We start from the raw sequence: 51,988 nt of genomic DNA on the forward strand, positions 1-51,988 counted from the left end.
CGGGTGCACAACTTCTCGGTCTCGCTGGACGGGTTCGGGGTCGGTGAGGGTCAGCGGCTGGAGGCACCGTTCGGGCACGCCGGAACCCGCCTGCTCGACTGGGCGTTGCCGACCCGGACCTTCATGGAGATGGGTTTCCACGGTGAGGGAGAAGGCACCGTCGGCGTGGACGAGGCCTTCGCGAGCCAGTGGAACACCGGCATCGGCGTGGAGATCATGGGGCGCAACAAGTTCGCCCCCAAGGCTGGGCCCTGGCCCGACGACCAGTGGCGAGGCTGGTGGGGCGACAACCCGCCCTTCCACACGCCGGTGATCGTCCTCACCCACCATCCCCGTCCCCCGCTGGAAATGGACGGCGGCACCACCTTCTACTTCATCAACGCGACGCCGGTGGACGCCCTGCGGCAGGCCCGGGAGTTGGCCGGTGGCCTCGACGTCCGTATCGGTGGTGGCGTGACCACGGTCCGCCAGTTCCTCCAGGCGGACCTGATCGATGAGCTGCACCTTGCCGTGGCGCCCGTCCTGCTGGGACGGGGCGAGCGGCTCTGGGACGGGCTGGAAGGCCTGGAGCAGCGCTTCCACATCGAACCGGTGGCCTCGCCCAGCGGCGTCGTCCACCTGACCTTCTCGCGGCGGCACGGCGAAGACTCCGCCCCACCGGTGAGCGGCTCCTGAATCGTCTGCCGGAGAGTTGTCGGGCACAGGTCCGGGTGGGGGTGTCGCGATTCTGCGCCTCGATGGCCCCAGATGGCTGGCAAGGGCCGTTCGGCACGATCGACTGGCAGGATTGCGACACTCTTGAGCGCCGAGGAACATGAGCCGCAAGGCGTGGCGGAGAAGGTCGGCCTCAGGCGTTGCCGACCAGCCTGGGATGGTTGCGCCAGGCGGGCATGGTGGCCAGGTAGGCGCGGGTCTCGGCTTCGACCTGCTCGCGGGGTGCGTCCGGCGAGCGCCGGGCCTGCCAGGCGACCATGGTGGCGAACCGGGTGTCGAAGTCCTGCAGGTTGCCGTCTGCGTCCACGCAGTAATCGCAGTAGTGGCCCGACTCGATCGGCATGCCGCAACTCTCACAGCTGACATCGTTCATGGCGTTTCCTTTCTCGAAGCTGACACGAGGGCGTTGAGCCCGTCGATGAGGCCACGTCGGGTGGTCTCGTCCAGGTGGTGCATGGCCCTGGCCACGAGGGTCCGGTCGAGCACGTCGGCGTCGGTCCGCAGCCGTTCGAGCCCCGCCGGGGTGAGCCACACCAGGGTGCGGCGGCGGTTGTCCGGGTCGGGCTCGCGTTCCAGCAGGCCGTGGCCCTCGAGCTGGCTGACGATCTCGCTGACCACCGACTGCGCCCGGTCGAGGTGCCGTGCGGCCTCTCCGATCGAGATCGGCCCGGTCCGCGACAGGTGCTGCAGCACGGCCCGGGAGGCATTGCTGAGCCCGCCCCGGCGTCCGTCCCGGCGGTGGAAGGCCAGGTAGGCGGCCGGGAAGCACTCGCAGAACTCGTCGGCGGCATCCATGCCTCCATCGTCCGGGGGCGTGGATTCATCGTCAATCCCGATGAATGCGTCCGATGACTCGAGGTGAGTCAGGGGCGGACGGACGCCGGCGCCGGGATGGCGGCTGGCAGACTGGGGCGCATGCGTCCCATCGCCCAATCCAAGAAGCTGCAGCACGTCCGCTATGACGTCCGGGGTCCGATTCTGGTCGAGGCCGAGCGGCTGGAGGCAGAGGGGCACAAAATCCTCAAGCTCAACATCGGCAACACCGCACCCTTCGGCTTCGAGGCTCCCGAGGGGATCCTCGCCGACATGACCCACCACCTGCCGGAGTCGCAGGGCTACTCCGACTCGCGCGGCATCTACTCGGCCCGCACAGCCGTGGCGCAGTACTACCAGTCCCGGGGCCTCACCCGGACGACCATCGATGACGTCTACATCGGCAACGGCGTCTCGGAGCTGATCATGATGGTGCTGCAGGCCTTCATCGACAACGGCGACGAGATCCTCGTCCCGGCTCCCGACTACCCGCTGTGGACCGGCGCGGTGACGCTGTGTGGCGGCGTGCCGGTGCACTACCGCTGCGACGAGGACAACGGCTGGAACCCCGACCTGGAGCAGCTGGAGGCCGCGATCACCGAGCGGACCCGGGCGCTGGTGCTGATCAACCCCAACAACCCGACCGGCGCGGTGTACAGCGAGGCGACGGTGCGCGGCATGGTCGACATCGCCCGCCGGCACGACCTGGTGGTGATGGCCGACGAGATCTACGAGAAGATCGTCTTCGACGCCGCCGTCCACCACCACACCGCCTCCTTCGCCGACGAGGACGTGCTGTGCCTCACCTTCTCCGGGCTCTCCAAGGCCTACCGGGTCTGCGGCTACCGGGCCGGCTGGGTGATGATCTCGGGGCCCAAGCACCTGGCGTCGAACTTCCTCGAAGGCTTCACCCTGCTGTCGAACATGCGGATGTGCTCCAACGTCCCCGGCCAGCACGCCATCCAGACTGCGCTGGGCGGCTACCAGTCGATCAACGAGCTGATCGTGCCCGGCGGACGGTTCTACGAGCAGTCGAAACTGGCCGCCCGGCTGCTCAACGAGCTCCCGGGGGTGAGCTGTGTGGAACCGAAAGGGGCGCTGTACTGCTTCCCGCGGCTCGACCCGGCGGTCTACCCGATTGAGGACGACGAGGCCTTCGTGATCGAGCTGTTGCGGGCCAAGAAGCTCCTGGTCACCCACGGAACCGGCTTCAACTGGCCCGAGACCGACCACTTCCGGCTGGTCACCCTGCCCGACGCGGGCGTGCTCACCGAGGCGATCGGCCGGATCGGCGACTTCCTCACCACCTGGCGTCCCTGACCGGCCGGTTCGCGGGTGACGGTCGGCACAGGGTTCAGCTGTGGGTCCGGTCCTGGAGTCGGGCGGGTCCTCAGCCAGCGAGCCCCAACTCGGCGAAAGCCCTGACCAGCCCGGCTTCCGCCGGGCCGGGGACGATCAACTGGGCGGCCGCGCGAACCTCCTGGGGAGCGTCCTGGACGGCAACCCCGGTGCCGGCGTAGGCGAGCATCTCCAGGTCGTTGGCGCCGTCCCCGATGGCGATGACGTCCGACCGTCGCAGCCCGAGGCGTTCCTCCACCACCGCGATCCCGACCGACTTGTCCATGCCCCGCAGGAACAGCTCGCCGGCGTGGCCGCTCAGGTCTGTGACCGAGTCCGGCAGATCGCCGACCTCCGGCCCGATCAACGCGGCCAGTGTCGTCACCGAGAGCGCCGAATCGAAGATCGCCACCTTGGCGAAGGAACAGCCGGTCAGGTCGTCGCTGGCATGCAGGGCTGCCAGCAGTTCGTCGGTTCCGTCCTGCGGGTCGCCGGGCCAGGACGGGCTGGTGAACAGCGCCCGGACCCGCTCGGCAGCGGACACCGAACTGAACAGTGCCGCCGGCGCCTCCAGGACGAAGCTCACGTCCTGCGAGGTGAGGACGGCGGTCGTGCGGGCGGCGAGCCCGGCCGGGAACCGGATGTCGCTGAGCACCTCGCCGCCCAGTTCGACGTAACAGCCGGCCGTGCAGACCAGTCCGTCGAACACCCCTTCGCGCACCCGGCGCGGCACCATCACCTTCGGCCGACCGGTACACAGGAACACCAGGTTGCCCGCAGCCCGGGCCTCGCGCACGACCTGGAGATGACCTGGCGGGATCCACCCGTGATCGGCGAAGGTGCCGTCGAAGTCGACGAAGACGGTCTTGTTCATGAGCGCCAGCGACGCTACCAGACCGGTGTGGACGAGACCGGTCAGCCCCGCAGCGGAGCGAGCGCCTCGCTGAGCGTGACGATCTCGTCCAGCTGCAGGCCGAGCACCGTCCGCTGCTGCTCGTTGGGCTCGAATTCCCCGTCGTCGGTGAGCTGGCGTTGCGGGAAGTTGATCTCGATATTGCCCCTGGTGGCCACCATCCCCAGCGCGGTGGTCACCGCCCGGAACGAGGCCTGGGCGCGGGTTCCGCCGGAGTTGCCACCCCAGTTGACGAAGCCGACCGGCTTGCGGTCCCACTCGCTGTGCAGGTAGTCGACGGCGTTCTTGATCGGGGCGGAGTAGCTGTGGTTGTACTCCGGGAACAGGAAGACGAAACCGTCGGCGGCCTCGGCTCGCTTGCTCCAGGCGACGGTGTGCTCGTGGAGGTACTTCTTCAGCCGCGGGTGGTTCGGCTCGTCCATCAGGGGCAGGTTCAGCTCGGCGAGATCGGCGTAGTCGACGGTGAATCGGCTGTCGGCCTCTGCCGTCCGCTTCACCCATTCACCGATCGGACCACCGATGCGTCCGGAACGAATGCTGCCATTGACGATCAGAAGGTTGGTCACGAGTACTCCATTACGATGTAGTTGATTGCGCAACTACTTTAGCCCTCGGTCGAAGGCCAGCGGACGGGCGTCCACCACTCAATTCGGGGAGTGCAGAAAAAACTTCGGGAAGTCGCGTCATAGTTGCCGTCCCTGCGGGTCTTTCCCGATAGCGGCGTCGGGAGGGGGACGGCGGCACGGCCTGGTCGGCAGGGGACTCCTGCCGCACCGGATGGGGCTGGTGAGTTCGGGGGAACCGATCTCGTCCGGTGACCGGGCCGTCCGAGCGGCACCGCAGGCAGGTTCCAGCCTTGGCTGGTCATGTGCGCGTCGGTTCCGGAACCCGGTGGGGGGCTGGGCTCCGGAACCGACCACGCGCGACGCCACCTGTCGACCGGCTCAACCGGGGGGTGAGCCGGTCGACATCACCGGGCCGTCGAATACACCCCCGCCACCAGCGGGACACCCGGCCGATAGCTGAGGTGGACGTGGCTGGGGGCGTTCAGCACCACCAGGTCTGCCCTGGCTCCTGGGCGAAGGTGGCCGATGTCGTCGCGGCGCAGCGACCATGCACCGCCCTGGGTGGCGGCGTGCAGGGCCTCCAGCGGGGTCATCCCGAGTTCCCGGACGGCGAGCGCGATGCAGAACGGCATCGACGAGGTGTAGGAGGTGCCCGGGTTGCAGTCCGTGGCCAGCGCCACCCGGACACCGGCGGCCAGCAGCCGGCGGGCGTCCGGATAGGGGTGCCGGGTGGAGAACTCAACCCCGGGCAGCAGGCCTGCCACCACCCCAGTGTCTGCCAGCGCTGCCACATCGGCGGCGTCGAGATAGGTGCAGTGGTCGGCCGCGGCGGCCCCGAGTTCACAGGCCAGCTGGACGCCTGGTCCGAAGCCGAGCTGGCCCGCGTGGATCCGGGGTTCCAGCCCCGCGTCCATGCCGGCACGCAGCACGGTCCGGGCCTGGTCGGCGTCGAAGGCACCGCGTTCGCAGAAGACATCCACCCAGCGCGCGTGCGGGGCGCAGGCGGCGAGCATGGGGCCGGTGACCAGGGCGAGGTAGTCGTCGGCCGCCCAGCCGGTGGGCACCACGTGCGCGCCGAGGAAGGTGGTCTCGGGGGTGAATTGTCCCGCGATCCGCAGGCTGCGGGCCTCGGCCTCGACGTCCAGCCCGTAGCCGGACTTGATCTCGACGGTGGTGGTGCCCTGGCTGCGCAGTTCGGCGACCCGGGCCGCGACCAACCCGGCCAACTGTTCGTCGCTCGCCTGGCGGGTGGCCGTCACGGTGGTGCGGATCCCGCCGGCGGTGTAGGCCTGTCCGGCCATTCTGGCCTCGAACTCGGCTGCCCGGTCGCCGGCGAACACCAGGTGGGTGTGGGAGTCGACGAAGCCGGGGATCATCGCCGCGCCAGCCAGGTCCACCGCGTCGTCGGCGGCCGGGGTGGCAGACGAGTCGCCCACCCAGGCCACCCGGCCGTCGGAGACCACCAGCCCGGCGTCGCGCTGGACCGGACGCTCCTCGTCCCAGGTGGTCAGTTCGCCGATGTTGAGGTAGGCGGTGCTCACAGCCGCCCCCACAGCTCGTCGACCACCGCGGCCAGCTCAGCTTGCACCCAGCCGGGGTCGAGCCCCTCGGGCGGCACCACGTCGGCGGCCGAAGCCGCCCACAGTGGTTCGGTGGCGCCGGCCGTCCGCACCGAGTCGTGCAGCTCGAAGCCGCCCAGCCCGTCGAAACCCAGCGAGGCGGCGCCGTCGGTGGTGGCCGCCCGCCACAGCGCCCGGGCATCCCAGCCGTCCCGGGTGCCGCTGGCCAGTCGTTCGTGCAGGGCCAGGCTGCGGGCCTCGGCGAAGCCGTCGATCACGGTGTTGGAGTCCGAGCCGAGAGTGATCCGGGCCCCGGCTTCCCGCAGCGCGATGCTCGGGCCGATGCCGTCGGCCAGCTCGGCCTCGGTGGTCGGGCAGAAGCAGACGTAGCCGCCTGCCTGGCCCAGGACCGCGATGTCGTCGTCGGTCAGGTGGGTGGCGTGGACGGCGGTCGTCCGCGGCGTCCAGACCCCGGCCTCGGCGAGCAGCGCCACCGGGGTGCGGCTGGTGGCGGCCAGGCAGGCGTCGTTCTCGGCCGGCTGCTCGGAGGCGTGGACGTGCAGCGGCGCCGCGGGGAGCGCCGCCACCACGGTGGGGAAGCTGACGGAATCCACCGCGCGCACCGAGTGGATTGCCGTCCCGATCACCACCGCCGGGTTGTCCTGGTACCGGTTGGCGAGGTCGACCACCCGGACGGCCCAGGTCTCGGCGTCGGGGTCGACGAACCGCCGCTGCGCGGGCGACAACTCCTCACCGGCGAACCCGGCCCGCAGGTAGCAGGCGTCCAGCAGGCAGATTCTGATGCCCACCTCCCAGGCTGCAGCGATCGCCGCCTCGGCCATGGCATTCGGGTCGTCGTAGGGGACGCCGCCCGGCCCGTGGTGCAGGTAGTGGAACTCGCCCACCGCGCCGAAGCCGGCCAGCGCCATCTCGGCGTAGGTGGCCCGGGCCAGCCGGTAGTACAGCTCGGGGTCGAGCGCTTCGGCGAGGGCGTACATGCCGTCCCGCCAGCCCCAGAAGGTGCGCCCGCCGCCGGGCCGTCCGCGCAGCGCCCGGTGGAACAGGTGGGAGTGGCAGTTGGCGAAGGCCGGCCAGGTGGTCATGCCAGATTCTCGATCACCCGGGCCAGCGCCGCGACGCCGGCCTCGCAGTCGTCCGGCGTGGCGAACTCGGACGGGGCGTGCGAGACCCCGGTGGGGTTGCGGACGAACAGCATCGCCGTCGGCACCCGTGCGGCCAGGATCCCGGCGTCGTGGCCGGCCCCGGTGGGCAGGGTCGGGGCACCCAGCAGCCCGGCCAGCCGGTCGCGCAGGGCAGCGTCGAAAGCCACCGCCGCGGTCACCGATTCGGCGGTGAGGTCGACCCCGGTGCCGTGGGCGGCCGCTGCCTGCCGGGTCTCGGCCAGGATCTGGCCGACCAGCTGCTCCAGCGCCGGCTCGCTGTCCGCGCGGGCGTCCAGCCAGGCCTGCACCAGCACCGGGATCGCATTGGTGTTGCCGGGCAGGACCTGGATCCGTCCGAAGGTGGCCCGCTGACCGGTCTCCTCGGCGATGCGGGCAGCCGCCAGCACCGCAGCGGCGTAGCTGAGCATCGGGTCGTGGCGGTCGACCATCGCCGTGGTGCCGGCATGGTTGGGCTCGCCGGTCAGGTCCAGCCGGTAGCGGCCGTGCGGCCAGATCGCCGACGCCACCCCGACCGCCGCCTCGCCATCGGCCAGGTGGCGTCCCTGTTCGACGTGCAACTCGACGAAGGCGCCCACCTGACCCAGCCAGTCGGACGGGCCCACTGCCGCCGGATCGCGTCCCTGGGCAGCCATCGCCTCGGCCAGGGTGGTGCCGTCCTGGTCGCGCAGGCCGAGGGCGCGCTCGGCCGACAGGGCGCCGGTCGCCAGCCGCGAGCCGACGCAGGCCACACCGAACCGGGCACCCTCCTCGTCGGTGAAGTTGGCCACCACCACCGGACGCGAGGGTGCGAAGCCACGCGCGCGCAGCAGGTCGAGCGCAGCGAAGGTGGACACCACCCCAAGCGGACCGTCGTAAGCGCCGCCGCCGCGTACCGAGTCGAGGTGCGAGCCGACCAGCAGGGCGTCGTCACCGTGCCCCCACCACGCGAGCTGGTTGCCGTTCCCGTCCTCGGTCAGGTCGAACCCGCGGCGGGTCGCCTCGGCGGCGAACCATTCGCGCAACTCCAGCGTGGGGGCTTCCCAGGCCAGCCGGTCGTACCCGCCGGTGCCCCGGTCGCGTCCGATCGGCGCGAGCTCGGCCAGCAGTCCGGTAGCGGTGGCCATCACGCCACCTCCCGGGCCAGGGGACGGTTCCGTGGCACAGCGGGACGGTTCCGCTGGCTCGCCGAGTCTTCGCCCCGGTCAGGCAAGTCTTCGTGGGCCGGAGAACCGTCCCCCGGCCCATGCAGGCGGCCACGCCGGAATGGTTCCCCCGGTCCCAGCGGGCCACCGGAACCGTGCCCATGTCCTGGTCGTGCGCCCATCACAGGCCCATCGGAATCCGGACGCCGCGTTCGCGGGCGACCTCGCGGGCGCGCTCGTAGCCGGCGTCGACGTGCCGCATCACGCCGGTTCCCGGGTCGTTGAGCAGCACCCGGGAGATCTTCTGAGCAGCCAGATCGGTGCCGTCGGCGACCACCACCTGGCCGGCGTGGATGGAGCGGCCGATGCCGACCCCGCCGCCGTGGTGGATCGACACCCAGGTGGCTCCCGAGGCGGTGTTGAGCAGGGCGTTCAGCAGCGGCCAGTCGGCGATCGCGTCCGAACCGTCCGCCATCGCCTCGGTCTCGCGGTAGGGGGAGGCGACCGAGCCGGCGTCGAGATGGTCGCGGCCGATCACGATCGGCGCCGAGATCGCCCCGGACGCCACCAGTTCGTTGAACCGCAGCCCGGCCAGGTGGCGCTCGCCGTAGCCCAGCCAGCAGATCCTGGCCGGCAGGCCCTCGAAGTGCACCTTCTCACCGGCTGCGGTGATCCAGCGGCGCAGGTGCTGGTCGTGCGGGAACAGGTCGAGGATGGCCTGGTCGGTGACCGCGATGTCGTGCGGGTCGCCGGACAGTGCCGCCCAGCGGAACGGTCCCTTCCCCTCGCAGAACAGCGGACGGATGTACGCCGGCACGAACCCGGGGAAGGCGAAGGCCCGCTCGAACCCGCCCAGCCGGGCCTCCTCGCGGATCGAGTTGCCGTAGTCGAAGACCTCGGCACCCGCGTCCTGGAAGCCGACCATCGCTGCCACGTGCGCGGCCATCGACTCCCGGGCCCGGGTGGTGAAGCCCTCCGGGTCGGCCGCGGCGGCGGTGTGCCACTCGGCCACGCTCATCCCGAGCGGCAGGTAGGCCAGCGGGTCGTGGGCCGAGGTCTGGTCGGTGACGATGTCGATCGCGACCCCGTCGGCCAGCAGCCGCGGGAACACCTCGGCGGCATTGCCCACCAGCCCCACCGACAACTGACGGTGTTCCGCTTTGGCCGCCAGCACCCGGGCCACCGCCTCGGCATAGGACGAGGTGTACTCATCGAGGTAGCCGTGCTCGACCCGGCGGGCCAGCCGGGCGGAGTCCACGTCCACGATCAGCACCACGCCCTCGTTCATGGTCACCGCCAGCGGCTGGGCGCCGCCCATCCCGCCGCAGCCGGCGGTGAGCGTCAGGGTGCCGGCCAGCGTCCCGCCGAACCGCTTGCGGGCCACCGCGCCGAAGGTCTCGTAGGTGCCCTGCAGGATGCCCTGGGTACCGATGTAGATCCACGAGCCGGCGGTCATCTGGCCGTACATGGTCAGCCCGAGCGCCTCAAGCCGGCGGAACTCCGGCCAGGTCGCCCAGTCGCCGACCAGGTTGGAGTTCGCGATCAGCACCCGCGGCGCCCACTCGTGGGTGCGGAAGATGCCGACCGGTTTGCCCGACTGCACCAGCAGGGTCTCGTCGGCCTCAAGCTCCTTCAGACTGGCGACGATCGCGTCGTAGGCCTCCCAGGAGCGGGCCGCGCGTCCCGAGCCGCCGTAGATCACCAGGTCCTCCGGACGCTCGGCGACCTCGGGGTCGAGGTTGTTCATCAGCATCCGCAGCGGGGCCTCGGTCTGCCAGCTGCGGGCGGTGAGGGTGGTGCCACGGGGGGCGCGGACGGCGGGATGGGTCATGATGCAACCTTTGCGTGGGTGAGGGCGGCCTGGCGCAGGTCGCCGGTGGCGAGCAGGGTGACGGTGGCCTCGATCTCGGGGGCGAGCCAGCGGTCGGGGCCCGGCCCCTCGACCACCTCGCGCAGCCGGGCCACCACCGCACCGGTCGCGGGGGCGGGGGTGAGCGGGGCGCGCAGGTCGATCGCGCGGGCGGCGGTGAGGATCTCGATCGCCAGCACCCGGCGCAACCCGTCCACCGCGCGGCGCAGCTTGCGGGCGGCATGCCAGCCCAGCGACACGTGGTCCTCCTGCATGGCGCTGGACGGGATCGAGTCCACGCTGGCCGGCACCGCCAGCCGCTTCAGTTCCGCGACGATCCCGGCCTGGGTGTACTGGGCGATCATGTGCCCGGAGTCCACGCCGGGGTCGTCGGCCAGGAAGGGCGGCAGGCCGCGGTTGCGCGCCACGTCGAGGAAGCGGTCGGTGCGCCGCTCGCTCATCGAGGCGACATCGGCCACCGGGATCGCCAGGAAGTCCAGGACGTGCGCCAGCGGGGCGCCATGGAAGTTGCCGTGCGACTCCACCCGTCCGTCGGCCAGCACCGAGGGGTTGTCGATCGCGGAGGCCAGCTCGACCTCGGCCACTGTCGTTGCGTACGCCAGCGCGCTGCGCAGGCTGCCGTGCACCTGCGGGGCGCAGCGCAGCGAGTAGGCGTCCTGCACCTCCCCGTCGCCGTGCCGATGGCTGGCAACGATCGCCGAGCCAGCCAGGAAACGCCGCAGGTTGGCCGCCGACTCGGCCTGCCCCGGGTGCGGACGCAAGGCCATCAGATCGGCGGCGAACACCCGGTCGGTGCCCAGCTGGCCCTCGACGCTCATCGCGGCGGCCAGGTCGGCGACGTCGGCCAGCTCCGCCAGGTCGGCCAGCGCCAGGACGAGCATGCCCAGCATCCCGTCGGTGCCGTTGATCAGCGCCAGGCCTTCCTTCTCCGCCAGGATGATCGGCGTGAGGCCGTGGTCGGCGAGCGCCTCGGCAGCGGGACGGACGACCTCGCCGTCGGCCACCTCACCCTCGCCGGTGAGCGCCAGTGCGCAGTGGGCCAGCGGCGCCAGGTCGCCCGAGCAGCCCAGGCTGCCGTACTCGCCGACCACCGGCACCAGCCCGGAGTTGAGCAGGTCGGCATAGGCCTGGGCGGTCTCCAGCCGGACGCCGCAGTGCCCGGTGGCCAGGGTGGACAGCCGCAGCAGCATCAGCGCGCGCACCACCTCGTCCTCCACCCGCGGGCCAGAGCCGGCCGCGTGGGAGCGGATCAGGCTGCGCTGCAACTGGACCCGCGACGCGGCCGGGATGTGCCGGCGGGCCAGGGCGCCGAACCCGGTCGAGACCCCGTACACCGGGGTGTCGCCGGAGGCGGCCCGATCGACCGCCGCCCGGGCAGCGAGGATCGCACTGCGCGCGGTCTCGCCCAGTTCGACCCGGGCGCGCTGCCGGGCGACCGCGAGCACCTCGTCGCGGGCCAGCGGGCCCGGGGTCACGGTGATGGTCTGCATGACCTCATTCAACGGCCCGATGCGGGGCCGGGACCACTAGCGGGGACGGGATTGTGTCTCGTATCCGAGATGGGCGACGATGGAGGTGTGTCCCGTCCTGTCCCTGCCGCGACGGCGGCGCTGCGGGTGCTGGTCTACCTCTCGGGAAAGCCGACGCCGGTCCCGGCCAGCCGGATCGCCGCCGACCTCGGCCTGCCCCGGTCGACCACCTACCACCTGCTGGCGGCCATGGCCGAGGAGTCCTTCGTCGTCCACTACGGCGACGAACAGACCTGGGGAGTGGGGGTGGCCGTCTGGGAGGTGGGGCAGGGCTACACCCGGCAGGCTCCGCTGGCCCGGCTCGCCCGGGTGCCGCTGGCCCGGCTGGTCGACCGGGTGGGGCAGTCCGCGCACCTGGCCGTGCTGCAGGGCGCGGAGGTCTACTACATCCACGAGGAGCGGGCGGTCGGACGGCCGCCCCTGGTCACCGCCGCCGGAGTGCGACTGCCCGCTCACCTGACCGCCTCCGGCCGGGCGATCATGGCCCGGCTGTCGCCGGCGCAGGTGCGGGTGCTGTATCCGGCCGCCACCGCCTTCGTCGACCGCACCGGGCTTGGCCCCAGGACGCCGTCCGAGCTGCGGCGGGTGCTGGCCGAGACCCGGCGCCGGGGCTATGCCACCGAGGAGTCCGAGGTCACACCCGGGTTCGCCTCGGTGGCGGTGGCGATCGACTCCCCGGCCAACCGGGCCAGCGTGGCGGTCACCTGGCAGGACGGGTCGGTCCCCGACCCGGGGGCCGTCGTGGACGGTCTGCGGGAAGCGGTGGCGACGATCGAGGAACGGCTGCGCTAGAGCTCGCAACGGTCAGGGATAGGGAGACACGCTCTGGGCCTGTCCGCTGGGTAGCGACTGGTCGGGTCCGGCCCGGTGCTCATCGTCCGCCGGTGGTTGCCGGCGGCAGAGTCAGGAGGGGACAGGACCAGTACTGGGTGGCGAGAATTCCTCGCGGCTGGCCGGGTGGGGTCCAAATGGGGGAGTTCTGGGGGGAACGGGGACCCCGCCCGGGGTCAGGCAGGTCGGACGACGCCGCTGGCAGGCTCCAGCCCGTGGCTGGTCATGCGCGTGCGTCGATTTCGGAGCCCGATGGGGGCTGGGTTCCGAAAATCGGCTCCGCAGCTCCGCTCCGACCGTCGTGAGAAGGTAATCCTGCCGGCGACGACACAGACGCCAGCGACATTGTCGTGACGATGAACCCGATGGTGAGACTCCCACACCACGCCGACTTCCCCCCTGCGCCCGCCCTCCTCGGAGGGCACGAGGGAACCATAGCGAACCCTGCCGGTGCCGACCGGGAATTGGACAGACGATTCGGGGTGTTTCCGGAAGAGGTTGGACGGCTGCCCGGCTGGGCCCGGAATTCGGCCCGAAAGGGCGCTGGCCGGCTCGGAACTGGGGAGGCGCCCCGGTTCACCCCTCAGCAGGGCTGGTGAGGACCACCAGGTGCTGGGTGGCGCGGGTCATCGCCACGTAGCGGTCGACCGCGCCCTGGACGCCGTCCCCGAAACGCTGCGGGTCGACCAGCACGACCAGGTCGAACTCCAGCCCCTTCACCTGGTCCGGTGGCAGCAGACGCACCCCGTCCTGAGCCGGAAGTGGGGCAACCTCCCTCAGCCACGGAGCGCCAGGCCCCGCCGCACCGATCACGCAGACGGTGCCGTCGGTGTGATCGGACCGCCAGGTGGCCAGGACACGGCCGAGGGCGGCGACCGGGCCGTGTTCGACCGGCCGTCCGCTGTGCCGGATGGAGGTTGGCACCGACGCATCCGGCAGGACGGCGCGGATCACCGGCTCGGCCTCGGCCATCACCTCCGCCGGGGTGCGGTAGTTGACGGTGAGGGTGGCCTGCCGGGGTGTACCGAACCCCACCCGCTCGAGGCGCTGCTGCCAGGTCTCGGCGAAGCCCCGCCTGGCCTGGGCGCGGTCGCCGACGACGGTGACGCTGCGGGACGGACAGCGCCGTAGCAGCATCAGCCACTCGGCGTCGGTGAGTTCCTGTGCCTCGTCGACGATCAGATGGGCGAACGGCCCGGCCAGCCGGTCGGGATCGACCCGGGGCACCGCGTCGGAGTCGACCAGATCCTGCCGCAGACTGTCCCGCCGCAGCAGTTGCAGCCCGCTGTCCGGGTCGTCGTCGGTGGCCAGCAGGTAGTCGACCACATCGTCCATGTACTCCCGGTCGGCGGCCAGCACAGCCTCCCGCTGCCGGCGACGATGCGAGGCCTCCGGATCGCCCAGCCGCTGGCGCATGGCGTCCAGCAGTGGCAGGTCGGCCACCGTCCACGGCGAACCCTCCGGACGGCGCAGCGCGCGAACCTCGTCCGGGCCCAGCCGGGGAGCGCAGCGCCGCAGGTAGGCGGGCACCGACCACAGGTCGCTGACCAGGTCGGGGGCTTCCAGGATCGGCCAGGCCCGGGAGAAGGTGCGGGCCAGATCGGGGTTGCCGGCGAAGGCCCGGCGGAGTTCGTCCTCCGACGCCTCGGTCTGGTCGAAGGCGTCGAGCAGGATCTCGACCAGGGCCTCCCAGACCTCGTCGCGGGCCTCGTTGTGCGGGGTACCCGGGCTGGGGGACGAGAACGCCTCGGCCCAGTCGGCCGGGGTCAGGGTGGCCTCGCCGGCCCAGGTCTCGACCACGAAGGGTTCAGCCGGTGGCTCCTCGTAGAGGCCGACCGCGGGCTCGACCGCGTCCAGCAGCCGGGCCGAGGCCTTCAGCCGGGCGAGTTCGGGATCGTCCTCGGCGACCGCGTCGGCGCCCTCGGGCACCAGATCGCGCAGCGTGCAGGTCGCCACCCCGTCCTCGCCCAGGCTGGGCAGCACGTCGGCAACGTAGGACAGGTAGGGACGGTGCGGGCCGACCACCAGGACGCCGCCCCGGCCGGCACCCAGCCGCGGGTCGGCGTAGAGCAGATAGGCCGCCCGGTGCAGTGCGACCACCGTCTTGCCGGTGCCGGGGCCGCCGTCCACCACCAGGGCGCCGTGGGAATCGGCGCGGATGATCGCGTCCTGGTCGGCAGCGATGGTGCCCAGCACGTCCTGCATCCGGCCGGTGCGGCTGGCGCCCAGGCTGGCGATGAAGGCGGAGTCGTCGTCCAGGGCGAGACCGTCGAGCCGGTCGGTGGTGAAGGCCTCGTCCCAGTAGTCGGTGATCCGGCCGTCGGTCCAACGGTAGCGGCGGCGGCTCGCCAGACCCAGCGGGTTGGCCGCGGTGGCGGCGAAGAACGGCTCGGCGGCCGGCGTGCGCCAGTCGATCAGCAGCTGCCGGCCGGCGGTGTCGGTGAGGCCGATCCGTCCGACGTAGACCGGGTCGGGGTGGTCGGCGAAGACCATCCTGCCCAGGCAGATGTCCAGGCCGAACCGCTGCAGCAGCCGCTGCCGGGCGCTGAGCCGGTGGATGGCGAGATCGCGGTCAAGCGCCCCCCGTCCGCGGCGGGTGGGCTGCCGCCGCAGCTCGTCCAGCTGGCTGGCGAGGTCGCCCAACTGGTGGTCGAGGCTGGCGGTGATTGCCGCGAACTGGCGCCGGTCGGCGCCGATCAGCGCGGGGTCGTCCTTGGCGGCGGTTCGGGTGGGCAGGTGGAAGACATCAGGTGACACGAGGTGAGATTCTGCGCCTTCAGGGGGGCCTTGCGGCAAGACCCCCCTGCCGCTATATGGTGGAATTGCAGGGGCGTTCGTCCCCCACCTCGTCGGCGATGCGGGTGAACAACAGCCCACCCTCTGCCCAGCAGAAACCGGGCAGTAGAGGCCAGGCGCGTGGATAATCCACGCGACCTACCGGAATCACCCGGTTTGTGCGGACGCCGCACGGCCGGGCCCGCAGCGGGGGCTGGGCCCGGGTCAGCGGCGCACCAGGCCGGTCTCGTAGGCGATCAGAACCAGGCCGACCCGGTCGCGGGCGCCGAGCTTGGACAGCAGTCGGCCGATGTGGGTCTTGACGGTGCCCTCGGCCATGTAGAGCCGCGAGCCGATCTCGGCGTTGGTGGCACCCTGGGCGACCTCGATCAACACCTCGCGCTCTCGGTCGGTCAGCACGTCGAGCCGGGCGTCGTTGCCGTCCGGGTTGGTCGGCAGCGTGGGGATCACATGGTCGAGCAACCGCCGGGTGGCGGACGGGGCCATCACCGCCTCGCCGGCCGCCACCGTCCGGATCGCGTTCAGCAGGTCGGCAGGCCGGGCGTCCTTCAGCATGAAGCCACTCGCGCCGGCCTTCAGCGCGCTGAACACGTACTCGTCCAGATCGAAGGTGGTCAGCACCAGGACGCGGGTGTCCAGCCCACTCTCGGCGATCCGGCGGGTGGCCTCCACCCCGTCCATCACCGGCATCCTGATGTCCATCAGCACCACATCGGCGCGGCTGGCGGGTAGCCGTGCCAGGGTCTCGGCGCCGTCCGACGCCTCCCCGACCACCTCGAGGTCGTCCTCGGCCTCGATCATCATCGCCAGGCCACTGCGCACCAGCGCCTGGTCGTCGGCCAGGAAGACCCGGATCGGTTGGGGCATCGGCGTTCCCTTCAGTGGGTCGAGGCGGGACGGTAGGGCACCAGCGGCAGCACCACGGTGAGCTGGAAGCCGCCGCTGGGACGGGGACGGGCGACCATCCGTCCACCCATCGAGGTGACCCGCTCGTTCATGCCACGCAGGCCGTGGCCGGGCTGGGCGGTCTGGGTGGCGTCGGGGACGCCGTTGTCGAGCACGTCGACGATGATCTCGGTGGGCGCGTAGGTGAGGGTCACCCAGGCCAGCGCGGCGGGCCCGGCGTGCTTGAGCACATTGGTGAGCGCCTCCTGCACCACCCGGTAGACGGTCAGCTCCATCGCGGCGCTGACCCGGGGCGGCTGGCCGTTCACGCTGAGCTGGAACCGGTCGGAGGTGCGCGCGACCAGGTCGGGGATGTCGGTCAGCCGGGGCGCCGGGGCGAAATCGGCCTCACTCTGGCCGGGGTCGGCCCGCAGCACGCCGAGGATCCGGCGCATCTCGGTGAGCGATTCGCGTCCGGTCTCGGCGATGGTGTCGAGGGCGGCGATCGCCGCCTCGGGCTTCTTGGCGGCCATCGCCCGGCCGCCCTCGGCCTGGACGATGATCACCGACAGCGAGTGGGCGACGATGTCGTGCAGCTCGCGGGCGATCTGGTTGCGGGCGCGGGACTCGGCCAGCCGGGCCTGCTGCTCGCGTTCGGTGATCAGCGAGCGGTAGCGCTCCTCCGCCGTGGCCACCAGATGGGCGTGGGCGGTGAACTCCTCGCGGACCCGGCGTCCGATCGCGTACGGCGTGACCACCAGGCCGATGCAGACGAACCAGGCCAGGACGAACCACACCACCTGGTTGAGGCTGGTCCGGGAGAGGTCGCCGATCACCCACCGGGCCGGCCCCAGGACGGCGCCGACCGCCCCGACCACCAGCACGACCCGAGCGACATGCCCGGGCACCCAGCGGGCGACCGAGTAGGCGACGATCGGGATCACCACCAGCGAGGGCAGCGGCAGGCTGGCGTAGACGAGTTGCAGCAGGGCGCCCACCGAGATCAGCGCGAGGGTCAGCAGCGGCGAGTGCCGCCGCAACACCATCGGCAGCACCATCAGCAGCGAGCTGAGCATCACCTGGGTGCCGTGCGGCCCCGACCCCCAGTACGGCGGGACGGTGAGCAGCGCCAGCCCGGTCGCCAGGGCGGCGTCCAGCGCCCAGTCGTGCTTGGTGGCACCAGCTGGGAACAGCAACTCGCGGACGTCCATCGTCCCCAAGCGTACGGGCGAGGTCGAGAGCCCGCTCCCCAGAGTCGGGCGGAACGCCGGTGGCGGTTGGAGGCGGCTCCTAAGCTGCTGGGCGTGAAGAAGTTCCTGACCGTGGTGACGGCCGTCGCGGGCGCCGGGTATGTGCTGTGGCGCTGCTGGCAGGCGTCCAACGCCTCCACCGCCCAGGCCTGGGCCGCGGGGACCGACCAGGTCGACTGACGCGGTCGTGGCCGATCACCAGCACGCAGCACGCGGCCGCGTCCGGGCGGCCGCGGGGGTGACGCAGCGGTGACATCCCCAGGAGGTCCTGCCGACCAGTTCTGGCACGGTGAGGGGCGCGCGCAGCCGACCCCTTCCCGGGGCCGGACGGTCTGGTTGATCCTGCTGATCGGCTTCCTCGCCCTGCTGCTCGGGGCGACCAGCTTCCTGCTCGGACGAGCGCACACCCTGCTGTCGGGGATCCAGCGGGACGCCTCCCTGCTCCCCGAACGCGAGGCCGGGCAGTCGCCGCCGGCCGACGGTCCGGGCCGGCCGATCGACTTCGTGATCATGGCCGCCGGCTCCGGCGAGCAGGACGAGTGTCCCAGCGACGAACTGCTGATCGCCCATCTGAGCGCCGCGCGCGACCGGCTCTACCTGATCTCCGTCCCGCCCGAGTTGTACGTGGACATACCCGGCCACGGCGAGGCCACGGTCAACGCCGCGATGGAACTCGGCGGCCCGGCGCTCTCAGTGCAGACCCTGGAGGGTCTGCTCGGCTTCCAGGTCGAACACGCCGCGCTGGTCGACTTCGACCGGTTCTACGCCCTGGCCGACACCGTCGACGGCGTCGACATCGACAACCGGGTCGAGTCCGGCAGCGCGGGCTTCGCCTTCCCGAAGGGGGAACTCCACCTCGACGGTGACGCCCTGCTGGCCTACGTCGGCCAGTGCGACGGCCTGCCCGACGGCAGCCGGGATCGCGCCGAGCGGCAGCGCACCGTTCTGAAGGCGATGGCCACCAGGCTGGCCACGCCCGCGGTGCTCACCCATCCGTCAACGCTGGCCACGATCACCAGCGAGGTCGGCCGATGCCTGACGGTGGACGCCGGGCTGACCGACGCCGCGCTCTGGCAGTTCGCCAGCAGCCTGCGCCTGGTGGACTCCGACGACATCGTCACCTTCCAGGCACCGATCGCCGGCTCCGGCTCCCGGAAGGGCGCTCAGGTCGATCTGGCCGACGACCAGGCGATGGCCGAACTCGGCGAGGCGCTGGTGGGGGACGCCATGGACGCCTACGTCCGCGACCACAAGCTGGGGGACGGCGGCTGACCGGCTGACCCCTCGCCGGCTGACCCCTCGCCGGCAGGCCGCTGCCCGGTTCAGGCCAGGCTGTCGGCGTCCTCGTGGTGCGGTGGGCGCAGCAGCAGGGCGAGGGCCTGCCCGACCGCGGCTGCCTGGTCCTCCGGATCGTCCAGGGTCGCCAGCCGTCCGGCGAGCGCGGGGTTCTCGGCCGCGGCCCACAGCAGGATGTCGTAGATCTCGAAGGTGATCTCGGTCAGATCGCCGTGGTCGTCGATCTTGATCCACAGGTCGAGGCACGGCGGTGGCCACTCCTGCCCGTAGGAGGCGTCGATGTCCGTCCACGGATAGCGTCGCGCGAACGACTCCGCGTCGGTCTCGAACAGCACGGCCCTACCGCCCTCGGCTTCGTCCTGGACGGTGTTGAAGTCGAACCCGAAGGGCGCGAGTTCATCGGCCAGTGCGTCGAGGTAGTCCTCCGGCAGCTCCATGCTCGAAACCCTAGTTCGCCGCGCAGCCCCAGGCCACCCGGATCACCGAATCGGCCTCACGGGGTGGTGGAGCGGGGCAGCGAGCCGCCGGCGGCCAGCCGCATCAGGTCGGAGTCGAGATTGATCGACAGCTCGCCGCTGGTGCCGGCGTCGTGCTGGTAGCTGTCCCAGGAAGCCTCGCGCACCCGGGTGGCGAAGCCGGATTCCATCAGCAGCACCAGCTCGAAGGCTGCTCGGTCGATCCGCCTGTTCAGGGAGCTGTCGCTCCAGTCCTCGCTGGCGGCGAACAGCGAGGTGGGGACGGTCAGCGTCCGCAGGTAGGCGAACAGCGAGCGCATCTGCTGATCGATCACCAGCGCATGCCGGGACGTCCCGGCGGTGGCCGCCAGCACCACCGGCTTGGCGATCAGCAGGTCGTTGTCGAGGACGTGGAAGAAGGACGTGAACAGCCCGCTCGGCCCGGCCTTGTAGACCGGGGTGCTGGCGATGATCCCGTCCGCCCGGCCGAGCAGCTCGACGGCCTGGCTGAGCCGGGGGCCGAGCAGCTGGGAGACCATCGCGGTGGTGATCTCGGACGCCAGGTCGCGCAGGTCGATCACCTCGACCGTCGCCGCCCGTCCCCGCTGCCGGGCGATGTCGACCACCCGGCCGGCGACCCGGTCGGCGAGCAGCCTGGTCGAGGACGGGTCGGAGGTGCCGCCGCTCACGACGGCGAGCTGGAAGGGCGAGGGCTGTTCGGTCATCTGTGGTCCGGTCGATGCTGGGTCACAGAGCAGGGTAGCTCGCCCGGACCGAGTCGTCGCTGTCCTGGTACGGCGACGAACCGGTGACGTTGTCGCCCCGGTTGGCGTTCGGACGAGGGGCGCGCGCCGGGCCGTCGCCGTACCGCGCCCGCACCAGACTGGTGTGGGTCGGAGCCTCGGGGGCCTGCGGATCCCGGCGTTCGGCGACCTGGCTGCGGAGCTCGGACACCACCTCGCCCAGCAGGTCGAGCTGGTTCAGCACCATCGGCAGCGGCATCCCGGCATGGTCGATCAGGAAGAGCTGCCGCTGGTAGTCGCCGACGTACTCCCGGAAGGTCAGCGTCTTCTCGATCACCTCCTGCGGCGAACCGACGGTCAGCGGCGTGAGCTCGGTGTACTCCTCCAGCGACGGGCCGTGGCCGTAGACCGGCGCCTCGGCGAAGTACGGCCGGAACTCCTTCTTGGCGTCCTGCGACCGGCGCGCGATGTAGGCCTGCCCGCCCAGCCCGACGATGGCCTGCTTCGCGGTGCCGTGGCCGTAGTGGGCGAAGCGCTGCCGGTAGAAGTCGATCAGCTTGCTGGAGTGCTCCGTGGGCCAGAAGATGTGGTTGGCGAAGAAGCCGTCGCCGTAGAAGGCAGCCTGTTCGGCGATCTCCGGGGTGCGGATCGAGCCGTGCCAGACGAACGGCGGGACGTCGTCCAGCGGCCGGGGGGTGGCGGTGAAGCCCTGCAGCGGGGTGCGGAACCTGCCCTCGGCGTCGACCACGTCCTCGCGCCACAGCCGGTGCAACAGGTTGTAGTTCTCCAGGGCGAGTGGCAGCCCCTGACGGATGTCCTTGCCGAACCACGGGTAGACCGGGGCGGTGTTGCCGCGGCCGAGCATCAGGTCCATCCGGCCCTTGCTGAGGTGCTGCAGCATGGCGTACTCCTCGGCGATCCGCACCGGGTCGTTGGTGGTGATCAGCGTGGTGGCGGTGGACAGGATCAGCCGCTCGGTCCGGGCTGCGATGTAGGCCAGCAGGGTGGTCGGGGCAGAGGAGAAGAAGGGCGGGTTGTGATGCTCGCCGATCGCGAACACGTCCAGCCCCACCTCCTCGGCGTGTTGTGCGATGGTGACGACCGCGTTGATCCGCTCGGCCTCACTCGGTGTCTGACCGGTGACCGGATCGCGGGTGATGTCGCTCACCGAGAAGACCCCGAACTGCATTGCCACTCCTGAGTTGCGTGCGTGCATAGACGCAACGGGTGCGGCCCGGAATCCATTCCCGCCCGGTGCCGGGCCGAGGAGGCGCCGGGTTCGGACGGAGCCGTCACCCGGGCCGGCTGGTCAGGCGATGAACAGCGCCAGCGCGGTCCCGATCACCAGGGACGGGCCGAAGCTGAAGGCGTCCTTGCGTCCGGCCCGCCCGGTGACCAGCAGGACGAGCGCCCAGACCGCGCCGATGCCGAAGGTCAGCACCAGGCCGGCCAGCCAGGGCGTCCAGCCGAACCAGCCCAGGACGGCGCCCAGGCTGAGCGCGAGCTTCGCGTCGCCCAGGCCCATCGCCTCCCGGTGCGGCGGGAGCAGCCGCGAGACCACCAGCAGGGACAGGTAGCCGGCTGCCAGCGCCAGGCCGGCCAGTGCCGCGCGCACCGCCCGGCCGGGCTCACCGACCGCGAAGCCCGCGACGGTGGCCCAGACCAGCGCCGCCGCGGCCAGCGGAAGGGTGAGCAGGTTCGGCAGCCGGCCGACGTCGGCGTCGATGCCGGCGGCCAGCAGCCAGGCGCAGACGAAGACCAGCGGGCCCACGGCGACGCCGACCGGCCAGCGGGCGGACAGTCCGAAGCCGGCCACCACCACCAGCAGTGGTGCCAGCACGGCGATCCACCAGTGCCGGCGGCGCGGCAGCTCTCGCTCCTCGTCCAGCCGGTAGCGGTGGCCGCGCAGCCACCAGGCGGCGGCCAGTCCGGCGACCAGCCCGCCACCGGCGATCGCCAGCAGCAGAACGGGCAACTCGCTGGTCACTGCTGGTCCGCGGGCGAGCCGACGGCCAGCCGGCAGCCCGGCGCGATGCCGTGCGCGGCCATGAAACCGGCCGACGCCTCAACCGTGATCCGGGCCCCCCGCAACGGCCGGGTCAGCCCCAGCCACGGCCGCAACGTGCGGACCTCGAGCACGGTGCCGTCGGCGGACAGGGTGGCGGCGTCGAGCGGGTAGCGCATCCCCATCATGTGCACGCTGGCGCAGGGTTCCAGCCACAGCGCACCCTCCACCCCGGTAGTGCCCAGCAGCCCCCGGGCCCGCGTCCTGGCACTGTCGGCCACCAGCAGCGGTCCCACCGGCCGGCCGTCGCGCAGCAGCAGGAACGGCCCCGGTCCGGCGATCCGTTCGGTCACGCCGCCTCCCGTCCGGTTCAGGACTCGACGTCAGGATTCGAAGGTGTAGGTCTGCTGGTCGAACTCGACCGTGGTGGTCAGCATGGTCTCGGCGTCGGCGTGGGCGGCGAGCCGGGGGACGAAGAGGTAGTCAGTACCGAAGCTGAGCGGCAGCACGGCGCCGAGCGCGCAGGACTCGCCCGGCTGGAGCGGGAACGGGTAGTGCTCGCGGGTCTCGTCGCTGTAGTTGTGGTACCAGATGCCGTGGTCGCGGGCCTGCTGGTCGGTGGCCGGCGCCACCCCGACCACGCCCTGTTTGACCAGCTTCGCGGCGGGCGTCGCCCACAGGTCGGGTTCGTCGATGCTGATGTAGCGGACCTCGTCGCTGGTGTTGGTGGCGACCAGGTTCACGAAGGCGAGCGGGTCGCCTTTGCGGACCAGGGGCTGGTTGGTCGTGGCCTCGCCGACGGACGAATCCTGGCTGGCCTCGCCGCGTCCCATGTCATAGGCGGTGACCGTCCAGCCGTCCTTGCTGGTGGTCCACATCTCCACTCCGGTGGAGATCGGCCGTGCCCAGGGTGCGGTGCGGAGGTCGGGAGAGGTGGTCGGGCCGGCGGTCGTGACGGGCGGCGTCGGCTCGACTGTCGGGGTGGACGGCGACGGCGTGCAGCTGGCCAGCAGCACCAGGCCGAGGGCCGCTGTCAGCCCCCCGGTGGATCGCCGGATCCATGCCCGCATCGGTTCTCTGTTCACCTGTGCCCCCGTCACTTGTACCCCAGCAGGAACTGAGCGATGTAGTCGGCGTAGGCCTGGTTCCCGTCACCATTGGGATGGTACACAGGGACCAGATCCACCCAGTCGCCGCCGGGTGCGATGCCGGTGGTGGTCAGGTTGATCCCGTTGATGTACGGATCGTCGTCGTAGACGCTGTGGCCGTTGAACGGCGAGTCGAACCGGGACGGGTCGACGTACACCAGCCGGGAGCCGTACTGCGGGTTCTCGGCGATGAAGTCGGTGACCGCCTGGTTGGTGGTCTGGTTCAGATTCAGGATCAGCCGGGCGGCATCGCCGACATTGCCCTGGTCGATCTTCAACAGGCCGCCGGCGTCATCGTCGGCCTCCACCACCGGCGGATAGCCGATCACGTAGATCGTCGCGTTCGGGGAGGCATCGAGCGCGGCCTGGTAGGTCTGCTTCAGCTTGTCCGCCAGGCCGTTGTTGATCGCATCGTTCCCGTCGGACAGAGCGGTCTCGCAGTCCGCGGCACTCCCGATGACGCAACTCTGGACGATCGGGGCGAAGTCGATGTCGTTGCCCCCGACGGTCACCGTCACGATGTCGGCGTTCGCGAGGCGGTCGGCGTTGTCCTCGATCTGGGTCAGCACGCTGGGAGAGCCGCCGGAGCCGTCCACGGTGGCCCCGCTGCAGGCGGCGAAGTCTGCGGTGCCCATCGACAGGTTGGGGGTGCCACTGGAGGATTCGTAGCCGTTGCCGAGCAGCCGCGGCCAGGCGGTCTTGCCGCGGAAGCAGTCGTCCTCGTTCCAGGCGTCCAGCCACCAGTCACGCTGCCGGCGCTCGGACTCGTCGAAGCCGCCGTCGCTGCCCCAGGCGAAGCCCTCGATGCCGAGGATCTTCCCCTCGAAGAGCACACCCGGCCCGGCCGAGTAGGAGTCGCCCAGGGCGACGTAGTTCTGCTGGCCGCCCGGCTGGGTGAACGGGATCGTGATCGTGGTGCCATCGTCGGCGGTCAGGGTGATGGTGCCGTCGCGGGCCTCGCCGGGATTGGCGTGGACGGTCACCCGCACCACATCGGAGTCGGTGCCCGAGCTGTCCGGCGGCGGGATGGCTGCCCAGGGGGTGTCGGAGGACACCGACCAGGTGGTACCGGGTGGGGCGTCGACTTCGATGGTCAGCTCGTCGGTGCCGGAGTCCACCGGGTCGGACACCACGGTGGCAGTGAACCCGCCGGTGGTGGCGCCGTCGGAGCTGGACGAGGGGACCTCGCAGACCCGGACTGCCGAACCGCTGACGAGGTCGACCGCGCGGGCGGCCTGGCAGCCGAGCAGCTGTCCCACGCCCGGGACGAACGAGACGGCCGCCGCCCCGACGCCGATCACGACCACCGTCACCGCGGCGGTGATCCCGAGGTAGCCGACGGTCGCCTGGCCGCGGTCGGACGCCAGGCGACCCCGGCGACGGCTGGTGGGGACCGGGGAGGCTGGAGTGGCGTGGAGGGCCGGTGTGGCGTGGCTGATGGCGGGGCCGGGCGCCGGTGTCCGGGCCAGTACGTGGGTGTCGGTCATGATCTCAGGCCACCAGTCGAACATCGGTGCGGAACCGGCTGAAGGAGAGCCGTGGGGTGGGGGTTGGAGTGGGGGTGGGTTCTGCGGCATCGTCCTCGTCCTCGTCCTCGGGCGGTGCGGGGGGCGGCGGCGGGTTCAGGTATTCCTCGATGTCGTCCCAGCCCGTGCAGCTACTGCCCAGCAGCAGCCCGAGCCGGCTGCCGCGGAAGCACACCCCGCCGGAGACCTCGACCACGGCGGTGGCGGAGGACTCCAGCCGGATCGCCGTGTCGTTGGCGGGGCGCAGGCTGCGGGTGCGGACCGAGAACTCGACTCCCCGGCCGGTCAGGCGGGTGCTGAGACTCAGCAGCGTGGCGTCGTTGGCGCCGGCCAGGTCGCGGGCGCGGCGCTGGATGCGCGACGCATCGAGGGTGGCAGCGTCGGCGGTGAGCAGGGGCTGGAGCCGGTCGAGGGTCCGGTCGGGGGCGAGCCCGTCCGCGCCGCTCAGCACGTCGTCGACATAGCTGCGCCACTGTTCGGCGGCGGCCAGCGAGGCCGCGTCGGCCGCCGTGCTGGTGCGGGTGCGCCGGGACAGGCCGTCGCTGAGCATGGTGACGAACAGCAGCGCGACGGCGACCAGGGCCGGAATGGCGATGATCAGGACGGTGGAGGCCATCCCGCGTTCGCCGGCGCGCTGGTCGCGGCTCATTTCACCGTCACCTCCACCCGCCGGTTCAGCGCCCGGGCCTGCTTCAGGTCGGCGCCCGACAGCCCTGTCTCCTTGATCTTGGGGTCGGATTCGCCACGGCCCTGCGTGGTGAAGGTCCAGCCACTGCCGAGCCGGCTGGCCAGGGCGTCGCGCACTGACCTCGCCCGGCGCTTGGACAGGTCGAGGTTGTAGGAGGCGGTGCCGGTGGAATCGGTGTGGCCGACCACCGCGACGGTGCGGCCGTCCTGGTCGCGCAGCACGTCGGCGGCCTTGTCCAGCACCTGGTTCGCCTTGGCGGTGAGCTTGTCGGAGTTGGTGGCGAACAGCACCGAGGTGTCCAGCTCGACCACCTCGCCGCCGCTGACCACGGCGCCGGGGGAGGAGAACCGGGTCTGGTACTCGACCAGGCCGGTGGTGGCCCGGGCCCGGGTGCCGGTGATGCCGGCAGCGCTCAGCATCCAGCCCGCGGTCGGGGCGATGAACAGCCCACCGGTGCCCGGATCGGGCAGGTCGATCTCGCCGTCGATCGCCGAGCCCACGTCATAGACGTTCTTCAACTCGGTGCACGACAGGCAGTTCCAGTCCTGGTCGACCCCCGGCCAGCCGCCCTCGACACCGGTGTCGGACAGCGACAGCAGGTTCCGGAAGACGTAGTAGTTGCCGATCTTCACCTTCCAGGGACTGAACCCCTCCAGCTTGTGGATGCTGCGGTCCCGGACGCCGTCCTGGGCCAGTGCGCGCTCGACGGCGAACCGCACCCGGACCGTGCCGGCCGAGGCGAGGGTGGCATCGACCAGCCGGAGCTGGTAGCCGCCGGTGAGCGGGGTGACCGTCCGCTGCGGCGGGGCGGGGGCGAGCGGGATGTCGGTGAACGCGCCGACGTCGTCCAGGGTGAGGGTGACCGCCTGAGCGCCCTCGGGGATGGTCATCACCACGTAGACCGGGAGGTCGCCGAGCCCGCGGTACAGGTCGTTCGACATGGTGCACAGACAGTGGTTGGTCGTCGTCCGCACCGGCAGGTAGGTGTTGTCGTCCCCGTCGACGGTCAGCTTCACGTCCGAGAACTCGTCGAACAGGGCCGCGTAGCCGCCGTTGGCGGGGTCGTTGGCGTGGAAGTTCTGGCTGCTGCCCGGGGCAGTCCAGACGCCCAGCCCGTGCTGGCCCCTGGCCTGGTCGGCATTGAGCCGGATCTCGACCAGCGCCCGCTCGCCGTCCAGCCGGTAGACCCCCATCAGGTCCACCCGCCAGCCCTCGCGGGACCGTTTGTTCGAGGCGGACGGGGCCTTGCCCACCAGCGAGCCCAGTGGTTCGCCCCAGGATGCGGGGGTGGCGGTGGCCGGCAGCGAGTAGCGCTCGCCGAGGGGTGGCAGCGACATCGTCGGGCTGGCGGACGCCGGGGACTCCGGCGGCGTGGCAGGGCCCCCCGCGCCGGGCGAGCTCTGCCCGGACGCGGAGGGTGAGGGGGTGGGTGATGGCTGCTGGCCGGACGGGGTGCACCCGGCGAGCGCCAGCGCGATCATCACCACTGCCAGCCGCCTCATCTGCTTCCCCTTCCGGAACTCCGCTGGTTCGTGACCTGGCCTGGACGCCGGTGCGGCCCGCCCGGTGGGGTGGACCGCACCGCGCCTGCCGGGCGGAGGCCTACGACCCGGACGCCTTGGCGATCGCGCCCTTGATGGCGTCGCCGATCGCATTCATGATGTCCGCGGCGAACCCGGTCGCGGCTGCCGCGACCGCGAGGACGATCGCCGCCACGATGAAGATGATGCCCACGTACTCGACGGTGCCCTGGCCGCGCTCCTCGCGGGCCCGGGTCGTGATCGCGGTGATCGCCTTGACGTACAGCTGGAGTGCGGTGCTCATGGTGTTTCCCTTCCTGGCCGTCCCCGGTGGGGGTCGCTGTGACAGGAACAACGCTAGGCAGGGGCGGCGCGCCGTCCCAGAGACCAAAGACCCACCTGGGGGCCCAAATTCGGTGCATCGCAGGACCCACTCTCATCTCTGGAGCCAGACCACGATCGCCTCGGCGCGGCTGGTCACGGCCAGCTTGGGATAGATCCGGTTGAGATGGTTCTTGACCGTCTTCTCCGACAGGTAGAGCCGCCCGGCGATCTGGGCGTTGCTCAGGCCCTCGGCCAGGGCGTCCATCAGTTCGCCCTCCCGGGCGGTCAGCCCGAACCGCCCGGCGCCGGTCTCGGGGCCGGGCCGGGCGCCGGTCTCGGCCAGCGCCACGGCGGCCGGCGGGGAGAGCACGATCCCGCCCGCGCTGCAGGTGCGCAGCGCAGCCGCCACCTCGGCCTCGCCGAACTCGCCGTGCACCAGATAGCCCCGGGCCCCCAGGGCGAGCGCCTGGCGAATGGTCTCGGGCTCCTCGGAGCTGGTGAGCATCACCACCGGGGTGTCGCCAAGTTCCCGCAGCGTGCCCAGACCGTCCAGCACCGGCATCCGGACGTCGAGGAAGATCAGGTCGAACCGGGCCCCGGTGGCCGCGGCGAGCGCCTGGCGTCCGTCGGCCGCCTCGACCACCTCGGTCACCTCGGGCAGGTCGGTCAGCATCGCGCGCAGCCCCAGCCGGACGATCGGGTTGTCGTCCACCACCAGCACCTTCATGTCCTGCTCCCCGGTCTCGTCGCGGCGGCCAGCGGGCAGCTGACCTCGACGGTGGTCCCGTCCGGTCCCGACTCCACCCGGCAGGAGCCGCCGATCCGCTCCATCCGCTCATGCACCCCCACCAGCCCGAAATGCCCGGCGCGCTGCAGCTGTGGCAGGTCCAGCTCGCCGAGACCGACACCCTGGTCGCGGACCCACAGCCGGGCTGCCCGGTCGTGGTGCTCCAGCCGGACCTCCGCCGTCGAGCTCCCGCTGTGCCGCCGGACGTTCTCCAGCAGTTCGCCCAGGGTGCGCACCACCTCGTGCTGCACCGCGACGCCGACCACCACCGGCTCGTCCGGGTAGTGCTGGGTGAGCGCGATCTGGGGGTGCGCGGCCGACCACTGCCGGACCTGCTCCCGGCAGGGAGCCACCAGGTCGCCCGGCGGCACCTCCCGCAACTCCAGCAGCAGCTCGCGCGACTCCCGGCGAGCGGTGTCCAGGGCATGGGTGAGTTCGCGGGCGCGGATCACCTGGGGAAGGCCCTCGCCGGCCAGTTGCCGGGTCAGCGACTCGGCCAGCAGGTGAGCGCCGTGGAGGGTCTTGCTCATCCCGTCGTGCAGGTCCTGGGCGAGCCGCAACCGCTCCTGGCTGGAGGCCTCGGCCAGTTCGGCGAACCGGCGTTGTTCGACCAGTTCGACCCGGGCGAACAGCATCCGCCGCAGGTAGAGGCCGGCCACGCCACAGCTGCCCAGCATCACCACCACGCTGAGCACCCAGAACGAGCCGATCGCCCCGGCGCCGCCCAGGACGGGCACCTGTCCGGCGATCACCAGGCCGACCACCGCGGCGAAAGAACCCAGCGAGATCACCATCGGGCGCACCCCACCGCCGCAGGACAACAGCGCGAGGGTGGCCGCCAGGTAGGCCGCCCCGATCCCGGAGTCGCCGTAGGAGACGAACAGCAGGATCGCCACCGCCGACTCCACCGCGGGCAGCGCCCAGGCCTGGATCAGCCGTGCGCCCAACGGCTCCCAGTGCCGCAGCAGCAGCCAGGACAGCGGGAGCGTCGCCAGCAGCGCGGCAACGGTGAAGCCGGTGATCGCCATCTGGGGTAGCGCAATCAGCATCAGCAGGACGCAGAGCAGCCGGATGTCGCACAGCACCTTGACGGCGGTGGCGATCTCCCGGACGTGCTCGGCGGTCATCCCAGCACACCCAGGATGTCGGAGTTCGCCAGCAGCAGCGAGGCCATGATCAGCAGCAGCGCGCCCGGCAGGATCACCAGGGTGACGATCAGGCTCACCTTGGGCGAGGTCTTGGCAGCGTCCCGGCGGGCCTGCTGGGAGGCCTCACGCCGGATGTCCGAGGCGATATCGCCCAGCGCTCCGGCCAGCGGGGAGCCGAGTTCCTCGGCGTGCAGCATCGCGGTCACCCAGGAGCCGATCGCCGGGCTGTCGTTGCGGGTGCGCAGCGCGGTGAGCGCGGCCCGGCGGGGGACGCCCAGCCGCAGGTCCTCCAGCACCCGCCGGATCTCGGTGCTCAGCGGGCGGTCGTCGGCCTCCACCACCCGCTCCATCGCGCTCTGCAGCGACAGCCCCGCCGAGACCGTGACCGCCAGCACGTCGAGGAAGTCGGGGAGTTCGCGGGAGATGACCGCCTGGCGCCGGTTGGCCACCCCGCGCAGCCACAACGGCAGCATCAGTGCGAAACCCGCCACCATCAGCGCAGCGATCAGCGGCTGGCCGGACAGCAGCAGGATGCCACCGGCGAATCCGCCGATCGCGATCATCCCTGCCTGGCGCTGGACGAAGCCACGCGCGGACAGTCCCTCCGGCCGGCCCGCCCGGTCGAGCCGGCGGTCGAGTTCGGCCAGTCGCCGGGGCCCGTACAGCGCCAGCAGGTTGCGCTGGAACCGAACCCCGAGGAAGTCGCTGGCCCGTACCAGCGGTCCGGGACGGGCGGGCGCGGCGGCACCGCGAGCCGGCAGGGCGAGCTGGTCCTCCACCTCTTCCAGCCCGGTGGAACGGCTCATCCGCCAGCCGGCGATGGCCAGCAGGAAGAGGGTGGCGGAGGCCACGGCCAGGACGAGGGGGATCACGATGCGCCCTCGATCCGGGTGATCCGGCGGATCAGCAGGTGGCCCAGGACGAAGAGCGCTCCGGAGACCACCAGGACGATCTGGCCGGGCAGGGTCTGGATCAGCTTGTCGAGCGCACCGGGCATGATCAGGTTCATCATCAGCACCGAGCCCAGGGCGATGAGGACCACCAGCCAGCCGACGAACACCGCCCCGGTCACGGCGGTCTTCAACTCCCGGTTCAGTTCGCGCCGCTCCTCCAGGGTCTCCGCGATGCTGCTCAGCGCCGAGATCAGCGCGCCACCGGCGCGGCTCTGCACCACGATCGTCTTCACCAGGACCGACAACTCGGGCGACGGCAGCCGCTGGGCGAGGTCCCGCAGGGCATCCTCCAGCGGGGTGCCCAGGCCGAGCCGGCGGGCCACCTCGGCGAACTCCTCCGAGGCCGGTGCCTCCAGTTCACGGACGACGAGGTCGATCCCGCTGCGCAGCGCCAGCCCGGCGCCCGCGGCATTGCCGAGCACCCGTGCCAGCTCCGGCAGTTGCGCCACGAAGCGCTCGGCGCGTTTGCGCTGCTGGTGTTCCAGCCAGCGTTCGGCAAGGACGCCGACCCCGATCATCAGCACGATCGCTCCGACGTAGCCGACCAGGGGCTGGCTGACCAGGCCGACCAGCAGGGCACCGGCCACCACCAGGGTGAGGAAGTCGGCCGGGCCGAGGCTGAGGCTGGCACCGGCGAGCCGGAGGTCGAGCCGGCGTCCGGCGGCGGTGGCACGGACCGCCTGGTTGGCCCGGCGCCGCGCCCGGGCGGCCAGGCCCTGATGCCGGTCGCCGGTGGAGGCGAGCACGATCTCCTGGTTGCGGCTGAACGCGCCGTACAGTGCCGCGAAGGCGACCAGGCCGAGCACCAGTACCACCGCGGTGAACCCGAGGACGATCAGGGGTGCCATCGCTGGCCTCCGGTGACGAAGACCGCGGGGACGCTCTCCCCGGCGGCCTCCAGGCGGGTCACCAGCTCGGTGGGGAGCGGGGCGGGGACGAACTGGCCGGTGACCGGCTGGGCGCGGACCAGTGGGTCGTTGACGAACTCCAGGAACGGCCAGGTGGTGTAGGCCTCGCGCCGGGTGGAGGTGAGCGCGGCGATCTCCACCACCTTGCGGCTGCCGTCCGGGAACCGGTTCAGCTGCACGACGATGTCGATCGCGCTGTTGATCTGGTCCCGCAGCACGTCGACCGGGAGCTCCAGCTCGCTCATCGAGGCCAGCGTCTCCAGCCGCATCAGGGCGTCGGTGGCCGAGTTGGCGTGGACGGTGGCCAGCGAACCGGCATGGCCGGTGTTCATCGCCTGCAGCATGTCCAGGGTCTCACCGCCACGGACCTCGCCGACCACGATCCGGTCCGGGCGCATCCGCAGGCTGTTGCGGACCAGGTCGCGAATCGAGATCTCGCCGCGCCCCTCGACGTTCGCCGGCCGCGCCTCCAGCCGCACCACGTGCGGCTGCTGCAGTGAGAGCTCGGCCACGTCCTCGACGGTGATGATCCGCTCGTCCGCCGGAATCATCGCCGACAGCGCATTGAGCAGGGTGGTCTTGCCGGTGCCGGTGCCGCCGGAGACCAGGATGTTGAGCTCGGCCCGCACGCAGGCGTTCAGCAGCAGCACGGCCTCGGCCGACAGGCTGCCGCGCTCCACCAGCTCGCTCAGCGTGAACGACCGGGGAAAGCGCCGGATGGTGACGATCGCACCGTCCACGGCCAGCGGCGGGATGATCACGTTCACCCGCTCGCCGGACTCCAGCCGGACGTCCACCATCGGGCTGGACTCGTCCACCCGGCGGTTGGCGCGCGAGACGATCCGGTCGATGGTCTGCATCAGCTGGGCGTCGGAGGAGAAGGCGACCGGGCTGCGCTCCAGGACACCGCGCCGCTCGACGTAGACGGTGTGCGGGCCATTGACCATGATCTCGGTGACTGCCGGGTCGGCCAGCAGCGGTTCCAGGACACCCAGTCCGAGGGCCTCGTCGACCACCCGTTTGATGAAGGCGCCGCGCTCCCGGTGGGTCATCACCGGGCCTTCGACGCTGAGCAGGTCGCCCAGCCGGCGCTCCAGCCGCACCCGACGCTGGGAGTCGCTCAGGTCGCGCAACTCCTCGCGGTCGAGTTCGTCGACCAGCCGGGTCAGGTAGGCGCCGACCAGGTCGGTGTTGTCCCCGTCCGGTGCGGCCTGGGCCTGGGCGAGCCGGTCCCTCAGCGGCATGACGCCATCCTCGGCATCTCGGCGTCACGCACCACCTCGAACTCGGCCAGGCTCAGGCTGCCGACTCTGAAGCGCATCCCGGCGTGGACGCGGGCCAGGACGTCGTCGCCGCTGGAGGGGGTCTCCACCGCGCGCAGGACGGCGAAGTCGGGCAGGGCCCGCTGGGCGGCGTCCCACGGCGACACCGCCGAACAGCTGTCGGCGGCCGCTCGCGCGGCGTCCTTGGCGGCGACGTCCACCGCCCCCAGGCCGGAGGCGAAGACCAGCCCCTGCACGATCACCACGGTGGCGAAGACCAGGGCGGGGATCGCCACCACGGTCTCGATCAGGATCGAGCCACGTTCGTCGCGGCGCCTCATGAGTCGTCCTCGGGGAGATAGGCGGCCCGGGCGGACGCGGCCTGCAATCCGTCCGGCAGCCAGCCGAAGACCTTGGGGACGCCGACATCGACGGTCACGACGCGGGCGCCGGCGTCCACCCGGGTGTTCGCGCTGAACTCCAGGCCGAGCATCGCGTGCTGGCTGACCTGGTCGATCTCGGCCAGCGACCGGCCCACGCTGGCCTCGCGGGCGGCCTCGTTGGCGGCGTTCCCGGCGACGATGTAGCCCAGCCCGAGGACCAGGCCCTGGATGCAGATGAAGAAGGTGATCATGAACAGCAGGACGAACACCGGCAGTTCCACCGCCGAACTTCCGCTCTCCTCCACCAGCACCCGGGAGCCGGCCCGGGACCGCTTCCGGCGGCTGGCCGGGCCACGACCGGCGGAGGTGGCCTGCCGGAGGGCAGGGGCGTCGGTGCCGCAACCGGCCAGGATGGCGCCGGCCGCCTGCATCCCGGTGGCCGGACGCTCGCCGGTGAGCGTGCCGGTGTTGACCGGCCCCTCGAATTCCGCCGGCGCGGACGCCACCGCGGTCAGCAGCGGGAGCTTCACCAGCCGGGCGACCAGGTCGGGCTGGATCTCCCGCTGCTTCGATGACTGGTTGACCACCAGCCGGGCCCGGTCGGTGGTGCGGACGCCGAGCCGTTCCCAGGCCTCCAGCGAGCGACGCGCCGCGCGGATGCTGATCAGCTCACAGTTGGCCACCAGCAGCACCTCGTCGGCGACTTCCAGCGCGACCGCGCGCGGGTCGTCCAGCACCGAACCGGTGTCGACCACCACCAGGGAGAAGTTCCGGCGCAGCTCGTGCAGGATCTGGCGCACCGCCTGGGCGGTCACCTCCTCCGACTGCTCCACCCGGTCCGGTGCTGCCAGCAGCGCGAAGCCGGCGGGGACGTCGACCACCACCTCGCGGATGCCGCGGATGGTGAGGTCGCCGGCCAGGCCGGCCAGGTCGGCCACGCTGCGCCGCGGGCTCACCCCGCACAGGAAGGCCAGGTCGCCGGCCCGCAGGTCGAGGTCGACCAGGCAGACGGTCTGGCCCTCACCCGCTGCCCGGGTGGCCAGCAGGGCCGCCAGCACGGAGACCCCGACCCCGCCCTTGGCGCCGGCCAGGGCGAGAATCCGTCCCCGTCCACCGGCGGTCAGTTCGCCGGTCAGGTGCTGGCGCAGCGACCGGCTCCAGGCGACGGCGGTGTCGAGTTGGGCCTGCACCTCCTGCAGTGACAGCGGGAGCGTGAGCATGCCGCGGGCGCCGGAGGCGACCACCGCGGCGAGGGTGACACCCTGGCCCCCGATCACCAAGGTGGCGATCAGCGGTGCGCTCAGGCCGAGTTCGTGGACGACCTCCAGCGCGGGGGTGTCGGCCAGGCCCGCGTCCACGACGATCACGTCGAGTTCGGGGGTCTCCTGGACCAGGGTGCGCAGGTCCGGCATGGTCCCGGCGATGCCTGCCAGGGTGACCTCGGGGGCCTCGGCGATCACCGTCGCGAACGACGACCGGATCTCGCGGCTGGCGCTGACCAGCGCCACTGACATCGCCATCAGCGGTGACCCTCCTCGTAGACCGTCTGCCCGGACGGGATCGCGGACTCGTCGTTGCGGGCCCGCAGTGCCAGCCGCACCTTGACCGCGAAGCTCTCCGCGCTGGCCAGCCGCAGCGAGTCGGCGATCGGCAGCGCGAAGGTCACCGGGATCGCCTGGCCTTCGGAGAAGCCGCCACCGGAGTTCGCGCGTTCGACGTCCTGGACGACGCCAACCTCGATCACGATCGCGTTCTGCACCACATAGGACGCCACCGGCGGCCGGGTCTGGTCGGCCGCGGCGAAGGTGGCGATGATGTCCACCCGGTCACCGGTGCGGATCTTGCCGCCGACGCCGGTCTCGGCGTCCACCAGGATCGCGGTCTCCCGGTAGCCCTTCGCGATCCCGGGACGGGTGGTGAACATCGACCGGTCGGCGTAGCTGCCAGCGACAAGATCGGCCACCGGCACCAGCCCGACCACTTCCCCCGGGTCGCGCACCGCCGACGGGGAGAGCCACTTCTCCGGCACCCGGGTGAGGGTCAGCATGCCGGCGTCGACCGGCTGGTAGGCCTTCACATCGACGGAGAGCGTGACCACCGACACCTGGTTCCCCACGTTCGCGTTCACGCTGGCCACGTAGCTGAGCACCGAGGCGAAGACCGCGAGGGCTCCGACCACCGCGATCACCATCAGCAGCACGCCTCGGCGCTGACGCGGGTTCATGCGACGACTCCCTCTTTCGATGCAGTGGCTTTTGATGCAGTGACTCTTGATGCAGCGGCTTTCGATGCAGCGGCTTTCGATACCGTGGCGGTTTCCAGCTCGGCGGCTGGTCCGGGTTCGGCGGCGTCGGGTTCGGTGACGACCGGGGTCACCACCGAGCAGAACGGGCAGACCGGCTGGATGGTTCGCCGGCCGCAGTTGCGGCAGGCCGTCCAGGACGCGTCGTCCAGCCGGCAGGCGATCCGGACGGGATCCTCGGCCAGCCAGGTCACTTCCAGCACGCGCCTCGCCCCCCACCGGTCGTCGGCCGGGGCTTCGGTGGGGTCCAGCTGCCGGGCGCGTTCCGGCAGCGAGCTGGTGTACGGCGCCGGCCCGTCCCGGTTGTCCCAGACCGGTTCGGCGACAGCTCCGGCGGCGGCCATCATGGCCGCCTGCCAGGCCAGCAGTGCCGACCGTCCCGAGACCACGGTCTGCCCGGGGCCGGCCAGGAAGCAACTGCCGGGGAACCAGCTGCGAACGTGCTGGGTCAGCGTCGGCGCGGGGCTGGTGAGCCGGGCGACGGAGTCCAGGACGGCCACCGTCCGGGTCTTGGCGGCGATCCGTTCGATCAGGACGGGCACCAGGTCGGGGTGGACGCCGGCCGCCACCGCCACCGTGGCGTTGTGGACTGCTGCCACCGCCGTCGTCGGCAGGTCCAGGGCGACGATCGCGATCGCATGGTGCCGGGCGAGCGAGCGGACCTCGCGGGCCCGCGCCAGCGGACGTCCGCCAGGGCCGCTGCGAACCAGCAGGACGACCTGCGCGGGCTCGCCGGCGGGGTCGCGGGACGCCTCGATGGCCGCCAGCAGCGTGGGCAGGGTCTCGGTCCCGCAGCGCGGGCCGTCCAGCCCGACGCCCAGCAGGAAGGGTGCCGCGGCGGACCGCGGGGCGAAGGCAACAGCGGGACGATGAGACATGTCTGTTCTGGGGGTGTAGGCAAGTTCCGTCACCGAGATAGTAGGCCGCCGGGGCTCACTGTTTCACTGGTCCATCTCGGGGGTGGTGACCCTCAGCAGCCGGCGACGCCGGATGAAGCCGGGTCGGCCGCCCGGTGCGGTGGCCTCCGCGGTGCACCGAAACCGTGCCCGGCTAGGCAACCAGCCGCCGCTCCATCCGGGTTGCGGGCCGCGGAACCGTCCCGTGGCCCACCGGGGAGGCGGAACCGTCCCCCTTTCACCCCCGTCCAGGTGGCGGGACGCGGCACCGCGCCCTGCCCCGGCGGCATCCTGCCCCGGCGGCATTTGGGCCAGCGCCGGCTGTCGGTTCTTGCGTCCATCCGGTGATTCGGAGGCTGCCGGCGCGCTACGTTGTGGCGCGTTGAAAGGACACCGATGCCCCGTTTCGATCTCTCGCCTGCCGAACTGCGCAACTACCGGCCCGAGGTGGCCGAACCCGCCGACTTCGACGAGTTCTGGGCGATGACCCTGGCCGAACACCGCCCGGCGGCCGATCCCGTCCTGACCCCGGTGGCTGCGGGGCTCAGCCTGGTGGACGTCTACGACGTGACCTTTGCCGGCTTCGAGGGGCATCCGATCAAGGCCTGGCTGCTGCTGCCCAAGGACGTCTCGACGCCGCTTGCCGGGGTGGTCGAGTACGTCGGCTACGGCGGCGGCCGGGGGCTGCCGCACGAGCGGCTGGCCTGGGTGAATGCCGGCTACGCCTACCTGCTGATGGACACCCGCGGTCAGGGCAGTGTGTGGGGGAGCGGGGGCGACACCCCCGACCCGGTGGGAGCTGCGCCGTCCGCCCCCGGGTTCATGACCCGCGGGATCGAGAGCCCGGAGACCTACTACTACCGCCGGGTGTTCACCGACGCCGTCGCGGCCGTCGAGGTGATGCGCGGTCTGCCGCAGGTGGATCCGGAGAAGGTGGCGGTGACCGGGGGGAGCCAGGGCGGCGGGATCACCATCGCCGTGGCCGGCCTGGTCGGCGGGCTGGTGGCAGCCATGCCCGACGTGCCCTTCCTGTGCCACTACGAGCGGGCGGTCGGGCTCACCGACCGCGACCCGTACAACGAGATCGTCCGCTACCTGGCGGTGCACCGTGGTGCGGAGCAGGGCGTGTTCCAGACCCTGTCCTACTTCGACGGGGTGAACTTCGCCAGGCGTGCGACCGCGCCGGCGCTGTTCTCGGTGGGCCACCTCGACCTCACCTGCCCGCCGTCCACCGTGTTCGCTGCCTACCACCACTGGGCTGGTGCACCGTCGGAGATCGTCGAGTACTCCTACAACGACCACGAGGGTGGCGGTCAGCTGCACTGGGTGAAGCAGGCCGGGTGGCTGGGTGCGCGGGTCTGAGGCCGCCTGATTCGACCGGGACGGTGCCGTCCGACCGGACGGTGCCGTCGAACCGGCGTTGCACGGTGGTCTGGGAGGCCGCCGCGGCGGTGCCGCAGGTCCCGGCCCGGGCGGAATACCCGGCCCGGCTCCCGCCTTGAGTACTGCATGAGCGAACCGGTGAAGGTCGATATCTGGTCGGACGTGCAGTGCCCCTGGTGCTACATCGGCAAGCGGAAGTTCGAGGCCGCCGTGGCCGGCTTCGACGGCGAGGTGGAGGTGGAGTACCACTCCTTCGAGTTGTCGCCAGACACTCCGGTCGACTACGACGGGACGCCTGTGCAGTACCTGGCCGAGCGCAAGGGGTTGCCGACCGAACAGGTCGAGCAGATGATCGGCCGCGTGACGCAGATTGCTGCCGCTGTTGGCCTCGACTACGACTACGACACCATGCACCAGACCAACACGGTCAAGGCCCATGAACTGCTGCACTACGCCAAGGCGCACGGCCGGCAGGCCGCGATGAAAGAGGCGCTGCTGAAGGCCTACTTCATCGATGGCGGGCACGTCGGCAGGCTGGACGACTTGGCCGATCTCGCTGCCAGCCTCGGCTTCGACCGGGCGGACGTGCTGCAGGCGCTGGAGTCCGGGCAGTACGCCGACGCAGTGAAGGCGGACGTGGCGCAGGCCCGTGCCTACGGGATCAACGGGGTGCCGTTCTACGTCTTCGAGGGGAAGTACGGGGTCTCCGGGGCGCAGGAGACCGCCACCTTCGCGCAGGTGCTGCAGCAGGTGGCCGACGAGAAGGCCGCGGCATGACCGCGCCGTCCGTCCGGCCGGAGGCACCGCAGGCCGAGGCTGCTGGTGGGGCGGGAACCCTGGCCGGGAGCCCGACAGCTGGTCAGGCCGCGCCGGCCGCGCCGGGCCTCACCCTGATCGGCGGCGGGGGCGCGGTGTGCGAGGGGGACGTCTGCCTGCTGCCGTCCGCCAGCGGGCAGGCACCAACCGACCGGTGACGGCGACCCCGGTCAGTGCGCTCGCCCGGCGGCGTGGACGAGGATGGCACCGGCCGCGGTGAGTTCGCGCGAGACCGGATCGCTCGCGGGGACGTCGGTGACGATGCCGGTGACCGCGTCCAGTGGCAGGACGGTGTAGCGCGAGGCCGCTCCGACCTTCTCACGCGCTCGACGAGATTCCGGGCATGGCGGCGCTGGCGACTGATCCCGCTAGTGGTGGTGGCCTTCTTCCTTCTTGCGCTTCTTGCGCTTCTTGCGCTTCTTGGCCCAGTCGCGGACCTTGTCCTCGTCCCACATGGGCGTGCGCTTGTCGGGCCACTGGTCCTTGGGCGCGTGGAATTCCTTACCGTTCTTGCGTTCCTTGGACATCGACGAACGGAACTGCTCGGTGGGCAGGCCGGCAATCTCGGCGGCCTGCGATGTCGTCAACACAGACCGCAGACTACCGGGGAATCAGGGACCGGTCAGGTTCAGCGAGGCTGTGGACCGAGGACGGCCAGCACCGTGAGGTCGCGGTGGGGTCGATGGTCACCGGCCAGCCCCGCGCTGAGGAGCCAGACGATGCCTCGAATCGCTCGTCGTGCTGTGTACATCTCAGGCACCTCCTTCGTATCCCCTGCCTGATGTCCACCACGTTAGCATCGCTAGGGATGCCAGGCAAGCAACTCTAGCGATGCTAACGCGATAACTGCCTGTCACCGGCTGGATTTGTCCCGGTTCGGCCGTCCCGTTCGGGCCGGGAGACGGGTCGTATTCTCGTGACATGACGGACCTTTTCGGTGCGGTAGAGGCCGACCCCCATTCCGAGGCAGGGACGCGACCGGATCTGCGGGTGATGCTGGACGCCCAGCGCCAGACCTGTCCGGTCTTCCATGAGCCGGACGGGACGGTGACGCTGCTGGCCCATGGCGATGTCCGCGCCGCCGCGCTGGACCCGGCGACCTTTTCCAGCGCGGTCTCCGCCCACCGTGCGCTGCCCAACAGCCTGGACGGTGAGGAGCACCGGGTCTACCGCCGTCTGATTGACGCCTATCTGACTGACGACGAGGTACGCGCCCAGGAGCCCCAGTGCCGCTCCCACGCTGCCGCGATCGTCCGTGGGCTGCCGCGCGGGGCGACCGTCCGCACCGTCCTGGACATCGGCACCCCCTACGCCGTGCGGGTGCAGAGCAGCTGGTTGGGCTGGCCGGCGGCGATCGAGGACGAACTGGTGGACTGGATGGCCGACAACCGTGAGGCGACCCGCTCGGGCGACCGCCGCCGGACCGCCGAGGTTGCCGAGCGCTTCGACCTGATCATCAGCCGGTTGCTGGACGCGCGCCGGGACGGCGGGGTGGACGACGCCACCTCCCGCTTGATGGCCGATCGGGTTGACGGCCGCCGGTTGGAGCATGCCGAGATCGTGTCGATCCTGCGCAACTGGACGGCAGGCGACCTGGGCTCGCTCGCCGCGTCGGTCGGGGTGATCGTGCACCACCTGGCCACCGATGTCGCGCTCCAGGCGCACCTGAGGCAGCTGGTCGCGGCCAACCGGACAGAAGATTTCGAGGATGCGATGGAGGAGATCCTGCGGATCGACGATCCCTTCGTCTCCAATCGCCGGGTGACCACGCGCGACACGGTGGTCGGTGGTGAACCGATCCCGGCCGGTACCCGGGTCGCGCTCAACTGGACGGCGGCCAACCGCGACCCGGCAGCCTTCGGTGACCCGGACGCCTTCGACCCCGCGCAGCATGCCGATGCCAGCCTCGTCTTCGGCATCGGCCCCCATCGGTGTCCGGGTCGGGCACTGACCCTGATGGAGTTGCGCGTGATCATCTGGGAACTGCTGGCCAGGACCACGCGGATCGCGATGTCGCCGGAGCGTGGGCCGGTGCGCGAACTGCCACCGGTGAGCGGGTGGGCAAAGGTGCCGATCGTGCTCGATCCGGTCTAGATCTAGAGCGGCGGCATGCGCGTCCGGGACCTCGGCACGGGCCGGGTCTCCGGGGTTTTACGGCGGGCACTGCTGGGAAAGAATGCGGTATGGGACATGTCGAGAACGCACAGCACGACTACGACCTGATCGTCCTCGGCGCCGGCCCCGTGGGGGAGAACGTCGCCGACTACGCGACCAAGGGCGGCGTCCGGGTGGCCATCGTCGAGTCCGAACTCGTCGGCGGCGAGTGCTCGTACTGGGCCTGCATGCCGTCCAAGGCGTTGCTGCGCAGCGGCCACGCGGTTCGCGCGGCACGCCGGCTGCCGGGTGCCCGCCAGGCCGTCACGGGAGCGATCGACAGCGCCGCCGTCCTCGAGCGGCGGACGGAGTTCACCAGCGGGTGGAAGGACGAGGGCCAGGTCGCCTGGCTGGACTCCGCCGGTATTGACCTGATCCGCGGGCACGGCCGGCTGGCCGGCCCGGGCCGGGTTCAGGTAGCCGAGCGCAGCTACTCCGCCGGCGCCGTCGCGCTGGCCACCGGCTCGGTCCCGGTGTTGCCCGACATCGCCGGCCTTGCGGAAGCCCGGCCGTGGGGAACCCGGGAGGCGACATCCGCCGACCACATCCCGCGCCGGCTGATCGTGATCGGTGGCGGCGTGGCGGGAACGGAACTGGCCTTCGCCTACTCCAGTCTGGGTGCTCGGGTGACCCTGCTGTCGCGCAGGGCCCTGTTCCATCGCGAGGAGCCCTTCGTGGGTGAACTCCTCGCTGCGGCGCTGGTCGGGGAGGGGGTCGAGGTGAGGATCGGGGCGGCCCCGGTCCGCGTCGACCGTGATGCGGACGGGCTCGTCACCGTCGTCCTGGATGACGGCGACGAACTCACCGCCGAAGAACTCCTGGTCGCCACCGGACGTCGGCCGAATACCGACGACCTCGGACTGGACACGGTCGGGCTCGGCCCGCAGCTCAAGGTCGACGACACGATGCTGGTCGACGGCACCGACTGGCTGTACGCCGTGGGGGATGTCAACGGCCGGGCGCTGCTGACCCACCAGGGCAAGTACCAGGCACGCGCCGCCGGGGAGGCGATCGCAGCCCGGTTGACCGGTGCTCCCAGCTCCGTGGAACGTTGGGGCCGCCAGGTCGCAACCGCCGACCATGTCGCGGTGCCGCAGGTCGTGTTCTCCGATCCCGAGGTCGCCAGCGTCGGCCTCACCGAGGCACGCGCACGTGAGGCGGGACGCAACGTCCGCGCCGTCGAGTATGACCTCGCCCAGGTGGCCGGGGCCAGCCTGCACGCCGACGGCTACACCGGCCGGGCCAAGCTGGTCATCGACCAGGACCGGCAGGTGATCATCGGTGCCACCTTCGTCGGTCAGGACGTCGCCGATCTCCTGCACTCGGCAACCGTGGCGATCGTCGGCGAGGTCACCATCGACCGGCTCTGGCACGCCGTCCCCGCCTACCCGACGATCAGCGAGGTCTGGCTCAGGCTCCTGGAGACCTACGGCCGATCCTCCTGAGGGGCTGTCGACGCCCGGTGCCGCCGTCGCGAAGCGTCAGCACGCAGAAGCCGATGCCTGGTTCTTTGTCATGGGTGCCGCACGCCCTGCTGCGTGGAACTCGCCGGGCGGACGCCTCGCTGACCTCATTCGTGTGACACGTCTGCGGAATGCGCCTGGTACAAGGGGAGAGCGATGTTGTCGACCAGTTCGTCGATCATCTGATCTGTGATCGTCAGGTCAAGCGCTTGTGAGCGCAGCAGCCAGACGGGGGCAGTGAGGACCATCGACGGGATGCCGCCCGGACCAAGCTCGCCGCGCTGCCTGGCGGCGTCGACGATGGCTTCCAGGTCCAGCTGGACGGAGTGCCGGGAGGGGCTCAGCAAGGTGCGCAAGGCGGTGTTGTCGGCGTCGCCGAGCAGTTCGCGGCTGACATCCGGACCGAAGTGCCGGCCCAACTCCCCGATCCGGCCCAGAAATGCGCGCAGGTCGTCTCGCAGCGGCCCGGCCGTCCGCAGTTCGTTCAGCACCAGGCTCTCCGACAGGGCGTCAACGACGAGGCGGGCGCGGGTGGGGAATCGACGGTAGAGCACGGCCCTGCTCGTCCCTGCTCGCTCCGCCACGTTGGCGAAGGTGACACCCGAGTAGCCGTGAGCGCGAAGCTCGACAAGCACGGCTTCGCGGATGGCTGCTTCGAGGACCCTGCCGCGGCGCCGGGTCGCTTTGGGCCTGGCTTCCCCTTCTGGCGTTGTCACATGCCTCCCGATTTCCGGCTCGCAGTCTATCGGCAAAGGCTGGAACGGCTGATAAGATACGTCTGTACCTTATAGCTGGAACACGCCACACGAACAGGAGGAGCAGATGTCGCTCAAAGCAGGGCTCGCCGCCGTATCCGCCGATCAGGGCCTCACGGTTTCCGCTGACACCGTGCATGGTCTGGCTGACGATGCCCGCCTCGATCAGTGGGAACTGGAGGCCAGCCGCCGTGCCCTGGGGAACCTGCGCACGCTGCTGTACGGGCAGCCCATGCTGGATCTGCTGAAAGATCAGCTTGATGCCCATGACGAGGAGTTCCGGGGCTACGTCGCCGCCTCGAACGACGAGTGGTCGGAATGCCACGTGGTGTTGCGGGCCGACGGCATCACGCTGGACGAGGCGCTCCCGGTCATCGCCGAGAGCATGGCCGCCATGGGTGCGTCCGGCGCGACCGGATTCGAAGCCAAGCGGGACGCGGTCGAATCGGTGATCTTCCCGATTCACCCCGAGCACTACTCGGTGTTGGAGGAGGTCGGCGGCGTGGAGACCATGGGCGGGACACCCTTCCGGACCCGGCTGTTCCGGTGTGCGCCCCAGGACGCTCCGGACTGGCTGACGTCGCGGATGGACGAATCGTACGACATGTCGAACGTGGGCCGATCGACCTTGATCGACGGCACACCGCACACCTGGGTGATGCAGCAGTTCAAGGACACCGACACCGGTGTCGAGTTCGACCTGCACGTCTGGTACCCCAAGGCATGCCCGCCTCAGTATGTCGAGGAGCACGGGCAGCACTTCCCGATCGAGGTCCGCGGGTTGCTGCGCATCGCCGCGGCGAAGATCGCGGAGCGCCGAGCCTCCGGCGAGGACCCCGCAGCGGGGGACGGGGTCGCGATCCGCGCCCCGGCGCTCACCGAGGACCCCAGCGGCACCTGGCTCCTGCAGGGATCCGTTGGGGGAAGCAACCGTGAAATGGAGCTCAACCTCACCGTCGACGGCGCCACTGCCTTAGGCACGCTGAGCGCGGACGGCAAGGTGATTCCCATTGAGGGCGGCACCATCTCCGGCAGCCAGGTGATCTTCACGATCAAGCTGGGGATGAAGATGACCCTCACGCTGGAGTTCGACGGCGACACCGCAACCGGAACGATGAAGCCGGGCTTCCTGCCGGCAACCCCGTTGAACGGCACCCGGGTGGCCTGAGGGCGCATGCGCCGGGATGCGCTGCGTGCCAGGTACCCATTCGTCCGCGCGACGATCGCGACCCGGAGGCCAGCGAACTCTTTCAGAGAGACGTCGTCGCGGGTGTGCCGTTGACGGCCGGTGAATGTTTCCTGTCGCGGTGAGGCCCTGCAGTGGGGTGTGGTGGGCGAAGCCGCGGTGATGGGCAACAACGATTGCGCCGGCATCGTCGGCAGTTCCTGCGCCTCAACGACGGCGACGCCAGCTTCTTGAACCAGCAAAGGGCGGGCCACACGTCATCCTCAGCACCTCACCATTCGACAAGTTTCCTTGCGGCAAGTAACCTTGTGGTATGGAGCCGGAACCGATTGTCCTCGACAGTGCCTACCGGCACGGAGTCTCGGATGCGGCGATGCTCCATGCGCTCCGTTTCCCTGTCCGCCATTTCGTGCAAGACGACTCGATGACGATGTTCACCGGTCCCGATGAAACCGGCACTCTCGTAGAGGTCGGTGTGATCGAGTGGCACGGTGTCATCGCTATCGCTCACGCCATGCGCCCGGCTCGACCCAAGTATCTGAGGTGAATCATCATGACTCGACGCTCCATTGAAGACATCAAGGCCCGTGCTGAGGAGTTCGCCGACGCCTTCGAGAACTACGATCCGAAGCCTGGCGACCAGGATGCACCCCTCCCGCCTGCGATGGCGGTCAAGCTCGCCGCCTGGCGACGCGACGCCGCCGAGAAGGAGCTTGCTGAAGCGGTGCGTGCTGCGCGCGAGCAGCGGCTGTCTTGGCGCGAGGTCGGTGAGGCGATCGGCACCAGCGGCGAAGCCGCCCGACAGCGCTACAGTGCCAGCGCCTAGCGACGATGAGGACCTGGGAACCAGGCGAGGGCGTCATGGAGTTCCCGGACGGTCGCCGCAAGACGTGTGGTGGAGCATAGGGGACTCGAACCCCTGACCCCCTGCTTGCAAAGCAGGTGCTCTACCAACTGAGCTAATGCCCCTCGCGGCGCCCATTGTGGCAGATCGCCACCGAATCGACTGCATCGATGCGGCCGGGCACGCTGCTACTCCGGCTCTGCGCGTCCGGCGTCGTGGAAGCGGTGGTGTTGCCGGACCCGGCGGGGCCGATCGGGATAGCGGGGATGGACCGGTTCGAGGAAGTAGGGCAGGCCTCGGCTGTCGAAGCAGGCCTCCCACTGAGAGCCGGGTGGGGCGTGGGGGTCGGGTTCGATCAGGTGGTGGTGATGGTCACACAGCAGCATCCCGTTGGAAAGGGCGGTCGCGCCACCTGCCCACCACGGGACGCGGTGGTGGCATTCGCACTGGCTGGGTGGCCGATCGCAGCCGGGGAAGACGCAACCGCGGTCGCGGGTGATGATCGCGTGCCGCAGTGCCCCGGTGAACAGCCGTTTCTCTCGTCCGATGTCGAGCGGGGTCGAGTCACTGCCCATGATCATGGGCAGGATGCCGGCGTCACAGGCGAGGCGACGAGCCTGGCCAGCGGTGATCGCGGTATCGGTGTCGACCAGTGTGGCCGGCCCCAGCTCGCCGCGGAGAGTGTCGAGCCCGACGGTGACCGTGATCCGGGGACGGTCGGCGCCGTGGACGGGCGCAACCCCGCACGAGCTGTGGTGCCCGAACACCGCGACCAGAGCATCGGCCATGGCCTGGCCCCAGGAGGTCTCGACCTCGGCCAGGGCGTCGGCGCTGCGCTGCTTGGTGGCCATGGCATTCAGCACGGTCACGACCTGCGCGCCGGCCACCGCCGGCAGCTTCGCCGAGAGCAGCCAGGCGCCGTCCAGATCCTGCCGAACCGTCAGGTGGCGGCTGCGGTACTGTTCCCGCTCGACCCGCTCCAGCGCGGCCTGGTCGGCGGCGTCGGCGACCTCGGACGCGACCACCTCGACAGCCCGGTTCACCAGCCGCGACAACGCGTCTGGCCCATGCTCGCCCGAGATCGCCAGACCGACCAGATGGGTGGCGACCGCCTCACGTTGGCCAGCATCCAACTCATCGGGCAGCCTGGCCAGGCCATGAGCGAGTCGCTCGGCCTGCGGGATGGACACCTGGCCCTCGGCCACCGCCTCGGCCAACGGCGGGCAGGCAGCGATCCGGGTCGCGAGCAGCACCTCGCCCCGCGCCTGCCGGGCCGTGCGGGTGCAGCCGTTGACCAGCCAGCCTGCCGCGGACAGCCCCAGGGTCTGCTCGGACGAACCACGCGCCTCCAACTCGGCCAGCAGTGCCAGCTTCCGCGCCTTGGCCCGGGTCTCGGCACGCTCGGCGGCGGCCAACTCGTCCACCAGTGCAGCATCACTCAACCGATGCGGACGACGGCTCTCGGCCTCGGCCCGCTGCCGCGCCTCGTATTGCTCGATCTCGAACCGCAGCATCGCGGCCTCCACCACCGGATCCCACTCCAGATCATCGAACTCGTCCAGCTCGTCGTCATGGTCCAGCAGGTCGTCATCAGCCGGGCCGGAAAACTCCTCGACCGGGCCGGGCATCGTGTCATCGGGGACGTGCAGGGGTAGTGTGACGCCTCGCTTGAGGCCCGCTGCCACCCTGTCATCCATGACTCGATTCTACTCTGCGACAAGGACAAACACCAGCATATTCAAACAATAGTTCGATATTTTTCCCACCTTGCCGCGCCCTGCGTGCCGCACCCTGCCGCCCTCTGCCCTGCCCTGCACTGCCGTGCCTTGCCCCGCGCTGCTGTGCCCTGCCCTGCACTGCCGTGCCTTGCCCCGCGCTGCTGTGCTCTGCCCTGCACTGCCGTGCCTTGCCCCGCGCTGCTGTGCTCTGCCCTGCACTGCTGTGCCCTGCCCTGCACTGCCGTGCTCTGCCCCGCGCTGCTGTGCCCTGCCCCGCGCTGCTGTGCCCTGCCCTGCACTGCCGTGCCCTGCCCACTACGTCCTAATTGCCATATCGCACCCCGCCGGCCGCGTACTGGCGCGTCCCGCCGCGCCCCACTTCCCGACTGTCGCTCCCGGCTGTCACCCGCTGCCTGTCGCTCCCTGCCTCCCTCTGAAGCCGGACCGGGCTGCTACCGGTGACGCCGCGCCCCGCTCCGGATCCCTGCCCTGCACCCCATGCTCTGGCTCAGCGACCGGCGCCCGACCCACTGCGGACAAGGGAAAGCAGCCCCACCTGCTCCTCACCCCGCTTCTCAGCTTTGTCACGCAGGAGATCGGTGGCTGTTCTGTTCCTCAGTCCCCCTCGCCGCGGCCCTGCTGCAGCTGTTCCAGGGCGAAGCCGATGGCCTCGGGGAACTCGGGCCATCCGTCCGGGACCGCTGAGCCGATCAACGCGCCGAACCGCGTCCGGTCGTGATCCAGCACGTTCAGCAACGACACGGTCGCGGCGAGCAGACGAACCTGCGGATGAGCCGGCATACGGATCCTCCGATCGTGCAGGGACGGCCTGGGCTGCCGGAGACCGACGCCGGGCGCGTGCGGCTTCTCCGCGCCGGATACCCTAGAACCCATGTGGTCCAAGCGCGAGGAGGTCGACTACGCGCTGCAACGCCGGAACACCCTCCAGGCCTTGCGGCGGCCCCAGCGCACCCTCACCCGGTCGGACGTGTGCGACGCCGACCCGATGCTCGTCCGCGCGGCCATGCACCACGGCGAGGAATCCAGCGTCCCCTGCCCGCTCTGCCACGGCCGTAAGCTGGTCAACCTGAACTACGTCTTCGGCGACCAACTCGGCCAGTACTCCGGACGGATCAAGTCCACCACCGAACTGGACGAGATGCAGAACGAGTACGGCGAGTTCAAGGTGTGCGTGGTGGAGGTCTGCCTCGACTGCAGCTGGAACCACATGATCGCCTCGTATCTACTCGGTGACGGCGTCCGGCGTCGTCCGCCACGACGCCAACAAACCGTTGAGGACATCTATGGCTGACCCGAAACGCGCAGCAGCGAAACGCTCTGCGTCCCGTGGTAAGACGAAGAAGAAGCGCAGGAGTCCCTGGCTGCGGGTGCTCGGCTGGACCGGTCTGGGTCTGGCGGTGCTGGCGCTGCTCGGGATCACCGCGGTGGTGATCGCCTATGGCACGGTGAAGATCCCCGACCAGAACGCCGATTTCAAGACCAACACCACCTTCGTCTACTACAACGACGGCAAGACGCAACTGGGCTCCTTCCAGGTGCAGAACCGGGTGTCGGTCAACTACGACGACATGAACCAGTACGCCAAGGACGCCATCGTCGCCGCCGAGAACCAGACGTTCTGGACCGACCCCGGCTTCGATCCGTCGGCGCTGGCGCGCGCTGTGGTGTCGGTCTTCGGCCCCGAGCAGACGGTGGGCGGCTCCACCCTCACCCAGCAGTACATCAAGGTGATGTACCTCACCCAGGAGAAGACGCTCCAGCGCAAGGCGACCGAGATCCTGCTCGCGGTGAAGATCGGCCAGCAGGTGCCGAAGGAGGAGATCCTCGAGCGTTACCTCAACACCGTCTACTTCGGACGCGGGGCGTACGGCATCGAGGCTGCCAGCCAGGCCTACTTCGGCAAGCCGCAGTCGAAGCTCACCCAGCCGGAGGCGGTGGCGCTGGTCGACATCGTCAACAGCCCGGGCAATCTCGATCCGGCAGTCAGCGAGAATGCCGCCAGTGACCTGCTCGAGCGCTACCAGTACACGCTCAACGCCCTGGTCGACATGGGCAAGCTGACCAGCGCCGAGCGGAGCAAGATCTACGACGAACTGCCCGAGTTCCCCGAGATCAAGAAGGACTCAGCCAAGGGCGGCCCGAAAGGCTTCCTGCTCAAGATGGCCGAGGACGAACTGAAGCAGCTGGGCTTCTCCGATGCCCAGATCAACGGCGGCGGGCTGACCATCGTCACCACCTTCGACCGCAAGGCGCAGGATGCGGTGGTGGAGGTCGCGCAGCGCTACGCCAAGCAGATCGGCGGCAAGAAGCATGCCAAGGACGTCCATCCCGGCATCGCCTCGATCGACAACGCGACCGGCGGTGTGATCGCCCTCTACGGCGGCCCGGACTACACCAAGAACTTCATCAACTGGGGCATGACCCGCCGTCCCACCGGCTCGACCTTCAAGCCCTACGCGCTGACGGCTGCGCTGCGGCAGGGCTGGACCCTGCAGGACAAGGTCAACGGCAATACCGTCACCCCGCCCGGGGAGAAGAAGCCGATCTACGGTCGGTACGGCCGGATCTCGCTGCTGCAGGCGACCACCCGGTCGATCAACCCGGCCTATGTCGACCTGGTGATCAAGCTCGAGAACGGCCACGACTCGGTGGTCCAGGCCGCCGAGGACGCCGGGGTGCCGCACGACCCCAGCTGGGACGACACCGGCTACCGGATCCCGCTGGGAGGCGGCCAGATCAGCCCGCTCAGCCAGGCCGAGGGCTACTCCACCTTCGCCAACCAGGGCCGCCATGTCGGCTGGCACGTCATCGACCACGTGGTCGACTCCCACGGCGAGGTGCTGTACCAGGCGGAGGTGAAGCCGGAGCAGACCATGGAGTCCGATGTCGCCACCGATGTCACCTATGCGCTTACCAAGGTTGCCCAGGACGGCACCGGACGCCGCGCCGCCCAGCTCGGCTGGCCGGCGGCGGGCAAGACCGGCACCTACTACAACTCTCAGCTGGAGGTGACCCAGGCGTCCTGGTTCGTCGGGTTCACCAAGCAGATCACCACCGCCGTGATGGTGGTCTCCGGCGACAAGGGCACCGGCAACCTGGACGACTACGCGCCCGGCGGGTTCTACGGCTCGGGCTATCCGTCGATGATCTGGCTGGACTACATGAAGGTCGCCATGAAGGGCAAGGACCGGGTGGACTTCGCCGGGCCGACCAGCCGGGTCTCCACTCAGAAGCCCGAGACGTCGAAGAGCAGCAAGCCGGCGTCCGAGACCCCGACCGCGTCGGCCACGCCCAGCGAGAGCATCACGCCGACCGTGCCGGAGACCACCGAGCCGACCACGGCCCCGCCCACCACGGCGCCGCCGACCACTGCGCCGCCGACCACTGCGCCACCCACCACCGCGCCACCCACCACCGCACCGACCAAGCCGACCTCGGCGCCGGCCACCACTGCCACCCAGCCGGCCAAGGAGCAGGACGAGGCACAGACCGGGGACGGCTGAGCGCGGGTTCTGGTCCCGTAGGATGAGGCCGTGCCCAGTCCTGCTCGCGTCCTTCCAGTGGGTGGACCCGACGGCAGGCACGCCCTGCCCGGCGGGCTGAGGTTCGCCGCCGGCCCCTGGTCGATGCTGGCGCTGACCGTCTCCTGGGTCGTGCTGATGTTGCGGCAGTTGCCGTGCCGGGAGGGTGCGGACTACTTCCCGGCGATGTGCTACTCCGACATCAGCGCGCTGTTCTACTGGCGCGGGGTCAGCGAGGGTCAGGTGCCCTTCCTGCAGGCCGACCTGGAGTATCCGGTGCTGACCGGTTTCCTGATCGACCTCACCCGCCGGTTGACCAACCTGCTCGGCGGCCGCACCGAGCCCGGGCTGACCGACGACCAGGTCGCCCACGCGGCAGGCCTGTTCTTCGGCGTGAACGCCGTGGTGCTGTTCCTGCTCTTCGTGGTGCTGGTCTGGGCGCACCTGAAGATGTCGCGGCCACGCGACGCCCTGATGATCGCGGCCGCCCCGGCGATCTTCACCACCGGCCTGATCAACTGGGACGCCCTGGTGCTGGCCTTGCTGGCGCTGGCGCTGCTGGCCTGGTCACGCAAGAGCCCGGTGTGGACGGGGATCTGGCTCGGGCTGGCGATCGCGGCGAAGCTCTATCCCGTCCTGATGCTGGTTCCGCTGGCCGTCCTGTGCCTGCGGGCGAGTCGCTGGCGGGCGTTCTTCACCACTGTCGGGGCCACCGCCGCCTCCTGGGTGGCGGTCAACCTGCCGGTCTACCTGCTCGCCCCGCAGGGGTGGCTGAATTTCTGGACGTTCAACGTCGACCGCGGCGGCGATCTCGGCTCGATCTGGTACGCGCTGCGGCTGTCGGGGGTGGACATCACGGGCGTCTCGGGGATCGAGGCGGGGGTGATGGTGGCTGGCTCGCTCGGCCTCGGCCTGCTGCTGCTGTTTGCCCCCCGCCGGCCCCGGCTGGCGCAGGGCTTGTTCCTGATCGTCGTGCTGTTCCTGCTGGTGAACAAGGTCTATTCGCCGCAGTACACGTTGTGGCTGCTGCCGTTGTTGGTGCTGGCGCGGCCGCGGTGGCTCGACTGGGTGGTGTTCTCGCTCGGCGAGCTGGTCTACTTCGTGGCGATCTGGGCTCACCTGGACGGGGTGCTGACCTCCGGCGGCGGGGGTGACGGGCTCTACGTCGCGAGCATCTTCCTGCGGATCGGCGTCCAGCTCTGGCTGGCCGCCCGGGTGGTGCGGGACTGCTGGCGGCCCGAACTCGACATCGTCCGCGACGGCGGGCTGGACGACCCCGACGGCGGTCTGCTGGACGGCCGTCCGGACGCGCCCTGGCTGGTGCGGCTGCGCGCGGCGTTCGCCCGTCCCTGAGGTGCGCAGGTGAGCGTGCGGCTCGTCATCCAGACCTGGCTGGGCACCCGGCTGCTGCTGGCGGTGGTGGCGGCCTGGGTGATGCTGACCACCGGTCGGACCTTCACCCAGGTGGTCGGGAACTGGGACGCGCAGCACTATCTGACGATCGCCGCCGAGGGCTACACCGACCCGACGAAGTATGCCTTCTTCCCGGGATGGCCGCTGCTGCTGCGGCTGGTCGGTCTCACCGGTCTGCCGGAGGTGGTCGCCGGAGTGTTGCTGGCGCTGGCCTGCAGTGCCGCCGCCGCGGCAGCGCTGTACCGGCTGGGTGGTCCAGGCGCGGCGATCGCGTGGCTACTGGCCCCGGTGGCGGTCTTCACCGCGGTGCCGTACACCGAGGCGCTGTTCTGCGCGGCGGCGTTCTGGGCCTGGGAACGGGCGTCCGCCCGGCACTGGGGCCAGGCGGCACTGCTGGCGGCGGTCGCCGCCAGTGTCCGGGTGTCGGGGGTGTTCCTGATCGGTGCCCTGGCAATCCTGGCGCTCAGCCAGCCGGTGGTGGCACCGTCTCGGCCCGGGGTGAGGGCGAGACGGTTGGCGTGGCTGGCACTGCCGGTGGCGGTGGTCGGCGGGTATGTCGGCTACCTCTACCTCCAAACCGGAAGCTGGTGGGCCTGGTACCAGGCCCAGGTGCAGGGCTGGGGGCGGCAGTTCTCCTGGCCCTGGGAGGCGCTGCAGCACACCATCGAGGCGACTGCGCCGGGCACCTTCCCCGCCACCCCGGCCGCCGAGTGGGTGTTCAAGGCGGAGATCGTCTCGATGGCGGTGGGCCTGCTGGTCACCGTCGTCTGCCTGGTCCGCCGGCGCTGGGCGGAGGCTGGCTGGGTGGGAGTACAGCTGGTGGCCTTCTCGACGGGGTACTGGTTCATGAGCGTGAACCGGGCCGTCCTGTTGTGGTTCCCGTTGTGGACGCTGCTGGGCGAACTGGCCAAGCCCCGCGGACGCGGCGACATCCCACGGCGCGTGGTGATCGGACTCGCCGTCCTGCTGGCGCTGGTCATGCAGGTCCGGTGGGCGTTCAC

General features: G+C 70.8%; 52 protein-coding genes and 1 tRNA gene. 17 read left to right on the forward strand and 36 right to left on the reverse strand.

From position 1 onward, the window contains the following. Positions 1-675, forward strand: a 675-nt coding sequence (locus VB080_RS05815) for a dihydrofolate reductase family protein (protein WP_323417493.1), incomplete at its 5' end; no start/stop codon positions are given. Between the two features lie 172 nt (positions 676-847). Here the strand turns inward: VB080_RS05815 and VB080_RS05820 are convergent. Together VB080_RS05820 and VB080_RS05825 are read right to left on the reverse strand one after the other, a co-directional pair. Next, positions 848-1,087: a zinc ribbon domain-containing protein gene (locus VB080_RS05820; RefSeq protein WP_323417494.1), complete on the reverse strand. Its 240-nt coding sequence runs from the start codon at positions 1,085-1,087 to the stop codon at positions 848-850. Beyond that, entirely contained in the window at positions 1,084-1,509 is a 426-nt protein-coding gene (locus VB080_RS05825) for a MarR family winged helix-turn-helix transcriptional regulator (protein ID WP_323417495.1), read from the reverse strand. The genes VB080_RS05820 and VB080_RS05825 overlap by 4 nt, the downstream gene beginning before the upstream one ends. A gap of 120 nt (positions 1,510-1,629) precedes the next feature. Here VB080_RS05825 and VB080_RS05830 point away from each other — a divergent pair, with 120 nt between their 5' ends. Then, the gene (locus tag VB080_RS05830) at positions 1,630-2,847 is read left to right on the forward strand and encodes a pyridoxal phosphate-dependent aminotransferase (protein WP_323417496.1); all 1,218 of its coding nucleotides are present in this window, start codon (positions 1,630-1,632) and stop codon (positions 2,845-2,847) included. 70 nt (positions 2,848-2,917) lie between these two features. Here VB080_RS05830 and VB080_RS05835 read toward each other — a convergent pair whose 3' ends face one another. The 7 genes from VB080_RS05835 to hutH all read right to left on the reverse strand — a co-directional run bounded on the left by VB080_RS05835 (position 2,918) and on the right by hutH (position 11,568). After that, positions 2,918-3,739, reverse strand: coding sequence for an HAD family hydrolase (locus VB080_RS05835; protein WP_323417497.1), 822 nt, complete (start codon positions 3,737-3,739; stop codon positions 2,918-2,920). A 41-nt stretch (positions 3,740-3,780) separates the two neighbouring features. Then, on the reverse strand, positions 3,781-4,344 hold the full coding sequence (locus tag VB080_RS05840) for an NAD(P)H-dependent oxidoreductase (protein ID WP_323417498.1): 564 nt from the start codon (positions 4,342-4,344) through the stop codon (positions 3,781-3,783). Positions 4,345-4,748: 404 nt separating this feature from the next. Continuing rightward, positions 4,749-5,885: an imidazolonepropionase gene (gene hutI / locus VB080_RS05845; protein ID WP_416339608.1), complete on the reverse strand. Its 1,137-nt coding sequence runs from the start codon at positions 5,883-5,885 to the stop codon at positions 4,749-4,751. Beyond that, positions 5,882-7,006, reverse strand: a complete 1,125-nt coding sequence (locus VB080_RS05850; protein ID WP_323417499.1) for a formimidoylglutamate deiminase — start codon at positions 7,004-7,006, stop codon at positions 5,882-5,884. Before VB080_RS05850 ends, hutI begins: the two co-directional genes overlap by 4 nt. Further along, complete coding sequence (locus VB080_RS05855; protein WP_323417500.1) at positions 7,003-8,190, reverse strand: allantoate amidohydrolase; 1,188 nt, start codon at positions 8,188-8,190, stop codon at positions 7,003-7,005. Before VB080_RS05855 ends, VB080_RS05850 begins: the two co-directional genes overlap by 4 nt. Before the next feature lie 199 nt (positions 8,191-8,389). Next, positions 8,390-10,039: a urocanate hydratase gene (gene hutU, locus VB080_RS05860; protein ID WP_323417501.1), complete on the reverse strand. Its 1,650-nt coding sequence runs from the start codon at positions 10,037-10,039 to the stop codon at positions 8,390-8,392. Next, entirely contained in the window at positions 10,036-11,568 is a 1,533-nt protein-coding gene (gene hutH, locus VB080_RS05865; RefSeq protein WP_323417502.1) for a histidine ammonia-lyase, read from the reverse strand. The genes hutU and hutH overlap by 4 nt, the downstream gene beginning before the upstream one ends. Before the next feature lie 87 nt (positions 11,569-11,655). Between hutH and VB080_RS05870 the strand changes: the two genes are divergently transcribed. Beyond that, positions 11,656-12,399 (forward strand): IclR family transcriptional regulator, encoded by a 744-nt coding sequence (locus VB080_RS05870; RefSeq protein WP_323417503.1) that lies wholly within the window; start codon positions 11,656-11,658, stop codon positions 12,397-12,399. Positions 12,400-13,014: 615 nt separating this feature from the next. Here VB080_RS05870 and helR read toward each other — a convergent pair. The 3 genes from helR to VB080_RS05885 all read right to left on the reverse strand — a co-directional run bounded on the left by helR (position 13,015) and on the right by VB080_RS05885 (position 17,330). Then, positions 13,015-15,195, reverse strand: a complete 2,181-nt coding sequence (gene helR / locus VB080_RS05875; protein ID WP_323417504.1) for an RNA polymerase recycling motor ATPase HelR — start codon at positions 15,193-15,195, stop codon at positions 13,015-13,017. A gap of 243 nt (positions 15,196-15,438) precedes the next feature. After that, on the reverse strand, positions 15,439-16,101 hold the full coding sequence (locus VB080_RS05880; RefSeq protein WP_323417505.1) for a response regulator transcription factor: 663 nt from the start codon (positions 16,099-16,101) through the stop codon (positions 15,439-15,441). An 11-nt stretch (positions 16,102-16,112) separates the two neighbouring features. Next, complete coding sequence (locus VB080_RS05885) at positions 16,113-17,330, reverse strand: sensor histidine kinase (RefSeq protein ID WP_323417506.1); 1,218 nt, start codon at positions 17,328-17,330, stop codon at positions 16,113-16,115. Positions 17,331-17,423: 93 nt separating this feature from the next. Between VB080_RS05885 and VB080_RS05890 the strand changes: the two genes are divergently transcribed. Both VB080_RS05890 and VB080_RS05895 read left to right on the forward strand, forming a co-directional pair. Continuing rightward, a complete protein-coding gene (locus VB080_RS05890; protein ID WP_323417507.1) occupies positions 17,424-17,549 on the forward strand; it encodes a DLW-39 family protein in 126 nt (41 codons plus the stop codon). A gap of 69 nt (positions 17,550-17,618) precedes the next feature. Beyond that, entirely contained in the window at positions 17,619-18,641 is a 1,023-nt protein-coding gene (locus VB080_RS05895; RefSeq protein WP_323417508.1) for an LCP family protein, read from the forward strand. A gap of 50 nt (positions 18,642-18,691) precedes the next feature. Here VB080_RS05895 and VB080_RS05900 read toward each other — a convergent pair whose 3' ends face one another. From VB080_RS05900 to VB080_RS05990, 19 genes are all read right to left on the reverse strand, one after another. Further along, positions 18,692-19,102: a hypothetical protein gene (locus VB080_RS05900; RefSeq protein ID WP_323417509.1), complete on the reverse strand. Its 411-nt coding sequence runs from the start codon at positions 19,100-19,102 to the stop codon at positions 18,692-18,694. 56 nt (positions 19,103-19,158) lie between these two features. Further along, complete coding sequence (locus VB080_RS05905; RefSeq protein WP_323417510.1) at positions 19,159-19,845, reverse strand: CE1759 family FMN reductase; 687 nt, start codon at positions 19,843-19,845, stop codon at positions 19,159-19,161. Positions 19,846-19,867: 22 nt separating this feature from the next. Further along, positions 19,868-21,052 (reverse strand): LLM class flavin-dependent oxidoreductase, encoded by a 1,185-nt coding sequence (locus tag VB080_RS05910; RefSeq protein ID WP_323417511.1) that lies wholly within the window; start codon positions 21,050-21,052, stop codon positions 19,868-19,870. Between the two features lie 120 nt (positions 21,053-21,172). Further along, the gene (locus VB080_RS05915) at positions 21,173-21,850 is read right to left on the reverse strand and encodes an A24 family peptidase (RefSeq protein ID WP_323417512.1); all 678 of its coding nucleotides are present in this window, start codon (positions 21,848-21,850) and stop codon (positions 21,173-21,175) included. Then, complete coding sequence (locus tag VB080_RS05920) at positions 21,847-22,221, reverse strand: DUF192 domain-containing protein (protein WP_323417513.1); 375 nt, start codon at positions 22,219-22,221, stop codon at positions 21,847-21,849. Before VB080_RS05920 ends, VB080_RS05915 begins: the two co-directional genes overlap by 4 nt. 30 nt (positions 22,222-22,251) lie before the next feature. Beyond that, the gene (locus tag VB080_RS05925) at positions 22,252-22,938 is read right to left on the reverse strand and encodes a hypothetical protein (RefSeq protein WP_323417514.1); all 687 of its coding nucleotides are present in this window, start codon (positions 22,936-22,938) and stop codon (positions 22,252-22,254) included. Positions 22,939-22,964: 26 nt separating this feature from the next. Continuing rightward, positions 22,965-24,503, reverse strand: a complete 1,539-nt coding sequence (locus tag VB080_RS05930) for an SGNH/GDSL hydrolase family protein (protein ID WP_323417515.1) — start codon at positions 24,501-24,503, stop codon at positions 22,965-22,967. A 4-nt stretch (positions 24,504-24,507) separates the two neighbouring features. Beyond that, entirely contained in the window at positions 24,508-25,191 is a 684-nt protein-coding gene (locus VB080_RS05935) for a pilus assembly protein TadG-related protein (protein WP_323417516.1), read from the reverse strand. Then, positions 25,188-26,732: an OmpA family protein gene (locus VB080_RS05940; protein ID WP_323417517.1), complete on the reverse strand. Its 1,545-nt coding sequence runs from the start codon at positions 26,730-26,732 to the stop codon at positions 25,188-25,190. The genes VB080_RS05935 and VB080_RS05940 overlap by 4 nt, the downstream gene beginning before the upstream one ends. Positions 26,733-26,832: 100 nt before the next feature. Further along, entirely contained in the window at positions 26,833-27,054 is a 222-nt protein-coding gene (locus VB080_RS05945) for a hypothetical protein (RefSeq protein ID WP_323417518.1), read from the reverse strand. A 132-nt stretch (positions 27,055-27,186) separates the two neighbouring features. After that, positions 27,187-27,801, reverse strand: coding sequence for a response regulator transcription factor (locus VB080_RS05950; protein WP_323417519.1), 615 nt, complete (start codon positions 27,799-27,801; stop codon positions 27,187-27,189). Beyond that, complete coding sequence (locus VB080_RS05955) at positions 27,798-28,988, reverse strand: sensor histidine kinase (protein ID WP_323417520.1); 1,191 nt, start codon at positions 28,986-28,988, stop codon at positions 27,798-27,800. The genes VB080_RS05950 and VB080_RS05955 overlap by 4 nt, the downstream gene beginning before the upstream one ends. Beyond that, the gene (locus VB080_RS05960; protein ID WP_323417521.1) at positions 28,985-29,881 is read right to left on the reverse strand and encodes a type II secretion system F family protein; all 897 of its coding nucleotides are present in this window, start codon (positions 29,879-29,881) and stop codon (positions 28,985-28,987) included. Before VB080_RS05960 ends, VB080_RS05955 begins: the two co-directional genes overlap by 4 nt. Further along, positions 29,878-30,810: a type II secretion system F family protein gene (locus tag VB080_RS05965; protein ID WP_323417522.1), complete on the reverse strand. Its 933-nt coding sequence runs from the start codon at positions 30,808-30,810 to the stop codon at positions 29,878-29,880. Before VB080_RS05965 ends, VB080_RS05960 begins: the two co-directional genes overlap by 4 nt. Beyond that, entirely contained in the window at positions 30,798-32,114 is a 1,317-nt protein-coding gene (locus VB080_RS05970; RefSeq protein ID WP_323417523.1) for a CpaF family protein, read from the reverse strand. Before VB080_RS05970 ends, VB080_RS05965 begins: the two co-directional genes overlap by 13 nt. Continuing rightward, positions 32,105-32,473 carry a hypothetical protein gene (locus VB080_RS05975; RefSeq protein ID WP_323417524.1) on the reverse strand — a complete coding sequence of 123 codons (369 nt, stop codon included), beginning with the start codon at positions 32,471-32,473 and terminating at the stop codon, positions 32,105-32,107. The genes VB080_RS05970 and VB080_RS05975 overlap by 10 nt, the downstream gene beginning before the upstream one ends. Next, positions 32,470-34,035, reverse strand: coding sequence for an AAA family ATPase (locus VB080_RS05980; RefSeq protein ID WP_323417525.1), 1,566 nt, complete (start codon positions 34,033-34,035; stop codon positions 32,470-32,472). Before VB080_RS05980 ends, VB080_RS05975 begins: the two co-directional genes overlap by 4 nt. Further along, positions 34,035-34,739: a Flp pilus assembly protein CpaB gene (gene cpaB / locus VB080_RS05985; protein WP_323417526.1), complete on the reverse strand. Its 705-nt coding sequence runs from the start codon at positions 34,737-34,739 to the stop codon at positions 34,035-34,037. The genes VB080_RS05980 and cpaB overlap by 1 nt, the downstream gene beginning before the upstream one ends. Then, positions 34,736-35,728, reverse strand: a complete 993-nt coding sequence (locus tag VB080_RS05990; RefSeq protein WP_323417527.1) for a hypothetical protein — start codon at positions 35,726-35,728, stop codon at positions 34,736-34,738. Before VB080_RS05990 ends, cpaB begins: the two co-directional genes overlap by 4 nt. Positions 35,729-36,109: 381 nt before the next feature. Here VB080_RS05990 and VB080_RS05995 point away from each other — a divergent pair, with 381 nt between their 5' ends. The 3 genes from VB080_RS05995 to VB080_RS06005 all read left to right on the forward strand — a co-directional run bounded on the left by VB080_RS05995 (position 36,110) and on the right by VB080_RS06005 (position 38,070). Next, complete coding sequence (locus VB080_RS05995) at positions 36,110-37,075, forward strand: acetylxylan esterase (protein ID WP_323417528.1); 966 nt, start codon at positions 36,110-36,112, stop codon at positions 37,073-37,075. A gap of 147 nt (positions 37,076-37,222) precedes the next feature. Next, positions 37,223-37,873 carry a DsbA family oxidoreductase gene (locus VB080_RS06000; RefSeq protein WP_323417529.1) on the forward strand — a complete coding sequence of 217 codons (651 nt, stop codon included), beginning with the start codon at positions 37,223-37,225 and terminating at the stop codon, positions 37,871-37,873. Then, positions 37,870-38,070, forward strand: coding sequence for a hypothetical protein (locus tag VB080_RS06005; protein ID WP_323417530.1), 201 nt, complete (start codon positions 37,870-37,872; stop codon positions 38,068-38,070). The genes VB080_RS06000 and VB080_RS06005 overlap by 4 nt, the downstream gene beginning before the upstream one ends. Positions 38,071-38,280: 210 nt before the next feature. On the opposite strand, the gene VB080_RS06010 is transcribed toward VB080_RS06005, so the two are convergent. Further along, positions 38,281-38,502, reverse strand: a complete 222-nt coding sequence (locus VB080_RS06010) for a hypothetical protein (protein WP_323417531.1) — start codon at positions 38,500-38,502, stop codon at positions 38,281-38,283. A gap of 331 nt (positions 38,503-38,833) precedes the next feature. On the opposite strand from VB080_RS06010, the gene VB080_RS06015 reads away from it, so the two are divergent. Beyond that, entirely contained in the window at positions 38,834-40,006 is a 1,173-nt protein-coding gene (locus VB080_RS06015) for a cytochrome P450 (protein WP_323417532.1), read from the forward strand. Positions 40,007-40,095: 89 nt separating this feature from the next. After that, a complete protein-coding gene (locus tag VB080_RS06020; protein WP_323417533.1) occupies positions 40,096-41,511 on the forward strand; it encodes an NAD(P)/FAD-dependent oxidoreductase in 1,416 nt (471 codons plus the stop codon). 125 nt (positions 41,512-41,636) lie between these two features. Here the strand turns inward: VB080_RS06020 and VB080_RS06025 are convergent, their stop codons facing one another. Then, positions 41,637-42,164 carry a TetR/AcrR family transcriptional regulator gene (locus VB080_RS06025; RefSeq protein ID WP_323417534.1) on the reverse strand — a complete coding sequence of 176 codons (528 nt, stop codon included), beginning with the start codon at positions 42,162-42,164 and terminating at the stop codon, positions 41,637-41,639. A gap of 187 nt (positions 42,165-42,351) precedes the next feature. Here VB080_RS06025 and VB080_RS06030 point away from each other — a divergent pair, with 187 nt between their 5' ends. From VB080_RS06030 to VB080_RS06040, 3 genes are all read left to right on the forward strand, one after another. Beyond that, positions 42,352-43,452, forward strand: coding sequence for a hypothetical protein (locus VB080_RS06030; RefSeq protein ID WP_323417535.1), 1,101 nt, complete (start codon positions 42,352-42,354; stop codon positions 43,450-43,452). Between the two features lie 331 nt (positions 43,453-43,783). Continuing rightward, positions 43,784-44,017, forward strand: a complete 234-nt coding sequence (locus VB080_RS06035; RefSeq protein ID WP_323417536.1) for a hypothetical protein — start codon at positions 43,784-43,786, stop codon at positions 44,015-44,017. Between the two features lie 6 nt (positions 44,018-44,023). Continuing rightward, positions 44,024-44,296, forward strand: a complete 273-nt coding sequence (locus tag VB080_RS06040) for a hypothetical protein (protein WP_323417537.1) — start codon at positions 44,024-44,026, stop codon at positions 44,294-44,296. A 67-nt stretch (positions 44,297-44,363) separates the two neighbouring features. On the opposite strand, the gene VB080_RS06045 is transcribed toward VB080_RS06040, so the two are convergent. The 3 genes from VB080_RS06045 to VB080_RS06055 form a co-directional block, all read right to left on the reverse strand. After that, positions 44,364-44,439, reverse strand: a tRNA-Ala gene (locus VB080_RS06045). A 63-nt stretch (positions 44,440-44,502) separates the two neighbouring features. After that, complete coding sequence (locus VB080_RS06050; protein WP_323417538.1) at positions 44,503-46,011, reverse strand: HNH endonuclease signature motif containing protein; 1,509 nt, start codon at positions 46,009-46,011, stop codon at positions 44,503-44,505. Positions 46,012-46,647: 636 nt separating this feature from the next. Then, the gene (locus VB080_RS06055) at positions 46,648-46,833 is read right to left on the reverse strand and encodes a hypothetical protein (RefSeq protein WP_323417539.1); all 186 of its coding nucleotides are present in this window, start codon (positions 46,831-46,833) and stop codon (positions 46,648-46,650) included. A gap of 91 nt (positions 46,834-46,924) precedes the next feature. Between VB080_RS06055 and VB080_RS06060 the strand changes: the two genes are divergently transcribed. From VB080_RS06060 to VB080_RS06075, 4 genes are all read left to right on the forward strand, one after another. After that, positions 46,925-47,344: a DUF5318 family protein gene (locus VB080_RS06060; RefSeq protein WP_323417540.1), complete on the forward strand. Its 420-nt coding sequence runs from the start codon at positions 46,925-46,927 to the stop codon at positions 47,342-47,344. Continuing rightward, positions 47,337-49,556, forward strand: a complete 2,220-nt coding sequence (locus tag VB080_RS06065; RefSeq protein ID WP_323417541.1) for a transglycosylase domain-containing protein — start codon at positions 47,337-47,339, stop codon at positions 49,554-49,556. Before VB080_RS06060 ends, VB080_RS06065 begins: the two co-directional genes overlap by 8 nt. Positions 49,557-49,586: 30 nt before the next feature. Beyond that, positions 49,587-50,927, forward strand: a complete 1,341-nt coding sequence (locus tag VB080_RS06070) for a glycosyltransferase family 87 protein (RefSeq protein ID WP_323417542.1) — start codon at positions 49,587-49,589, stop codon at positions 50,925-50,927. Between the two features lie 9 nt (positions 50,928-50,936). Then, positions 50,937-51,988, forward strand: a 1,052-nt coding sequence (locus VB080_RS06075) for a mannosyltransferase family protein (protein WP_323417543.1), incomplete at its 3' end; no start/stop codon positions are given.

Source organism: Propionicimonas sp. (assembly GCF_034927565.1).
Lineage (GTDB): Bacteria > Actinomycetota > Actinomycetes > Propionibacteriales > Propionibacteriaceae > Propionicimonas.

Bases quoted from the DNA above. Each gene is read 5' to 3' on its own strand.
- VB080_RS05930 (WP_323417515.1), bottom strand. From the start codon at position 24,503: ATGACCGACACCCACGTACTGGCCCGGACACCGGCGCCCGGCCCCGCC.
- VB080_RS05885 (WP_323417506.1), bottom strand. From the start codon at position 17,330: ATGGACGTCCGCGAGTTGCTGTTCCCAGCTGGTGCCACCAAGCACGAC.
- VB080_RS05970 (WP_323417523.1), bottom strand. From the start codon at position 32,114: ATGCCGCTGAGGGACCGGCTCGCCCAGGCCCAGGCCGCACCGGACGGG.
- VB080_RS05835 (WP_323417497.1), bottom strand. From the start codon at position 3,739: ATGAACAAGACCGTCTTCGTCGACTTCGACGGCACCTTCGCCGATCAC.
- VB080_RS05855 (WP_323417500.1), bottom strand. From the start codon at position 8,190: ATGGCCACCGCTACCGGACTGCTGGCCGAGCTCGCGCCGATCGGACGC.
- VB080_RS05950 (WP_323417519.1), bottom strand. From the start codon at position 27,801: ATGAAGGTGCTGGTGGTGGACGACAACCCGATCGTCCGGCTGGGGCTG.
- VB080_RS05995 (WP_323417528.1), top strand. From the start codon at position 36,110: ATGCCCCGTTTCGATCTCTCGCCTGCCGAACTGCGCAACTACCGGCCC.
- VB080_RS05830 (WP_323417496.1), top strand. From the start codon at position 1,630: ATGCGTCCCATCGCCCAATCCAAGAAGCTGCAGCACGTCCGCTATGAC.
- VB080_RS05880 (WP_323417505.1), bottom strand. From the start codon at position 16,101: ATGCCCCAACCGATCCGGGTCTTCCTGGCCGACGACCAGGCGCTGGTG.
- VB080_RS06005 (WP_323417530.1), top strand. From the start codon at position 37,870: ATGACCGCGCCGTCCGTCCGGCCGGAGGCACCGCAGGCCGAGGCTGCT.
- VB080_RS05820 (WP_323417494.1), bottom strand. From the start codon at position 1,087: ATGAACGATGTCAGCTGTGAGAGTTGCGGCATGCCGATCGAGTCGGGC.
- VB080_RS06040 (WP_323417537.1), top strand. From the start codon at position 44,024: ATGACTCGACGCTCCATTGAAGACATCAAGGCCCGTGCTGAGGAGTTC.
- cpaB (WP_323417526.1), bottom strand. From the start codon at position 34,739: ATGAACCCGCGTCAGCGCCGAGGCGTGCTGCTGATGGTGATCGCGGTG.
- VB080_RS06015 (WP_323417532.1), top strand. From the start codon at position 38,834: ATGACGGACCTTTTCGGTGCGGTAGAGGCCGACCCCCATTCCGAGGCA.
- VB080_RS05910 (WP_323417511.1), bottom strand. From the start codon at position 21,052: ATGCAGTTCGGGGTCTTCTCGGTGAGCGACATCACCCGCGATCCGGTC.
- VB080_RS06055 (WP_323417539.1), bottom strand. From the start codon at position 46,833: ATGCCGGCTCATCCGCAGGTTCGTCTGCTCGCCGCGACCGTGTCGTTG.
- hutH (WP_323417502.1), bottom strand. From the start codon at position 11,568: ATGCAGACCATCACCGTGACCCCGGGCCCGCTGGCCCGCGACGAGGTG.
- VB080_RS05940 (WP_323417517.1), bottom strand. From the start codon at position 26,732: ATGAGGCGGCTGGCAGTGGTGATGATCGCGCTGGCGCTCGCCGGGTGC.
- VB080_RS05925 (WP_323417514.1), bottom strand. From the start codon at position 22,938: ATGCGGGCATGGATCCGGCGATCCACCGGGGGGCTGACAGCGGCCCTC.
- VB080_RS06030 (WP_323417535.1), top strand. From the start codon at position 42,352: ATGTCGCTCAAAGCAGGGCTCGCCGCCGTATCCGCCGATCAGGGCCTC.
- VB080_RS05980 (WP_323417525.1), bottom strand. From the start codon at position 34,035: ATGGCGATGTCAGTGGCGCTGGTCAGCGCCAGCCGCGAGATCCGGTCG.
- VB080_RS05850 (WP_323417499.1), bottom strand. From the start codon at position 7,006: ATGACCACCTGGCCGGCCTTCGCCAACTGCCACTCCCACCTGTTCCAC.
- VB080_RS06065 (WP_323417541.1), top strand. From the start codon at position 47,337: ATGGCTGACCCGAAACGCGCAGCAGCGAAACGCTCTGCGTCCCGTGGT.
- VB080_RS05965 (WP_323417522.1), bottom strand. From the start codon at position 30,810: ATGGCACCCCTGATCGTCCTCGGGTTCACCGCGGTGGTACTGGTGCTC.
- VB080_RS05905 (WP_323417510.1), bottom strand. From the start codon at position 19,845: ATGACCGAACAGCCCTCGCCCTTCCAGCTCGCCGTCGTGAGCGGCGGC.
- VB080_RS06020 (WP_323417533.1), top strand. From the start codon at position 40,096: ATGGGACATGTCGAGAACGCACAGCACGACTACGACCTGATCGTCCTC.
- VB080_RS05975 (WP_323417524.1), bottom strand. From the start codon at position 32,473: ATGAGGCGCCGCGACGAACGTGGCTCGATCCTGATCGAGACCGTGGTG.
- VB080_RS05935 (WP_323417516.1), bottom strand. From the start codon at position 25,191: ATGAGCCGCGACCAGCGCGCCGGCGAACGCGGGATGGCCTCCACCGTC.
- VB080_RS06050 (WP_323417538.1), bottom strand. From the start codon at position 46,011: ATGGATGACAGGGTGGCAGCGGGCCTCAAGCGAGGCGTCACACTACCC.
- VB080_RS06060 (WP_323417540.1), top strand. From the start codon at position 46,925: ATGTGGTCCAAGCGCGAGGAGGTCGACTACGCGCTGCAACGCCGGAAC.
- VB080_RS05955 (WP_323417520.1), bottom strand. From the start codon at position 28,988: ATGACCGCCGAGCACGTCCGGGAGATCGCCACCGCCGTCAAGGTGCTG.
- hutU (WP_323417501.1), bottom strand. From the start codon at position 10,039: ATGACCCATCCCGCCGTCCGCGCCCCCCGTGGCACCACCCTCACCGCC.
- VB080_RS05900 (WP_323417509.1), bottom strand. From the start codon at position 19,102: ATGGAGCTGCCGGAGGACTACCTCGACGCACTGGCCGATGAACTCGCG.
- VB080_RS05825 (WP_323417495.1), bottom strand. From the start codon at position 1,509: ATGGATGCCGCCGACGAGTTCTGCGAGTGCTTCCCGGCCGCCTACCTG.
- VB080_RS06000 (WP_323417529.1), top strand. From the start codon at position 37,223: ATGAGCGAACCGGTGAAGGTCGATATCTGGTCGGACGTGCAGTGCCCC.
- VB080_RS05945 (WP_323417518.1), bottom strand. From the start codon at position 27,054: ATGAGCACCGCACTCCAGCTGTACGTCAAGGCGATCACCGCGATCACG.
- VB080_RS06035 (WP_323417536.1), top strand. From the start codon at position 43,784: ATGGAGCCGGAACCGATTGTCCTCGACAGTGCCTACCGGCACGGAGTC.